This window comes from Mycobacterium sp. 852002-51163_SCH5372311 (assembly GCF_001667115.1).
Lineage (GTDB): Bacteria > Actinomycetota > Actinomycetes > Mycobacteriales > Mycobacteriaceae > Mycobacterium.
The window spans coordinates 1-52,868 of record NZ_LZIJ01000066.1; the positions used below are offsets into that span (position 1 = coordinate 1).

Annotated in this window: 39 protein-coding genes and 5 pseudogenes; 22 read left to right on the forward strand and 22 right to left on the reverse strand. The window is 66.8% G+C overall.

What is annotated here, in order from left to right; translation table 11 throughout:
- From A5791_RS07980 to A5791_RS08005, 6 genes are all read left to right on the forward strand, one after another.
- Positions 1 to 6,323, forward strand: a 6,323-nt coding sequence (locus tag A5791_RS07980) for a non-ribosomal peptide synthetase (RefSeq protein WP_156661066.1), incomplete at its 5' end; no start/stop codon positions are given.
- A gap of 259 nt (positions 6,324 to 6,582) precedes the next feature.
- Complete coding sequence (gene glnA / locus A5791_RS07985) at positions 6,583 to 7,923, forward strand: type I glutamate--ammonia ligase (protein ID WP_067233713.1); 1,341 nt, start codon at positions 6,583 to 6,585, stop codon at positions 7,921 to 7,923.
- Positions 7,924 to 7,944: 21 nt separating this feature from the next.
- Positions 7,945 to 10,950, forward strand: a complete 3,006-nt coding sequence (locus tag A5791_RS07990) for a bifunctional [glutamine synthetase] adenylyltransferase/[glutamine synthetase]-adenylyl-L-tyrosine phosphorylase (protein WP_067233718.1) — start codon at positions 7,945 to 7,947, stop codon at positions 10,948 to 10,950.
- Positions 10,947 to 11,600, forward strand: coding sequence for a PaaI family thioesterase (locus A5791_RS07995; RefSeq protein WP_067233721.1), 654 nt, complete (start codon positions 10,947 to 10,949; stop codon positions 11,598 to 11,600). Before A5791_RS07990 ends, A5791_RS07995 begins: the two co-directional genes overlap by 4 nt.
- A complete protein-coding gene (locus tag A5791_RS08000; RefSeq protein ID WP_067233787.1) occupies positions 11,597 to 12,454 on the forward strand; it encodes a TIGR03619 family F420-dependent LLM class oxidoreductase in 858 nt (285 codons plus the stop codon). Before A5791_RS07995 ends, A5791_RS08000 begins: the two co-directional genes overlap by 4 nt.
- A gap of 39 nt (positions 12,455 to 12,493) precedes the next feature.
- Complete coding sequence (locus tag A5791_RS08005; protein WP_156661067.1) at positions 12,494 to 12,769, forward strand: hypothetical protein; 276 nt, start codon at positions 12,494 to 12,496, stop codon at positions 12,767 to 12,769.
- Positions 12,770 to 12,860: 91 nt separating this feature from the next.
- Here A5791_RS08005 and glnA (A5791_RS08010) read toward each other — a convergent pair whose 3' ends face one another.
- Positions 12,861 to 14,297: a type I glutamate--ammonia ligase gene (glnA, locus tag A5791_RS08010; protein ID WP_067233726.1), complete on the reverse strand. Its 1,437-nt coding sequence runs from the start codon at positions 14,295 to 14,297 to the stop codon at positions 12,861 to 12,863.
- A 195-nt stretch (positions 14,298 to 14,492) separates the two neighbouring features.
- Between glnA (A5791_RS08010) and A5791_RS08015 the strand changes: the two genes are divergently transcribed.
- Positions 14,493 to 14,915, forward strand: coding sequence for an RDD family protein (locus A5791_RS08015; RefSeq protein ID WP_067233729.1), 423 nt, complete (start codon positions 14,493 to 14,495; stop codon positions 14,913 to 14,915).
- Between the two features lie 17 nt (positions 14,916 to 14,932).
- Here A5791_RS08015 and A5791_RS08020 read toward each other — a convergent pair whose 3' ends face one another.
- The 5 genes from A5791_RS08020 to sucB form a co-directional block, all read right to left on the reverse strand.
- A complete protein-coding gene (locus A5791_RS08020) occupies positions 14,933 to 15,685 on the reverse strand; it encodes a DUF4191 domain-containing protein (protein ID WP_067233731.1) in 753 nt (250 codons plus the stop codon).
- A 21-nt stretch (positions 15,686 to 15,706) separates the two neighbouring features.
- Positions 15,707 to 16,642: a lipoyl synthase gene (lipA, locus tag A5791_RS08025; protein WP_067233734.1), complete on the reverse strand. Its 936-nt coding sequence runs from the start codon at positions 16,640 to 16,642 to the stop codon at positions 15,707 to 15,709.
- The gene (gene lipB / locus A5791_RS08030) at positions 16,639 to 17,340 is read right to left on the reverse strand and encodes a lipoyl(octanoyl) transferase LipB (protein WP_067233737.1); all 702 of its coding nucleotides are present in this window, start codon (positions 17,338 to 17,340) and stop codon (positions 16,639 to 16,641) included. The genes lipA and lipB overlap by 4 nt, the downstream gene beginning before the upstream one ends.
- 76 nt (positions 17,341 to 17,416) lie before the next feature.
- Positions 17,417 to 18,340, reverse strand: a complete 924-nt coding sequence (locus A5791_RS08035) for a TIGR01777 family oxidoreductase (RefSeq protein WP_067233740.1) — start codon at positions 18,338 to 18,340, stop codon at positions 17,417 to 17,419.
- A gap of 4 nt (positions 18,341 to 18,344) precedes the next feature.
- Positions 18,345 to 20,156 (reverse strand): 2-oxoglutarate dehydrogenase, E2 component, dihydrolipoamide succinyltransferase, encoded by a 1,812-nt coding sequence (gene sucB / locus A5791_RS08040; RefSeq protein ID WP_067233742.1) that lies wholly within the window; start codon positions 20,154 to 20,156, stop codon positions 18,345 to 18,347.
- Between the two features lie 210 nt (positions 20,157 to 20,366).
- On the opposite strand from sucB, the gene A5791_RS08045 reads away from it, so the two are divergent.
- Positions 20,367 to 22,139, forward strand: a complete 1,773-nt coding sequence (locus A5791_RS08045) for an SDR family oxidoreductase (protein WP_067233744.1) — start codon at positions 20,367 to 20,369, stop codon at positions 22,137 to 22,139.
- Positions 22,140 to 22,145: 6 nt separating this feature from the next.
- Here the strand turns inward: A5791_RS08045 and A5791_RS25890 are convergent.
- Positions 22,146 to 22,483, reverse strand: a pseudogene (locus tag A5791_RS25890) (aminopeptidase).
- Positions 22,484 to 22,636: 153 nt separating this feature from the next.
- On the opposite strand from A5791_RS25890, the gene A5791_RS08055 reads away from it, so the two are divergent.
- Both A5791_RS08055 and A5791_RS08060 read left to right on the forward strand, forming a co-directional pair.
- Positions 22,637 to 23,101, forward strand: a complete 465-nt coding sequence (locus A5791_RS08055; RefSeq protein WP_231995833.1) for an SRPBCC domain-containing protein — start codon at positions 22,637 to 22,639, stop codon at positions 23,099 to 23,101.
- Between the two features lie 2 nt (positions 23,102 to 23,103).
- On the forward strand, positions 23,104 to 24,693 hold the full coding sequence (locus A5791_RS08060) for an NAD(P)/FAD-dependent oxidoreductase (protein ID WP_067233749.1): 1,590 nt from the start codon (positions 23,104 to 23,106) through the stop codon (positions 24,691 to 24,693).
- A 167-nt stretch (positions 24,694 to 24,860) separates the two neighbouring features.
- Here the strand turns inward: A5791_RS08060 and A5791_RS08065 are convergent, their stop codons facing one another.
- The 4 genes and pseudogenes from A5791_RS08065 to A5791_RS08080 all read right to left on the reverse strand — a co-directional run.
- Positions 24,861 to 26,414 (reverse strand): leucyl aminopeptidase, encoded by a 1,554-nt coding sequence (locus A5791_RS08065; RefSeq protein ID WP_067233792.1) that lies wholly within the window; start codon positions 26,412 to 26,414, stop codon positions 24,861 to 24,863.
- A gap of 54 nt (positions 26,415 to 26,468) precedes the next feature.
- Complete coding sequence (locus A5791_RS08070) at positions 26,469 to 27,593, reverse strand: adenylate/guanylate cyclase domain-containing protein (protein WP_067233794.1); 1,125 nt, start codon at positions 27,591 to 27,593, stop codon at positions 26,469 to 26,471.
- A 103-nt stretch (positions 27,594 to 27,696) separates the two neighbouring features.
- Complete coding sequence (tnpB, locus tag A5791_RS08075; RefSeq protein ID WP_067233751.1) at positions 27,697 to 29,076, reverse strand: IS607 family element RNA-guided endonuclease TnpB; 1,380 nt, start codon at positions 29,074 to 29,076, stop codon at positions 27,697 to 27,699.
- Positions 29,076 to 29,300, reverse strand: a pseudogene (locus tag A5791_RS08080) (IS607 family transposase); the annotation flags it as partial. The pseudogene A5791_RS08080 and the gene tnpB, both read right to left, overlap by 1 nt.
- Positions 29,301 to 29,406: 106 nt before the next feature.
- Here A5791_RS08080 and gcvT point away from each other — a divergent pair.
- Positions 29,407 to 30,513, forward strand: coding sequence for a glycine cleavage system aminomethyltransferase GcvT (gcvT, locus tag A5791_RS08085; protein ID WP_067233753.1), 1,107 nt, complete (start codon positions 29,407 to 29,409; stop codon positions 30,511 to 30,513).
- Positions 30,514 to 30,569: 56 nt separating this feature from the next.
- Positions 30,570 to 31,676, forward strand: coding sequence for a branched-chain amino acid aminotransferase (locus A5791_RS08090; protein ID WP_067233756.1), 1,107 nt, complete (start codon positions 30,570 to 30,572; stop codon positions 31,674 to 31,676).
- 6 nt (positions 31,677 to 31,682) lie between these two features.
- On the opposite strand, the gene A5791_RS08095 is transcribed toward A5791_RS08090, so the two are convergent.
- The 4 genes from A5791_RS08095 to A5791_RS08110 are packed head-to-tail and all read right to left on the reverse strand — an operon-like array spanning position 31,683 to position 34,725.
- Positions 31,683 to 32,414, reverse strand: a complete 732-nt coding sequence (locus A5791_RS08095; RefSeq protein WP_067233758.1) for an adenosylcobinamide-GDP ribazoletransferase — start codon at positions 32,412 to 32,414, stop codon at positions 31,683 to 31,685.
- A complete protein-coding gene (cobT, locus tag A5791_RS08100) occupies positions 32,411 to 33,472 on the reverse strand; it encodes a nicotinate-nucleotide--dimethylbenzimidazole phosphoribosyltransferase (protein WP_197504629.1) in 1,062 nt (353 codons plus the stop codon). Before cobT ends, A5791_RS08095 begins: the two co-directional genes overlap by 4 nt.
- A complete protein-coding gene (locus A5791_RS08105) occupies positions 33,469 to 34,017 on the reverse strand; it encodes a bifunctional adenosylcobinamide kinase/adenosylcobinamide-phosphate guanylyltransferase (RefSeq protein WP_067233763.1) in 549 nt (182 codons plus the stop codon). Before A5791_RS08105 ends, cobT begins: the two co-directional genes overlap by 4 nt.
- Positions 34,018 to 34,044: 27 nt before the next feature.
- Positions 34,045 to 34,725 (reverse strand): DUF3043 domain-containing protein, encoded by a 681-nt coding sequence (locus A5791_RS08110; RefSeq protein WP_067233765.1) that lies wholly within the window; start codon positions 34,723 to 34,725, stop codon positions 34,045 to 34,047.
- Between the two features lie 193 nt (positions 34,726 to 34,918).
- On the opposite strand from A5791_RS08110, the gene A5791_RS08115 reads away from it, so the two are divergent.
- Both A5791_RS08115 and A5791_RS08120 read left to right on the forward strand, forming a co-directional pair.
- On the forward strand, positions 34,919 to 35,995 hold the full coding sequence (locus tag A5791_RS08115; protein WP_067233797.1) for a glycerate kinase: 1,077 nt from the start codon (positions 34,919 to 34,921) through the stop codon (positions 35,993 to 35,995).
- A gap of 89 nt (positions 35,996 to 36,084) precedes the next feature.
- Positions 36,085 to 36,441, forward strand: coding sequence for an iron-sulfur cluster assembly accessory protein (locus A5791_RS08120; RefSeq protein WP_007170830.1), 357 nt, complete (start codon positions 36,085 to 36,087; stop codon positions 36,439 to 36,441).
- A gap of 20 nt (positions 36,442 to 36,461) precedes the next feature.
- Here the strand turns inward: A5791_RS08120 and A5791_RS08125 are convergent, their stop codons facing one another.
- The gene (locus tag A5791_RS08125) at positions 36,462 to 37,133 is read right to left on the reverse strand and encodes a hypothetical protein (RefSeq protein ID WP_067233767.1); all 672 of its coding nucleotides are present in this window, start codon (positions 37,131 to 37,133) and stop codon (positions 36,462 to 36,464) included.
- Positions 37,134 to 37,351: 218 nt separating this feature from the next.
- Between A5791_RS08125 and A5791_RS08130 the strand changes: the two genes are divergently transcribed.
- Entirely contained in the window at positions 37,352 to 38,326 is a 975-nt protein-coding gene (locus A5791_RS08130) for a carbohydrate kinase family protein (RefSeq protein ID WP_067233800.1), read from the forward strand.
- 330 nt (positions 38,327 to 38,656) lie between these two features.
- On the opposite strand, the gene asnB is transcribed toward A5791_RS08130, so the two are convergent.
- On the reverse strand, positions 38,657 to 40,639 hold the full coding sequence (asnB, locus tag A5791_RS08135) for an asparagine synthase (glutamine-hydrolyzing) (RefSeq protein WP_067233802.1): 1,983 nt from the start codon (positions 40,637 to 40,639) through the stop codon (positions 38,657 to 38,659).
- Positions 40,640 to 40,869: 230 nt separating this feature from the next.
- Here asnB and A5791_RS08140 point away from each other — a divergent pair.
- From A5791_RS08140 to A5791_RS08155, 4 genes and pseudogenes are all read left to right on the forward strand, one after another.
- Positions 40,870 to 41,951: pseudogene (locus A5791_RS08140) on the forward strand (cytochrome c oxidase subunit II).
- Positions 41,952 to 41,959: 8 nt separating this feature from the next.
- On the forward strand, positions 41,960 to 42,379 hold the full coding sequence (locus A5791_RS08145) for a cytochrome c oxidase subunit 4 (protein WP_067233772.1): 420 nt from the start codon (positions 41,960 to 41,962) through the stop codon (positions 42,377 to 42,379).
- A 192-nt stretch (positions 42,380 to 42,571) separates the two neighbouring features.
- Positions 42,572 to 43,462: an MmpS family transport accessory protein gene (locus A5791_RS08150; RefSeq protein ID WP_067233774.1), complete on the forward strand. Its 891-nt coding sequence runs from the start codon at positions 42,572 to 42,574 to the stop codon at positions 43,460 to 43,462.
- Positions 43,462 to 44,106, forward strand: coding sequence for a DUF2561 family protein (locus A5791_RS08155; RefSeq protein WP_067233804.1), 645 nt, complete (start codon positions 43,462 to 43,464; stop codon positions 44,104 to 44,106). Before A5791_RS08150 ends, A5791_RS08155 begins: the two co-directional genes overlap by 1 nt.
- Before the next feature lie 210 nt (positions 44,107 to 44,316).
- On the opposite strand, the gene A5791_RS08160 is transcribed toward A5791_RS08155, so the two are convergent.
- From A5791_RS08160 to A5791_RS08175, 4 genes are read right to left on the reverse strand one after another with little or no spacing between them, the layout of a single operon-like run.
- Entirely contained in the window at positions 44,317 to 45,990 is a 1,674-nt protein-coding gene (locus A5791_RS08160; protein WP_067233777.1) for a cytochrome bc complex cytochrome b subunit, read from the reverse strand.
- A complete protein-coding gene (locus A5791_RS08165; RefSeq protein ID WP_067233808.1) occupies positions 45,987 to 47,195 on the reverse strand; it encodes a ubiquinol-cytochrome c reductase iron-sulfur subunit in 1,209 nt (402 codons plus the stop codon). Before A5791_RS08165 ends, A5791_RS08160 begins: the two co-directional genes overlap by 4 nt.
- A complete protein-coding gene (locus tag A5791_RS08170; RefSeq protein WP_067233806.1) occupies positions 47,192 to 48,040 on the reverse strand; it encodes a cytochrome c in 849 nt (282 codons plus the stop codon). The genes A5791_RS08165 and A5791_RS08170 overlap by 4 nt, the downstream gene beginning before the upstream one ends.
- Positions 48,041 to 48,089: 49 nt before the next feature.
- Positions 48,090 to 48,701, reverse strand: a complete 612-nt coding sequence (locus A5791_RS08175) for a heme-copper oxidase subunit III (protein WP_067233780.1) — start codon at positions 48,699 to 48,701, stop codon at positions 48,090 to 48,092.
- Positions 48,702 to 48,839: 138 nt separating this feature from the next.
- Here A5791_RS08175 and trpD point away from each other — a divergent pair, with 138 nt between their 5' ends.
- Positions 48,840 to 49,937, forward strand: coding sequence for an anthranilate phosphoribosyltransferase (gene trpD / locus A5791_RS27125; protein WP_067233783.1), 1,098 nt, complete (start codon positions 48,840 to 48,842; stop codon positions 49,935 to 49,937).
- Here the strand turns inward: trpD and A5791_RS25895 are convergent.
- Positions 49,818 to 51,725, reverse strand: a pseudogene (locus A5791_RS25895) (DEDD exonuclease domain-containing protein); the annotation flags it as partial. The gene trpD and the pseudogene A5791_RS25895 sit on opposite strands and share 120 nt — an antisense overlap.
- Before the next feature lie 79 nt (positions 51,726 to 51,804).
- Between A5791_RS25895 and A5791_RS08185 the strand changes: the two are divergent.
- Both A5791_RS08185 and A5791_RS08190 read left to right on the forward strand, forming a co-directional pair.
- The gene (locus A5791_RS08185; RefSeq protein WP_067233785.1) at positions 51,805 to 52,050 is read left to right on the forward strand and encodes a hypothetical protein; all 246 of its coding nucleotides are present in this window, start codon (positions 51,805 to 51,807) and stop codon (positions 52,048 to 52,050) included.
- Positions 52,051 to 52,229: 179 nt separating this feature from the next.
- Positions 52,230 to 52,868 (forward strand): annotated as a pseudogene (locus A5791_RS08190) (endopeptidase); the annotation flags it as partial.

Sequence of the window (52,868 nt, forward strand, 5' to 3'; positions counted from 1 at the left end):
TCGCCGGCCGTAATGATCCCGCGCTCGACAGGTTGGTCGGGTTTTTCGTCAACACCGTGGTGTTGCGAGTCGATCTGGCCGGCAATCCCACCATGGCCGAGTTGTTGGCTCAGGTGCGCGCGCGCAGCCTGGCCGCCTACGAACACCAAGACGTGCCCTTCGAGGTGCTGGTCGAGCGGCTTAACCCGACCCGAAGCCTGTCGCATCACCCGCTGGTGCAGGTGATGTTGGCCTGGCAGAACTTCGCCGCCCACGACGATGGCGCCGTGGCCACGTTCAGCTTGGGTGACCTCGACGTCACGCAGGTCCCGGTGGACACCCGCACTGCCCGTATGGACTTGACCTTCTCGCTGGCTGAACGCTTCACCGAGGACGGTGAGCCCGCCGGGATCTTCGGGGCGGTGGAATTTCGCACCGATGTGTTCGACGCAGCCAGCATTGGGGCGCTGATCGCGCGGTTGCGGCGGGTGGTGGTGGCGCTCACCGCCGATCCCGCCCGGCGGTTGTCGTCGATCGATGTGCTCGACGAGCCCGAGCATGCGCGTCTGGATCAGCTCAGTAATCGGTCGGCGTTGAGCCGGCCCGCACCAGGCGCGGCATCGATTCCGGTGTTGTTCGCCGCGCAGGTGCAGCGCCTCCCGGAGGCGGTGGCGATTCGCTGCGGGCCGGGTTCGTGGACCTACCGCGAGCTGGATGAGGCCGCCAACCGGTTGGCCAACCTGCTGGCTGGCCGGGGTGTCGGTGCCGGTGGCTGTGTGGCGTTGCTGTTGTCGCGGTCGGCTGAGGCGGTCATAGCGATGTTGGCGGTACTCAAGACCGGGGCGGCTTACCTGCCGGTCGACCCGGCGCATCCGCGGTCGCGGATGGAGTTCATGCTCACCGATGCCGCACCCCTGGCCGTCGTCACCAGCGCGGACCTGTCCGCACAGCTGGACGGCTTTGATGTGGTGGTCATCGATGTCAATGACCCTGCGGTGGATCGCCAGCCCAGCACCGCGCTGCGGGCGCCGGCTCCTGATGACATCGCTTACCTGATTTACACCTCGGGCACCACCGGGGTCCCCAAAGGGGTGGCCGTCACCCATCGCAACTTGGCCCACTTGGCGGAGTCCTCGCCTCCTCACCTGCCGGTGACACAGGTGTGGACGCAGTGCCATTCGTATGCGTTCGACTTTTCGGTGTGGGAGATCTGGGCTGCGCTGCTTCAGGGTGGGCGGTTGGTGGTGGTGCCCGAGTCGGTGACGAGCGCACCGGATGACTTCCACGACCTGCTGGTTGCGGAAGCGGTCAACGTGTTGACCCAGACCCCCTCGGCGGCGGCGGCGCTCGCCCCGGAAGGGCTGGAGTCGACGGCGTTGCTGCTTGGCGGGGAGTCCTGCCCGCCGGAGGTGGTGGATCGGTGGGCGCAGGGACGCGTGGTGATCAACGCCTACGGCCCGACGGAGGTCACGGTATACGCGTCGATGAGCGCCCCGTTGACGGCTGGGGCGGGGGTGGTGCCGATCGGCTCGCCGGTCGCGGGGGCGGCACTGTTTGTGCTCGATGGGTGGTTGCGCCCGGTGCCGGTCGGGGTGCTGGGGGAGTTGTACGTGGCCGGTCGCGGGGTGGCGTGCGGGTATGCGGGCCGGGCCGGATTGACCGCCTCGCGGTTTGTGGCCTGCCCATTCGGCGGGCCGGAGACTCGGATGTATCGCACCGGCGATTTGGTGTGTTGGCGCGTTGGGCAGTTGGAGTATTTGGGCCGCGCCGATGAGCAGGTGAAGATCCGCGGGTACCGCATCGAACTCGGCGAAATCCAAACGGCCCTAGCCGCGGTGGCGGGGGTCAAGCAGGCGGTGGTGATCGCCCGCGAGGACCGCCCGGGGGATAAGCGTCTGGTGGGCTACGTCACCGGCACCGTCGACCCGGCCCAGGCGCGCGCGCAGTTGGGTGAGCGGCTACCCGCGTATATGGTGCCAGCGGCAATCGTGGTGATCGAGGCGCTGCCGGTGACGCCGACCGGCAAGCTGGACACCCGCGCGCTGCCGGCACCGGAATATCAGGCCCTGGATCGTTATCGCGCCCCCAGCACCCCAACCGAGGAACTTCTGGCCGGCATTTACGCCCAAGTGTTGGGTGTCGAGCGCGTCGGGGTCGACGATTCTTTCTTCGATCTGGGTGGGGATTCGCTGTCAGCGATGCGTCTGGTCGACGCGGTCAACGCCGGGCTGCGTGCCCAGGTCACGGTGCGCGCGGTGTTCGAGGCGCCTACGGTTGCCCAGTTGGCCCCGCGTGTCGGGGCGGAGGCAGGCCGGTATGCCCCGTTGGTGCCTGCCGAGCGACCGGCGGCGGTGCCGTTGTCGTTTGCCCAAAACCGGTTGTGGTTCATCGACCAGTTGCAGGGCCCTTCACCGATTTACAACCTGCCAATGTCGTTGCGGCTGCGGGGGCCGCTTGACACCGAGGCGTTGGGTGCGGCGCTGGCCGATGTGGTGGGTCGTCATGAGAGTCTGCGCACGCGGTTCCCGGCCGTCGAGGGGATACCGCGCCAGCTGGTGGTGCCGGTTGAGCGTGCCGACTTCGGCTGGCAGATTGTCGATGCCAGCGATTGGCCCCCCGCCCGGCTGGGTGAGGCCCTCGAGACGGTGGTGCGGTACAAGTTCGACCTGTCCACCCAAATCCCGCTCCACGCCACGCTTTTCCGTCTCGGCCAGGACGAGCACGTGCTGGTAGCCGTAGTGCACCACATCGCCGCCGACGGCTGGTCGATCGTCCCGCTGGTGCGTGACCTGGGGATGGCCTACGCCAGCCGGCGCGCGGGGCAACCCCCCGGCTGGACGCCATTGGCGGTGCAGTATGTCGATTACGCGCTGTGGCAGCGCGCGCAGTTGGGCGAGCTGCACGACCCGAACAGTGCCATCGCCGGACAAATGGCCTACTGGGAGAACGCCCTGGCCGACATGCCCGATCGCCTGCAGCTGCCCACCGACCGACCCTATCCACCGGCGGCTGATTTCCGCGGCGCCAGGGTGGCGGTGGACTGGCCGGCGGGGCTGCAGCAGCAGGTGGCGCGCGTGGCACGCGAGCACAACGCATCCGGTTTCATGGTGATTCAGGCCGCCCTCGCAGTGCTGCTGGCCAAGCTCAGCGCCAGCGCAGATGTGGCAGTCGGATTCCCCATCGCCGGGCGGCGCGACCCCGCACTCGATGAGCTGGTCGGGTTTTTCGTCAACACCTTGGTGCTGCGGGTCGATTTGACCGGAGATCCCAGTTTGGCCGAGCTGCTGGCCCAGGTGCGAGAGCGCAGCCTGGCCGCCTACGAACACCAAGACGTGCCCTTCGAGGTGCTGGTGGAACGGCTCAACCCGACCCGCAGCCTGACCCATCACCCCCTGGTGCAGGTGGCTTTGGCTTGGCAGAACTTCGCCGGGCAGGACACTACGAAGCTCGCCGCCGGATTGGCCTCGGGTGACCTGCAGATCACGTCGCTGCCGGTGGACACCCACACCGCTCGCATGGACCTGACCTTTTCGCTGGCCGAACGCTGGACCGAGGCCGGCGAACCCGCCGGGATCGGCGGCGCGGTGGAATTCCGCACCGACGTGTTCGACGCGGACACCATAGCGGCGCTCATCAAACGGTTGGAGCGGGTATTGGCGGCTATCACTGCCGACCTAAGCCGGCCGCTGTCGTCGGTGGATCTGCTCGATGAAGCTGACCACGCCCGCCTCGACGAGATCGGTAATCGGGCAGTATTGACCCAGCCCGAACCGCCCGCGCCGGTTTCCATTCCGGTGTTGTTCGCCGCGCAGGTGAAGCGTGCCCCAGATGCGGTGGCAATTGTGTGCGGCGATTGTTCGTGGACCTATCGCGAGCTGGAGGACACCGCTAACCGGTTGGCGCACCTGCTGGCCGACCACGGTGCGGGCCCGGGACAATGTGTGGCACTGCTGTTTTCCCGGTCCGCCGAGGCGATCGCGGCGATCTTGGCGATACTCAAAACCGGGGCAGCCTACGTCCCGGTCGACCCGGCGCTGCCTGAAGAACGGATCGCCTTCATCCTCGCCGATGCCACACCGATCGCCGCAATCACCACGGCGGCACTGCAATCGCGGCTGGATGGGCACGATTTGGCCGTCGTCGATGTCGGTGACTTCGCTGACTCCGCTGTGCACAGCCAACCCAGCACGGCACTACCGGCGCCGGCCCCTGACGACATCGCCCACATCATTTACACCTCGGGCACCACCGGTGTGCCCAAAGGTGTGGCGGTCAACCATTACAACGTGATTCAGCTGTTCGACTCGCTGGATGCCGGCGTGGAGTTGGCGCCGGGGCAGGTGTGGACGCAGTTTCACTCGTTGGCCTTCGACTTTTCGGTGTGGGAAATCTGGGGTGCGCTGTTGTACGGCGGACGGCTGGTGGTGGTGCCCGACGAGGTGACGCGCTCGCCGGAGGAATTCCACGACCTGCTGACTGCCGAACGGGTCAGCGTGTTGACCCAGACCCCCTCGGCTGTGGCAATGCTCTCGCCCGCGGGGTTGGAGTCGGCGTCGTTGGTCATCGGCGCTGAGCCCTGCCCGGCCGAGCTGGTGGATCGCTGGGCGCCGGGGCGGGTGATGATCAACGTCTACGGCCCCACTGAGACGACTATGTGGGCGGCCAAGAGCGCGCCGTTGACGGCGGGGTCGGGGTCGCCGCCGATCGGCTCGCCGGTGCCGGGGGCTGCCTTCTTCGTACTGGATGGCTGGTTGCGCCCGGTACCGACCGGTGTAGTTGGCGAGTTGTACATCGTCGGCCGCGGCGTCGGGTGTGGGTATTGGCGCCGGGCCGGGTTGACCGCGTCGCGGTTTGTGGCGTGTCCGTTCGCGGACGGTGCGGGTATGCGGGGACGACCTGGACAACGGATGTATCGCACAGGGGATCTGGTGCGTTGGCGCACTGATGGACAGCTGGACTATCTGGGCCGCGCCGATGAGCAGGTCAAGATCCGCGGCTATCGCATCGAGCTGGGCGAAGTTCAGGCGGCGCTGGCCGGGCTGGACGGGGTGGAGCAGGCGGTGGTGATCGCCCGCGAGGATCACCCCGGCGACAAACGCCTGGTGGGCTACATCACCGGGGTCGCAGACCCGGTCGAGACGCGCGTGGCGCTGGCCGCGCGGCTACCGGCATACATGATCCCCGCGGCGGTAGTGGCGCTTGACGCATGGCCGGTGACGGTCAACGGAAAGCTTGACAAACGCGCCCTGCCAGCACCGGAATATCAGGGCATCGATCGGTACCGCGCCCCGGCCACCCCCACTGAGGAGACGCTCGCCGATATCTACGCCGAGGTGCTCGGGCTCGAGCGCGTCGGGGTCGACGACTCGTTCTTCGACCTGGGCGGGGATTCGTTATCGGCGATGCGCGTGATCGCCGAGATCAACACGCGCCTGGAGACCCACGTTGCGGTGCGAACACTATTCCATGCGCCGTCCGTTCGGACCTTGAGCCGGCAGCTGGGGACACCCGCCAGTGAGCTAGAAGTAGTCCCTGTTGAGGTCCTCAAAGAGGGTACCGGTGTTCCGCTGTTCTGCATGCATCCCGGAGGTGGGATGAGTTGGCCGTATCAGCGTCTCGCCCATTACTTGGACTGCCCGATCATTGGAATTCAACAAATCCTTCAGGGCGAGGAAGCTGAACCTCAATCAATTCGCGAGATGGCGACGATCTATGCCGACAGGATTCAAGAGGTCGATTCTAGCGGGCCCTACAATCTTCTCGGCTGGTCTTTTGGCGGTCTCGTCGCTCATGAACTCGCCATCGAGCTTCGGCAACGTGGATACGAGATTGGGCGCCTCATCATTTTCGATGCTCAATTCAGTCTCGAAGGCGCGAGCCTGCCGAACCATCCCTTAGAGGACAAACAGATGCTGGAAGAAGCCTTCCGGTTCTATGGCATCGATATGCCCGAGCGGGATGAGCCACTCACCTACCAGCAGCTGGAAAAGGTAATGCTGGAACGGGGAGTCACAGAATTCCCTCGGTACAAACGGCTTGTGGATTGGCTGATCCAAAACTTCAATAGAAATATGGAGTTGCAGCGAACTCACGAACCTCGTGTCTTCGACGGTGATATGACCATCTTTTCGGCTGCGCGGGATGAGAGCGATCGCGGTTCATATCTCATCCAAGCTTGGCGGCCGTACATCGCCGGCGACATTACGGAGTACTCGGTCGATTGCCCACATGAAGAAATGTTGACTGTGGAATCGCTCAACCTATATGGCCAACAACTCAAACTCTTATTAGAAACCGAAGGCGGCATGATGGTGAACAAATCAACGGGGTCTCACAATCTCTGATGAATTGTCCGCTCTCCGGGCTTGCATCGACAAGCAGTCGACAGCTGTGTGAGGTTTCTGAAGCCGAAGGCCGAGTAGCGCTTTCCAGCCGTCGGTGATCGCGTCGGCTTTCGGCTGCCGTGGCCATAATGTGGCTTTGGTCACGGGCAATTCACGTGATCTGACGTTGGGTGTTTTGCCTGTTCAGGCGCGACGCAACGGGGCGCGCCGGTGCTTTGGCCGTAACACGCCGTTAACAGAAGGTGCCTACTGTTCGGGTATGGATCGACAGAAGGAATTCGTCCTCCGCACGCTCGAGGAGCGAGACATCCGCTTTGTGCGGCTCTGGTTCACCGACGTGCTCGGCTACCTCAAGTCGGTCGCAATCGCGCCGGCCGAACTCGAAGGTGCCTTCGAAGAAGGCATCGGCTTCGACGGGTCGTCGATCGAGGGGTTCGCGCGGGTGTCGGAGTCTGACACCGTCGCGCACCCGGACCCGTCGAGCTTCCAGGTGCTGCCCTGGACCACCAGCACCGGCCACCACCACTCCGCGCGGATGTTCTGCGACATCACCATGCCGGACGGCTCGCCGTCGTGGGCGGACCCGAGGCACGTACTGCGGCGTCAGCTCGCCAAAGCCAACGACCTCGGCTTCTCCTGCTACGTGCATCCGGAAATCGAATTCTTCCTGCTGGAGCCCGGCCAGGACGACGGCTCGTCGCCCGTACCGATCGACAACGCCGGCTACTTCGACCAAGCGGTGCACGAATCGGCCTCGACATTCCGCCGGCACGCGATCGAGGCGCTGGAGTTCATGGGCATCTCGGTGGAATTCAGCCACCACGAAGGCGCCCCGGGCCAGCAGGAAATCGACCTGCGGTTCGCCGACGCCCTGTCGATGGCCGACAACGTGATGACGTTCCGTTACGTCATCAAAGAGGTCGCGCTGGAGGAAGGTGTGCGGGCGACGTTCATGCCCAAGCCTTTCGGCCAGCATCCCGGTTCGGCCATGCACACGCACATGAGCCTGTTCGAGGGCGACGTCAACGCCTTCCACAGCGACGACGACCCGCTACAACTGTCGGATGTCGGCAAGTCGTTCATCGCCGGAATCCTGGAACACGCCTCTGAAATCAGCGCGGTCACAAACCAATGGGTCAACTCCTACAAGCGGCTGGTGGTCGGCGGAGAGGCGCCCACCGCCGCTTCCTGGGGCGCGGCCAACCGGTCGGCGCTGGTGCGAGTCCCGATGTATACGCCGCACAAGACGTCGTCGCGACGGGTCGAGGTGCGCAGCCCCGACTCGGCGTGCAACCCCTACCTGGCGTTCGCCGTGCTGCTGGCCGCCGGATTGCGTGGGGTCGAAAAGGGCTACGTGCTGGGGCCGCAGGCCGAGGACAACGTGTGGGACCTCACGCCCGAGGAACGCCGCGCGATGGGTTACCGTGAGCTGCCGTCCAGCCTGGACAGCGCGCTGCGCTCCATGGAGGCCTCCGAACTTGTGGCGGAAGCGTTGGGGGAGCACGTCTTTGACTTCTTCTTGCGCAACAAACGCCGGGAGTGGGCGAACTACCGCAGCCATGTCACCCCCTACGAGCTGAGGACTTACCTCTCGCTGTAGCGGTTGCGCTAACGTCGATTCGTGACCAAGCCCGCGACGGAGCGACCCAGGCTGCCCAGTGCCGGGCGACTCGGCTTGGTCGACCCCCGCGCCGGCGAGCGCCTGACGCAGCTCGGCTGGTATGACGTAACCGACCAGAAAGACGAACAGGCGCACCTCGAGCTGCTGTGGTCGTTGTCGCGCGCGCCCGACGCCGACGCCGCCCTGCGAACCCTGATAAGGCTCTTCGAGAACCCGGACACCGGGTGGGATGAGCTCAACGCTGCCCTGCTCACCGACCGGAGTCTGCGCGGGCGGTTGTTCGCCGTTCTCGGCTCGTCGCTGGCGCTGGGCGATCACCTGGTTGCCCACCCGCAGTCCTGGAAACTGCTGCGCGGCAAAGGCATACTGCCCAGCCGGGAACAGCTGGCCCAGGCGTTCAACCAGTGCTGTGACGAATTACAAGACGACGCCTTGGCCGGGTCCGGGTCGGCCGTGCCGCGGCTGAGTGCGTTGTACCGCGACCAGCTGCTCGTGCTGGCCGCGCTGGACCTGGCCGCGACGGTCGAGGACGAACCGGTGCTGCCGTTCACGCTGGTGGCCGCGCACCTGTCGGACACTGCTGATGCGGCACTGGCGGCGGCGCTGCGGGTCGCCGAGGCGACCATGTGTGGTGCCAACACACCGCCCCGGCTCGCCGTCATCGCGATGGGCAAATGCGGTGCGCGCGAACTGAATTACGTCAGCGATGTCGACGTCATCTTCGTCGCCGAGCGTGCCGACGCGCTCAGCGCCCGAGTGGCCAGCGAGATGATGCGGGTGGCCTCATCCGCGTTCTTCGAAGTCGACGCGGGGCTGCGGCCGGAAGGGCGCAGCGGCGAGCTGGTCCGCACGCTCGAGTCGCATGTCGCCTACTACCAGCGGTGGGCGAAAACCTGGGAGTTCCAGGCGTTGCTGAAGGCCCGCCCCGCGGCCGGCGACCCTGAACTGGGCCGGCGCTACCTGGATGCGCTGATGCCGATGGTGTGGGTGGCCTGCGAGCGCGAGGACTTCGTGGTCGAGGTGCAGGCCATGCGGCGGCGAGTCGAACAGCTGGTGCCCGCCGACGTCCGTGGCCGCGAACTCAAACTCGGTACCGGCGGCTTGCGGGACGTGGAATTCGCGGTGCAGCTGCTGCAACTGGTACACGGGCGCGGCGACGAGTCGCTGCACGTGGCGTCCACGGTCGACGCGCTGAAGGCGTTGAGCGAGGGCGGTTACATCGGGCGCGAGGACGCGGCCAACCTGACCGCGTCGTACGAATTCCTGCGGCTGCTCGAACACCGGCTGCAGCTGCAGCGGCTCAAGCGCACCCACCTGCTGCCGGAATTCGACGACGACGAAGCGGTGCGCTGGCTGGCACGGGCGGCCCACATCAGGCCCGACGGCCGCCACGACGCGGCGGGCGTGCTGCGCGAGGAGCTCAAGAACCAGAACGTGCGGGTGTCACGGCTGCACGCCAAGCTGTTCTATCAGCCCCTGCTGGAGTCGATCGGGCCGGTGGGCCTGGACATCGCCGGCGGTGGCATGACGCCGGAGGCCGCGGAGCGCCAGCTTGCCGCGCTGGGCTACGAAGGCCCCAAGACCGCGCTCAAGCACATGTCCGCGCTGGTCAACCAGAGCGGTCGGCGTGGACGGGTGCAGTCGGTCCTGCTGCCCCGACTGCTGGACTGGATGTCGTATGCCCCCGATCCCGACGCCGGGCTACTGGCCTACCGCCGGCTGAGTGAAGCGCTGTCGACCCAGACCTGGTATCTGTCGACGCTGCGCGACAAGCCCGCGGTCGCCAAGCGGCTCATGCACGTGCTGGGGACCTCGGCGTATCTGCCGGACCTGCTGATGCGCGCGCCCGAGGTCATCCAGCAGTACAGCGACGGGCCGGCCGGCCCGAAGCTGCTCGAAGCCGACCCTGCCGCGGTGGCCCGCGCCCTGATCACCTCGGCTGCCCGGCACAGCGACCCGATCCGGGCCATCGCCGCCGCCCGCTCGCTGCGCCGTCGTGAGCTGGCCCGCATCGGTTCGGCCGATCTGCTCGGCCTGCTCGAGGTCACCGAGGTATGCCAGGGGCTCACTTCGGTGTGGGTGGCGGTGCTGCAGGCCGCTCTGGACGCGATCATCCGCACCAACCTGTCCGAGGATGGCAAGCCGCCGGCCGCCATCGCGGTGATCGGCATGGGCCGGCTCGGTGGCGCCGAGCTGGGCTACGGGTCGGATGCCGACGTGATGTTCGTCTGTGAACCGGTTTCCGGCGTCGACGATTCCCGGGCCGTCCGGTGGTCGACGACGATCGCCGAGCAGGTTCGGACACTGCTGGGGACCCCCAGCGTCGACCCGCCCCTGGAGGTCGACGCGAATCTGCGGCCGGAGGGCCGCAGTGGTCCGCTGGTCCGCACGCTGGCGTCCTACGCGGCCTACTACGCGCAGTGGGCGCAGCCGTGGGAGATTCAGGCGTTGCTGCGCGCCCACTCGGTTGCCGGCGATGCCGATCTGGGCCAGCGGTTCCTGCTCATGGCCGACAAGACGCGCTATCCGCCCGACGGCGTGTCAGCCGATGCGGTACGGGAGATTCGCCGGATGAAGGCCCGGGTGGAATCCGAGCGGCTGCCGCGCGGCGCGGATCCCAACACCCACACCAAGCTGGGCCGCGGAGGCCTGGCCGACATCGAGTGGACCGTGCAGCTGCTGCAGTTGCGGCACGCCCACGAGATCCCTGCCCTGCACAACACCTCGACGCTGCAATCGCTGGACGTGATCGCCGAGACCGGGCTGGTCCCGGCCGAGGAAGTAGACCTGCTGCGGCAAGCCTGGCTGACGGCCACCCGGGCGCGCAACGCACTGGTGCTGGTTCGTGGCAAGCCCACCGACCAGCTACCGGGGCCCGGCCGCCAGCTCAACGCGGTCGCGGTCGCCGCGGGCTGGCCCAACGACGACGGGAGCGAGTTCTTGGACAACTACCTGCGGGTGACCCGGCGGGCAAAAGCCGTGGTGCGCAAGGTGTTCGGAAGTTGAGTCAGGACGCCGGCGCGCTGGACGCCCTGTTCGAGGTGTTGAGCGCGGCGGAGGCGCAGCGGGTGACGGCACTGTACGCTCCGCTGGCCGACGCGGTACGGGAACTCGTCGACGCCACGATTCGCACCGAGATCGACGAGGAGGTCGTCGCGCAGGCGCGCACCGCGATCGAGGCCGTCACCCGGTCGCTGCGGCAACGCACCCGGCCAGTCGGGGTGAGCTATCGGGTCGACGGTCGGCCGCTGCCACTGGGGAACGCAGTCGTCGGCGTGTGCAACCCGATCGCGCCGCCGATCGTCGTCAATCATCTGGGCGGCGGGCGCTGCTGGAGCGAGTTCGTCCTCGGTTCGGCTTACGAAGGCCCGCCCAAGCTGGTGCACGGCGGCGTCAGCGCGCTGGTACTCGACCACATGCTCGGCGAGGCGGCCAGCGAAGGGCTGTCCAAGCCGCGATTCACCGGGACCATCACCGTCAAATACCTGCGCGGCACGCCGCTGGGCCCGCTTCGTTGCGACGCTTGGATCGACAGCAGGGAAGGTGTGAAAGTGTTTGCGCGCGGCACTATTTCGGATGCCGCGGGGGTCACCGTCGAGGCCGATGGTGTGTTCATCGAGCCGGCGTGGGCACGGGACGGGCAACGCCGGCCGTGAAGTTCTACGTCAGCAGTGCCTTTCTCAATACCCGGGAGATCATCGAGATCGCCAGGGTCGCAGATGAACTCGGATACGACGGTATCGGCATCCCCGACCACGTCGTCAACCTGGAGACTTTGCAGACCCCGTACCCGTATACCAAGGACGGGCAACGTCGCTGGCAGCCCTTCACCGACTGGCCGGATCCCTGGGTGCTCGTCGGTGCGCTGGCGCAGGTCACCGAGCGGCTGCGGTTCGTCACCACGGTCTACATCCCCGCCATGCGCAACCCCTACTCGGCCGCGAAAGCTATTGGCACCGCGGCTGTTTTGGCGTCCGGCCGGGTGGAGCTTGGCATCGGTGTGGGCTGGTGCCGTGAGGAGTTCGCCTTGATGGGTGAACAGTTCGCCGCCCGCGGCAAACGCACCGACGAGATCATCGATTTGATGCGGGCGCTGTGGGAGCCGGGCTGGACGGAGTTCGACGGTGAGTTCTTTCAGGCTCCGCGGCTGGAGATGCAGCCGACGCCGCCGCCGATCCCGGTCTACGTCGGCGGGCTCAGCGAGGTCGCGCTGCGCCGCGCCGCCCGCAACGACGGCTGGATCGGCGACTTGATCAAGACCGACCGGGCCATCGAGGCGGTTCGCCGGCTGCGCGAACTGCGGGCCGAAAACGGCTTGTCCATGCGCGATTTCACCGTCCTGACACCTTTGACCGACGCGTTTACTCCGGCCGACTACCAACGTGCCGCCGATGTCGGTATCACCGGCATCATCACCATGCCGTGGATGTTCTACGCCGGGCCCGACGCTTCCTTGGCCGACAAGATCGACGGCATGCGCCGGTTCCGTAAGGACATGGCGCTGGACTAGCGCTGGACTAGCGTGAGCAGACGCAAAATCCCCATTTTCGTGGCCGTTTGGGTGATTTTGCGTCTGCTCGCGGGGGCACGCATACTGCAACGCATGGTGTTTACGGTGGTATTCGCGAATGGTGAAGCGCGTGACTACGGTGCCTTCGACAGCTTCGAGGTCACCGATGCCGGCGTGTTGATCATTCAGATGAAGCGCGAGGACATCAACCGGCATTATGTCGCTCCAGGTGCGTGGCTGGAGGTGGTCGAGATGGTCGACGGAACGCCGGTACGGATGTCGCGCGGGATCATCGGTCATCGCCCCAAAATGTGAGGGCCATTACCGCCGAGCAGACGCAGAATCGCCCATTTCGGTGTAGAAATGGGCGATTCTGCGTCTGCTCGCGGGGGAGCCGGGGCCTTCTCTACACGTCGTAGTAGAGCGCGAACTCGTAGGGGTGCGGCCGGATGTTGACCGGGTCGATCTCGTTTTCGCGCTTGAAGCTGATCCACGTCTCGATCAGGTCAGGCGTGAAAACGCCTCCCTCCGTGAGGTATTCGTGGTCGGCCTCCAACCGGTCGATCACGTCCGCCAGCTGGGTGGGGGCCTGCGGAATGTTCGCGGCCTCCTCCGGCGGCAACTCGTAGAGGTCCTTGTCGACGGGTGCCTGCGGCTCGATCTTGTTCTTGATGCCGTCCAGGCCGGCCATCAGCATCGCCGAGAACGCCAGGTACGGGTTGCCCGACGAGTCGGGGCAACGGAACTCCAGCCGCTTGGCCTTCGGGTTGTTGCCGGTGATCGGGATGCGCACGCATGCCGACCGGTTGCGCTGGCTGTACACCAGGTTGATCGGTGCCTCGTAACCAGGAACCAGCCGCTTGTAGGAGTTCACCGTCGGGTTGGTGAACGCCAGCAGCGACGGCGCGTGGTGCAGCAGGCCGCCGATGTAATGGCGTGCCGTGTCCGACAGGCCGGCATACCCGGTCTCGTCGTACATCAGCGGGCTGCCGTCTTTCCACAGCGACTGGTGGGTGTGCATACCCGAGCCGTTGTCGCCGAACAGCGGCTTGGGCATGAACGTCACGGTCTTGCCGTTCTGCCATGCGGTGTTCTTGACGATGTATTTGTAGAGCTGCAAGTCGTCGGCGGCGTGCAGCAGCGAGTTGAACTGATAGTTGATCTCGGCCTGGCCGCCGGTGCCGACCTCGTGGTGGCCCTTCTCCAGAATGAAGCCGGCCTTGATCAGGTTGGTCAGCATCTTGTCGCGCAGGTCGACGTAATGGTCGTTGGGGGCAACCGGGAAGTATCCGCCTTTGTGGCGCACCTTGTAGCCGCGGTTGGCGCTGCCGTCGGTCTCGGTCGCGTTTCCGGTGTTCCACCACCCCGAGATCGCGTCCACCTCGTAGAACGAGCCGTTGGCGGTCGAATCGAAGCTCACCGAGTCGAAGATGTAGAACTCCGCCTCGGCGCCGAAGTACGCGGTGTCGGCGATGCCGGTGCTGGCCAGGTAGGCCTCGGCCTTGCGGGCGATGTTGCGTGGGTCGCGCGAGTACGGCTCCAGCGTGAACGGGTCATGCACGAAGAAGTTGAGGTTCAGCGTCTTCGCCTCGCGGAACGGGTCGATCTGCGCGGTGTCCGGGTCGGGAAGCAGCACCATGTCGGACTCGTGGATGGCTTGGAACCCGCGAATCGACGAGCCGTCAAAGGCCACGCCCTCTTCGAACAAGGTCTCGTCGAGCACGGTCGCCGGAATGGTGAAGTGCTGCATGATCCCGGGTAGGTCACAGAACCGGACGTCGACAAACTCAACGTCTTCGTCTTTCGCGAGTTTGAAGACGTCGTCGGGCGTCATTTCCGTCACTGAAGGCTCCTTTACTTGGTAATTCGCGGCCGACGCTATGGAGTTGTTATTGCTCGTTTGTCAACCCCGTGTTGCGCAGACGTTACGCGACCATGCCGCCCGCAACGGACTCCGGGTAACTGTCGCCCTATTGTGAGGCCATGGCCCGCAAGATCGTAACTGGTGTCCGTTGACCTGGGATCTGGGGCCACATCGATGACCGCAGGATCGCAGCCGGGATACCCCGGCGAGACGCTCGGGTTGCCGCAGACGGGGCCGGGCTCACTCGCATCGATGGGCCGCCGCCTGGTCGCGCTGATCATCGACTGGCTGATTGCCTACGGCCTGGCATTGCTGGCGATGGGATTCGGCGCGTTCCCAAAGGCGATGTTGTCGACGATGATTCTGGTCGTCTGGCTGGTGCTCGGCGCGGTGTCGGTACGTCTGTTCGGATTCACACCCGGCCAATTGGTGGCGGGCCTGCAGGTCGCGGCCGTGGACGGCCGGATCCCGGTGGGCATCGGCCGGCTGACGGCGCGGGGTCTGTTGATCGGGTTGGTGGTCCCGCCGCTGTTCACCGACACTGACGGACGGGGCCTGCAGGACCGGCTCACTGGAACCGCAGTCGTCCGGCGCTAGGCCTGGTGCGGCGCTAGCTATTTACGGCGCACTGTGCGCTGAATGCCGCGCATCTTGCCGGCATTGGGCAGCGGCCCCTTGGGGAGGGCGCCGGCGCCGGCTCGCGATCCCAGCGCGGACATTCGCGACTCCAGCGAGTCGATCTGCTTGGTGTTGATGTTGACCGGAAGACGAGTCAGGTGGCGCTCCAGCTTGGCCAGCGGAACTTCGCCGTCGCCGTTGCCGACGACGATGTCGTAGATCGGCACGTCGCCGACCAGCCGCGCGGTGCGCTTCTTCTCTTGTGCCAGCAGCGGTTTGACCCGGCTCGGCGACCCCTCGCCGACAAGGATGACACCGGGACGGCCGAGTACCCGGTGGACCACGTCCAAGTGGCCGGTGCCGGCCACGCCCGGGGTCACCCGCCACTTGCCACGCATGTTGTCGAGCACCCACCCCGCGGCGCCGGTTTGGCCTTCGGCCTGGCGGTAGATGCTGCGCTGGGCACGACGCGTGAAGATGATGAACGCCACCAGCGCGCCCAGCACCACGCCGAGCACGATCATCATGATCATGGCGATCCCGCCGGACAGCACGCCGACGGCCGACGATACCCCGGCGACCAGCACGAAGGCGCCGATCATGTACGGCAGCAGCCGCTTGTCCTCTTTGCGCTGCGTGGTGAAGACCTGCCACATCTGAGCGCGCCGCTCACGACCGGCGGCCTTGGCGGCTGCCTTCGCCTCGGCTCGGGCGGCCTTGTTCTCCGCGGCGCTTCGGGGTTTAGCCATAGTCACCAAGGATAGTTGCGATCAGCGCGCTGCCGCGGCGCGGTGGCGGGCCGCCGCTTGCGCGTACAGCCGGCCCGCGCGGTAGGACGACCGCACCAGTGGCCCGGCCAGCACTCCGTCGTACCCGAGCCCTTCGGCGTATGTCGCGTACTCGGCGAACTCCTCGGGCGGTATCCAGCGCTCGACCGGGTGGTGACGCGTCGACGGCCGCAGATATTGGGTGATGGTGACGATGTCGCAGCCCGCAGTGCGCAGATCGACCAGTGCGGTGCGCACCTCGTCTGGTGTCTCGCCCAGGCCGAGGATCAGGTTGCTCTTGGTGACCAGGCCGAAGTCGCGCGCCGCGGTCAGCACATCCAGGCTGCGCTGATAGGTGAACGCAGGCCGAATCCGTCTGAAGATGCGGGGGACGGTTTCGACGTTGTGCGCCAACACTTCTGGGCGTGACTCGAAGACCTCGTTCAGCCGGGCGGCCTCGCCGTTGAAGTCGGGGATCAACAGTTCGACACCGGTAGCGGGATTGAGCTCTTTGATGGCACGCACGGTCTCCGCGTAGAGCCAGGCGCCGCCGTCGGGCAGGTCGTCACGGGCGACACCGGTGACGGTGGCGTAGCGCAGACCCATCGTTTGCACGCTCTGGGCGACCCGGCGGGGCTCGTCGCGATCCAGGGCAGCAGGCTTGCCGGTGTCGATCTGACAGAAGTCGCAGCGACGGGTGCACTGGTCGCCGCCGATCAGGAAGGTGGCTTCCCGGTCCTCCCAGCATTCGAAGATGTTGGGGCAACCGGCCTCTTCGCAGACCGTGTGCAGGCCCTCCCGGCGGACCAGGCTCTTCAGCTCGCTGTACTCCGGTCCCATCCGCGCACGGGTCTTGATCCACGGTGGCTTGCGCTCGATCGGGGTCTGCGCATTGCGCACTTCGAGGCGCAAAAGCTTGCGGCCTTCGGGCAAAGTCACGGTATCGATGCTACGCGGGCGGGCCTGGCCGGCTGCCAGGTCAGCGCGAGGCGTCCGTCCAGGGCGTCGCACACGGCATCGGCGACGGGCGCGCGGACCTCCTCGACGGTAACCGTGCGCCCGAGTTCGGCCGACAACGACGTGACACCGGCGTCGCTGATGCCGCACGGCACGATGGCGGTGTATGCCGCCAAGTCGCAGTTGCAGTTGAGCGCGAACCCGTGCAGCGTCGTGGCGCGCGATACCCGCACGCCGATGGCGGCGACTTTGCGTGCCGGACGGCCACCGTCGGCCGGCAGCCAGACCCCGGAGCGGCCGTCGACCCGGCGCACGTCCAAGCCCAGATCGGTGCACACCTTGATCAGCGATTCCTCAAGGCGCCGAACGTAATTGACCACATCCAGCGGCTCTGCCAAGCCGATGATCGGATAGCCGACCAGCTGCCCAGGACCATGCCAGGTGATCTTGCCGCCGCGGTCGGTGTCGACAACAGGAGTTCCGTCAACCGGCCGCTCGTGTGGCTCGGTGCGGCGCCCGGCGGTATAGACACCGGGATGTTCCAGTAGCAGCAAGGTGTCGCGGCCGCCGGAGACGCGGGCGTCGGCCAGATCCCGCTGCAATTGCCACGCGGCACGGTAGTCGATCGTCTGCAGCCAGCGCACGTCGATCGCGGACGCTGACGACCGGATGGAACTCATGCCCGTGAGGTTACTCGGATGCGTGTGCGCGGCCCTCGCGTCCGGTTTTCAGGGCCACGCTCGGCGCGGAGAGGGCCTAATCCGCGTCGCGCCGCGCGGTGGCGTAGGCGAGCGCTTCGCCGATGGTGTTGTGGTGGAACTGGAAACCGGCCGCCTCGAGGGCCGACGGGATGGCGCGCTGACCGGTCAGCAGTCCCTCGTCGGCGAATTCGCCCAGTGCCGCCCGTACCGCGAAACCGGGCAGCGTCAACGGGGTCGGCCGGTTGACCGCGCGGCCGAGGGCGGTGGTGAACTCGGCGTTGGTAACCGGAGCCGGCCCGGTCATGTTGACCGGGCCGGACAGCGAGGAGTGCGAGATGGCGAACAGCAGCGCGCGCACCTCGTCTTCCAGGCTGACCCAGGACATGTACTGCCGGCCGCTGCCGAGCCGTGCCCCCAGACCCGCCGAGAACAGCGGTCGCAACTTGCGCAGCGCACCGCCCGCGGGGGCCAGCACCACCCCTGTGCGTGCCAGCACCACCCGGCAACCCGCGTACTGCGCGGGCAACGTGGCGGCTTCCCAGTCCTCACAGAGCTGCGCCAGGAAACCCGTTCCGGCCCTGTCATTTTCGTCGACCACACGGTCTTTGGTGTTCCCGTAGTAGCCCACCGCGCTGGCATTGATCAACGTCTCGACGCCGGCGTCGGCTACCGCGGCGGACAGCACTTCGGTGGGCGCGATCCGGCTGTCCCGCAGGCTCTGCTTGAATGCTCCCGACCAGCGACGCCGGCTGATGTTCACGCCGCACAGATTGACGACGGCGTCCACCTCGGCCAGCGCGTCGATGTCGAACTCGCCGCTTTCCGGATTCCAGTGCAGCTCTTCGGAGTTCGTCGGTGTACGACGAACGATTCGCAACACCGGGTGGTCGTTGGCGCGCAGCGCCGCGGCCAACGCCGAACCGATCAGGCCGGACGAACCCGCGATGGCGATAACGGCCTTCCGACCAGCTCGAGCCACGTCGTCACAGTCCCAAATCGGCCTCGAACGCTCCCTCTTCGAGCCGGTTCTTGATGGTGGTGAGGAAACGCCCGGCATCGGCACCGTCGATCAGCCGATGGTCGTAGGTCAGCGGCAGGTAACAGATCGACCGGATCCCGACCGACTCGTTGCCCAACGCGTCGACGACCACTCGCGGGCGCTTGACAATGGCCCCCGTGCCCAGCATGGCGGCCTGAGGCGGAACCAGGATCGGGGTGTCGAACAGCGCGCCCTGGCTGCCGATGTTCGTGATAGTGAAAGTGCCGCCGGACAATTCGTCGGGTTTCAGGTTGCCAGAGCGCGCCCGTGCGGCGATATCGACGATGGCGCGGGCCAACCCGGCCAGCGACAGGTCGCCGGCATTGTGAATGACGGGGGAGAGCAGTCCCTGTTCGGTGTCGACCGCGAAGCCGAGGTGCTCGGCGTCGTAATAGGTGATTTCCTTGGTTTCCTCGTTGTAGCTCGCGTTGATGTTGGGATGAATCTTCAGCGCGTCGATCGCGGCGCGGGCGATAAACGGCAGATAGGTCAGATTCACGCCCTCGCGTTCGGCGAACACGGCCTTGGCTCTGGCCCGCAACGCCACGATCTTGGTCATGTCGACCTCGTGGGTCTGGGTGAGCTGCGCGGTGGCCTGCAAGGATTCGCGCGTTTTGTTGGCGGTGATCTGGCGGATCCGGCTGGCCTTCTGCGTGGTGCCGCGCAGGTGGGCCAGCGCGGGCGCCGCGGTGGGCGCCGCTGAAACGCCTGCCGCCGGCGCAGCGGGAGCTTGAGCGGCCGGCGCTGGGACGGCGGGTGCCTGCCTGGCCTGTTGCTTCTGCTCTGCGGCGGCCAGCACGTCCTGCTTGCGGATCCGGCCGCCAACGCCGGTGCCGGTCACCTCTGCCAGGTCGATGTTGTTCTCGGCGGCCAGTTTTCGGACCAGCGGGGTCACATAGGGCCCGCCGTCACCCTCGGCTGCCGCGGCCGGCTCGGCTGCCGGTTCGGGCTTGGTTTCTGGCTTGGGTTCGGGTTTGGGTTCCGGCTTCGGTTCTGGTTTGGGTTCCGGTGGCGGGGCCGGTTTGGCCGCTTCGGCGGCGGGCTCCGGTTTGGGTTCGGGTTTGGGTTCCGGCTTGGGCTCCGGAGCCGGAGCGGGCTGGGCACCGGTCTCGGAAGCGACGCCGACGCGCGCAAGCTCGCCGCCGACCGCGACCGTCACGTCCTCCTCGGCGGTGATACTGACCAGGACGCCGGCCACCGGTGACGGAATCTCGGTGTCCACCTTGTCGGTGGACACTTCCACCAGCGGCTCGTCGACCTGAACCGACTCGCCGACTTTCTTCAGCCAGCGCGTCACCGTGCCTTCGGCCACCGACTCGCCGAGTTCGGGCATGAGCACCGGCGTCGCGCTCTCGCCGCCGGAGGGTTGCTGGGCGCGTGCCGCCGGCTCAGGCTCGGGTTCTGATGGCGCCTGCGCTTGCGGTTCGGGTGCGGGTTCCGGTTCGGGCTGTGGTTCTGGTTCCGGTTGAGCCGCCGCGGCGCCCCCGGAGGTGTCTGCCTGCGAAGCTCCGCCATCGGTTCCATCGCCAATGATGGCCAGCTCGCCGCCGACCTCGACGGTGTCGTCCTCCTGGGCGATGATCTTGGTCAGCACACCCGCGGCCGGTGACGGAATTTCGGTGTCCACCTTGTCCGTCGACACCTCCACCAGAGGCTCGTCGAGTTCGACGGTGTCGCCTTCTTGCTTGAGCCAGCGGGTGACCGTTCCCTCGGTGACGCTCTCACCAAGTGCCGGCATCTGGACGGAGAACGCCATTCGTTTGACTCCTCGATCACTCGTGGGTCGGCCCAGGTCGTCATCTGGCTTACCACACCGTCGAGTACCGGAGGAGGAACCCAGATAGAACGAAACTATCCTGTCATCGCCCGTTTGTGGGCACACATTCAGGGCGTAGTGGTCGGGGGGACGGCGCCGGCCAGCTTGCTACCGTGTGCCCACAGCTCAACTCCCAGGTAGCGAGGTTCGATGGCGGTATCACCACAGGCGCCCCAGCGGTTCGTGGACAGCGCGGACGGCGTGCGCATCGCGGTCTACGAGGAAGGCAACCCCGAGGGGCCGACGGTGGTGCTGGTGCACGGCTTTCCGGACTCGCATGTCCTGTGGGACGGGGTCGTTCCGCTGCTGGCCGAGCGGTTCCGGATCATCCGTTACGACAACCGCGGTGTGGGGTTGTCGTCGGCGCCCAAACCGGTATCGGCGTACACCATGGAGCGATTCGCCGACGACTTCGCGGCCGTCACCGGCGAGCTCAGCCCCGGCCAGCCAGTGCATGTCCTGGCCCACGACTGGGGTTCGGTGGGTGTGTGGGAGTACCTCACCCGCCCGGGCGCCGGCGACCGGGTCGCCTCCTTCACGTCGGTGTCCGGCCCGAGCCAGGACCAAGTGGTCCACTACATCTTCAGCGGGCTGCGCCGGCCGTGGCGCGTGCGTAGGTTCACCCGGTCGATCGTCCAGGCACTGCGGTTCAGCTACATGGTGTTTTTGTCGATACCCGTGCTGGCGCCGCTATTCCTGCGGGTGGCGCTGTCGCGGGCGTCGGCGCGGCGCAACATGGTCGACAACATCCCCGAGGACAAGATCCATCACTCCGCGAAATTGGCCAGCGATGCCGCCCATTCGGTAAAAACCTACCCCGCCAACTACTTTCGCTCATTCGCCAGGAAGCGGCCGGTTCCGATCGTCGACGTGCCGGTGCAGCTCATCGTGAACACCCAAGACAAGTACGTGCGCCCCTATGGGTACGACGAGACCGCACGCTGGGTCCCGCGGCTGTGGCGCCGCGACATCAAGGCCGGACACTTCTCACCGATGTCGCACCCGCAGGTGCTGGCGGCCGCGGTGCATGACTTCGCCGATGTGGCCGAAGGCAAGACGCCGAGCCGGGCGATGCTGCGGGCACAGGTGGGGCGGCCGCGCCAGTACTTCGGCGACACTCTGGTGTCGATCACCGGCGCCGGCAGCGGAATCGGCCGCGAGACCGCGCTCGCGTTCGCGCGCGAGGGCGCCGAGGTATTGGTCAGCGACATCGACGAGGCCGCCGTCAAGGAGACCGCCGCAGAGATCGCCGCGCGCGGCGGCGTCGCGCATCCCTATGTGCTCGACGTGTCGGACGCCGACGCCGTCGAGGCCTTCGCCGAGCGGGTCACTGCCGAGCACGGCCTGCCCGACATCGTCGTCAACAACGCCGGCATCGGGCAGGCGGGACGGTTCCTGGACACCCCCGCCGACCAATTCGACCGCGTGCTGGAGGTCAACCTCGGCGGTGTGGTCAACGGCTGCCGGTCGTTCGCCCAACGTCTGGTCGAGCGCGGCACCGGCGGGTACATCGTCAACGTTTCGTCGATGGCGGCGTATGCGCCGCTACAGTCGCTCAGCGCCTACTGCACCGCCAAGGCGGCGAGCTTCATGTTCTCCGATTGCCTGCGGGCCGAACTGGACTTCGCCGGGGTGGGACTGACCACCATCTGTCCCGGTGTCATAAACACCAACATCATCAGCAACACCCGCTTCGACGCACCGGTGGGCCGAGATGAGCGGGTCGACGACCGGCGCGGCCAGCTGAACAAAATGTTCGGGGTGCGCCGTTACGGGCCGGACAAGGTGGCCGACGCCATTTTGTCGTCGGTCAAGAAGAAGAAACCGATTCGTCCGGTCGCTCCGGAAGCCTATGCGCTGTACGGCCTTTCGCGGTTTTTGCCGCAGGCCCTGCGCAGCACCGCACGCATGCGCGTGATCTGAAAAGGCTCAGACGCGAGCCGTTTCGGAGCGTCGCACCAGCAGCGCACCGCCGATCCCGACCGCCCGACCAGCGTTAGCGGAATGGACCAGCTGCGCCGGGTAGACAGCGACGACTCGCATTGCGCCACAAAGTCGGTGTGCGGGATGACTTGATTGAGGATCGGGATGTTGGCCCCGTTCCTTTCGTTGGCATTCTTGGCCGCGGAGAGATCGGAGGCGATCCCGCTGCCACATGCCACGGAACCGCCGTTGCCGTCGGACACCGACACCGGCACCAGGAGTCCGATCACGCCGGCGAGCAACAGCAAAGCTCCCACCGCGATGATCACCCGTCGCGCAGTCATTGTTGGCCTCCCGTCGAATAACACCTGGTAAGACGGTTAGCCGCTAGATCGGGCGGTTAAACGTGAGAACTCTGTGAAGCGACTTGCCCGGTCCAGTATTAGTTCGGGCTGCTCGGGGTATCCGCCGGTGTGTTCCCGAGGAAAGGACCGCTTATGACGGCGACCCGAGAGATGGCCGCTACCCGGGAGGTGAGAGCGTCCTGCCAGCAGATCTGGGACGTGCTGGCCGACGGATGGACGTACAGCCAATGGGTGGTGGGCAACAGCAGGACTCGTGCGGTCGACTCGCACTGGCCGCAGCCGGGGTCGGCGATCCGGCACTCGATCGGGGTATGGCCGTTGGTGATTGACGACCAGACCACGGTCGAAAGCTGTACCCCTGGCCGGGAACTCGTGCTGCTCGCCGGCCTGGGTTCGCTTGGCGCCGCCCGGATAACGATGCGGCTGACCGAGATTCCCGACGGTTGCCGAGTCGAGATGATCGAGGTTCCGGCGGCCGGTCTGGTCAACGTGATTCCCGACCGACTGACGCTGGCAGCCATCTATCCGCGCAACCGGGAGTGCTTGCTGCGGCTGACAGCATTGGCCGAACGTCTCGAACCCGGGCAGGTCAATTAGCGATGACGGATGTCGTCGACGCGGTCGTGATCGGTGCCGGACACCACGGCCTGGTCGCCGCATCGATGCTGGCCGATGCCGGTTGGGACGTGCTGGTGCTCGAAGCCCAGCCCGAACCGGGCGGCGCGGTACGCAGCGCCGAGCTGACACCGGGCTACATCACCGATCTGTTCAGCTCGTTCTATCCGATGACGGTGGCCTCGCCCGCGATGGCGGCGTTGCAGCTGGAGGATCACGGGCTGCGATGGTCGCATGCGCCGGCGGTGGTGGGCCATCCGCGCAGCCCGGATGACGACGACCCGCCCGTCCTCTACCGCGATCCCGCGCGCACCGCTTCGGAATTCGCGCGTCGCGAACGCGCCGACGGCGACAATTGGTGGCGGGTCGTGGAGTTGTGGAACAGGATCAAAGCGCCGCTGCTCGACGCCATGTTGGCGCCGTTTCCACCCGTTGTTCCGATGCTGCGGTTGCTGCTCAAACTCGGTACCTCCGAGGCGATGCGGCTGGCCCATCTGCTGGTGCAGCCGGCGAACACCATGGTGGATCGGCTGTTCGACGGCGAGGCGCCGCGAGTGTTGTTGCTGGGCAACGCAATGCACGCCGACGCCCCGCTGGATGCGCCGGGCAGTGGCGCGTTCGGGTTCTTGATGACGATGCTCGGCCAGGACTATGGCTGGCCGGTGCCGGTGGGCGGTTCCGGTCAGTTGACGTCCGCTCTGGTCAAGCGGGCGTGTTCAGCCGGAGCGCGAATTGAATGTAGCCAGAACGTTTCTCGCATCCAGGTTCGCGGCCGTAGGGCTGTCGGGGTGAGCACAGCCGAGGGTCGGACGGTCCGCGCGCGGCGTGCGGTCGTGGCTGATGTGACCGCACCGCGATTGTTCTGCGACATGCTGCCGGCAGGCGTGGTTCCGGAGGGCCTGCGTCGCGAGCTCGAGCACTACGTGTGGGATCCGCCGGTGGTAAAGGTCAACTATGCGTTGGACAGTCCGATTCCGTGGCGGTCGGCGAGCCTGCAGGCGCCCGGCACTCTTCATCTGGGAGCAGACGGGCACGGGCTGGTGCGCTGGATGGCCGATCTGAACACCCGGGTCGTACCCGACCGTCCCTTCATGCTACTGGGACAGACCACCACAGCCGACCCGAGCAGATCGCCTGCCGGCACCGAAAGCGTTTGGGCTTACACGCATTTGCCGCGAAACGTGGCAGACGATGAGTCAGCGGAGCAGTTGGCCAAATCGGTGGACCAGGTAATCGAAGAGCATGCGCCGGGCTTCGGTTCGCGAGTGGTCGAGCGGTTCGTGCAACGCCCGTCGGACTTGGAGGCCAGCGATGCCAATCTGCATCTGGGCGCTCTGAATGGCGGAACCGCCTCACTGCAGCAGATGCTGATCTTTCGTCCCGCCCCTGGGATGGGACGCGCCGAAACCCCGGTCGAGCGGCTGTATTTGAGCAGCGCCTCGGCCACACCCGGGGGTTCCGTGCACGGCGCATGTGGACGTAACGCGGCCAATGCCGCGCTGGCCGCGCACGGCGTCACCGGTTGGCCACGACGCAAGTTGAGCCGAGCGGCGATCTCGCTGCTCACCAAGTAACGCCCGGCCGACCCGTGGGTTCATTCCGAATCCGTGGCGTCGGTTGTGAACTTACGGCTTTGGTTGTGAGTCCTGGGCGGAAATCTGCGCCGATTCCCGCCGTACGTGCACAACCAAAGCCGTAGCTTCACAACCAAAGCCGCAGGCTCACAATGAAAGCCAGACTGCTAGCCGTTCTGCACGATGTCGTCCAGCACCGCGAACATGGTGCGCGTCGGCACACCGGTGGCGCCCTTGGGGGTATAGCCCCACGCGCTGCCGGTGTTGTATGCCGGGCCGGCGACATCGATATGGGCCCACTGCACTCCGTCGGCCACGAATTCGCGCAGATACACCCCGGCCACCAGCATTCCGGCGAATCGCTGTCCGCTGACATTGGCCAAGTCGGCAACGGTGGATTTCAAATCGTCCTTGAGTTCGTCGGGCAGCGGCATCGGCCAGCCGTTTTCGCCGACGCGCTGCGAGATCGCGGCGACGCGGTCGCGGAACTCGTCGCTGCCCATAACGCCGGGAATCCGGGCGCCCAGCGCGACGGTCTGCGCCCCGGTCAGCGTGGACGTCTCGATCAGGTAGTCGGGATTGTCCTCGCAGGCCCGAACGATTGCGTCGGCCAGGATCAGCCGGCCCTCCGCGTCGGTGTTGAGTACCTCCACGGTTGTCCCGCCGTACTGCGTCAGCACGTCACCGGGACGTTGCGCGGTGGCCGACGGCATGTTCTCGGCCATCGGGACGGTGGCGATCACGTCGATGGGAAGCTCCAGTTGCGCGGCCAGCGCCACGGTGGCGATGACGGCGGCGGCCCCGCCCATGTCCGAGGTCATGTGGTGCATCGACGCGGCCGGCTTGATCGAGATCCCGCCGGTGTCAAAGGTGATGCCCTTTCCGACCAGCGCCACCTTCTTGGCCTTCCTGCCCTGCCGGGGATTGGCCAGCCGCGAGCCGCGGTGGATCAGCCGCACCAGCTGCGGCGGCCGCGACGAGCCCTGCCCGACGCCGATCACCCCGCCGTAGCCGGCTTTGCGCAGCGCCTTGTCGTCGAGCACCTCCACCTCGAGACCGACCGATTCGCCCAAAGCTTTTGCACGCTTTGCGAATTCGGCGGGAAACAGATGACTCGGCGGAGTGTTGACCAAGTCGCGGGCCGTCGCGACGGCGGTCGCGACGGCCGCGCCGCGCTCACTCTGCTTCTTGGCGTCCTTGGCGGTGGACAGCACGGTGATCCGGCGCAGTCCACTGTCTTTCGGCGCGGTCTTGGCGCTGCGGAACGCGCTGAACCGGTAGGCGCCCAGGATCAGCCCTTCGACGACGGCCGAGCAGGTGTCTTCGCCGGGCAACTCGCCCAGCGTGGTGATCACCGTCTCGGCGTTACCGAGCGATCGCGCGGCCACACCGGTGGCGCGCCGGATGGTGTCCGACGGCCACTCGTGACGGGGCTTGCCCAGGCCGACGGTCAGCACACTGCCCACTGGCAACGACGGCACCACCAGTCGGTGTACTTGTTCGCTGGCGCCGGTGGCGTCCAATGCGCGCAGGCCGGCCTCGATTTCCGCCACCACGTCGGCGGTCAGGAACGGCTCGGCTGACGCCACGACCGCCCCTGGCCGGTCGTCGTCGCCGGTCGAGACGACCGGCACCAGCAAGACCGAAGAACCCACGCTGCGCTTGGGCAGCGAGCTGGCGACGGTGACGGTGGGGGATTGGTAGGCCGATTCGATGGTCACGCGCACTCACCCTAGTCGGGGGACGGTGCCGTCCGAGTGAGCGGCCGACCGGGTCTAGCCACCGCAGCCGGGGCTGAGGTCGGCACCGTCCCCGCTGTGCAATTCGAAGGCGGCCACCGGGGCGTCAAAACCCTTGAGCGTCAACGGGCCACGCGCTTCGGCGGGCCAGTCCGGCAATTGGTCGCGCAACTGCGACGACGCCAGAATCTGACATGGCGCTGCCGCCGCCACCAGACGCGCGGCCAGGTTGACCGGACTGCCGAAATAGTCGCCATTGATGGCCAGCACGGTGCCGTAGGCAAGGCCCGCCCGGACCTGCAGACCCTCCTCGCGTCCCCGCGGATGGTCGACGAGATCGACCGCCGCCTGCGCAAGGCGCTCCGGCGACCCGCATACCCACATCACCTCGTCGCCGATGAACTTGACCACCCGGCCACCGTCGGCATGCACCACCTCTGAGACTGTGCCGGCGAATTCGTTGAGTAGGTACGACAATTCCGCGGGGGCAAGCGCCTGAGTGAGCGCAGTGAAGCCGGACAGATCCGCAAAACCGACGCCACACACCACGCTCGCCGTCGTGTCGCGAAGGACGCCCTCGAAGTGGGTGCGCGCGCTGATCAGGTGGTGGCGGTGGACAACGTCGATCAATGCCCCGATCCGCGGGACGAACTCCGCGACCGCGCGATACGCCTGCGCCGTGGCCAGCTCGTCGTGGGTGTGGGTCATCTGGATGTCCGGCGTTCCGGCGCGGATCACTGTCGACTCAGCCTCCGCGAGCCGCGACATCGTGGCGCCGAGCACCCGCAGCATGCCGAACGCGCCGTCCTCACCCACCACCGATTTGATGGCCACCCACGTCGCCAGGGCGTCGACATCGGCCTGGCTGAGCACCGGGATGTCAGGACCGGCGACCGTCAACCCGAGCAGCGCCCACACGTGCGCGACCTCCTCGGGCGCCACCCCGAGTTGTTCGGCCGCGGCCGGAAAGGTGTAGATCGGCCGTCCAGACCACGACAGGACGTCCCCGGCCAGTCCGAACAGCCGGCCGCGCTGCTCAGCCTCGACCATCTCGTCGACGGTGAAGCCGAGGTCGTCCAGGTACTTGATCAGGTCTGCACGCTCACGCGGGTTCGCGATTCCGGCCGCCTCGAGTGCGTCGAAGTCCAGTGGCGATCGCAAGCGCGGCGATGCAGGGCGCGGCGGGTCGCCACCATCAGCCACGGCATCGGACACCTGCCCAAGTCTGCCAGCAATACCGTTGCGAGTGAGTGATCATTAGTGATCATGCGACTCGCACCCCATCTCGGGGTTGTTCGGCAGCCTTGGGGCTGCGTCCCTTCCGCGCTTCACGGCCACCTGCCGGGCCAAGCCCGGTCTTAGGGTCGGCTCCACGCTTGACGGCGGCCCCAACTGGGCCGACGACGCTAGGTGTTTGCTCGTAGCGTGCGAGGTTCACCGCGGCGTTGTCATCACGTTGGTGGATGACCGAACAGTGGTCGCAGCGCCACTTTTCGTCCCAGCCGACGTCTTGCACATGCCCGCAGCCATGGCAGGTTTTCGACGACGGGAACCAGCGGTCGACGACCACCAGTGCTGAACCGTACCAGCCCGTCTTATACGACAGGTGCCGGCGCGGCGTGCCCAGGGCTGCATCTGAGAGTCCACGTCTACGCGCGCGGGCACCCGGGAGGCCCTTTTGCCGCAGCATCCCGGCCGCATCTAGCCCTTCGACAACGATGCGGCCGTGGGTTTTGGCCAACCGCGTTGTCAGGACGTGCAAATGATGCGTGCGGATGTCGTTGACCCGGCGGTGCAGCCTGGAAATCTTGGTGCTGCGCTCACCATAGCGCCGTGAGCCTTTCGAACAGCGTGACCGCGCCCGGGAAACGTGCCGCAGCTTGTGTAGCGCGGCGTCGAGCGGCCGCGGATTGGGCACTTGTTGGAGCACTGTCCCGTCCTCGTTGGCGACAGTCGCGAGGCGCCGCACCCCAACATCAATTCCCACCCGTGAAAGGGGGTCCGCCACTTTCGGTTGCAGGGGACGTTGGACGAGGACGCGCACACTCGCGTCCAGCCGGGTGCCATTCCGGCGCACCGTAATCGCCAGCACCCGCGCTCGACCTTTCGCGATGAGCCGCTCAATCCGGCGCGTGTTCTCGTGCGTGCGGACGGTCCCGATGACCGGCAACGTCAGATGCCGGCGATCGGGCTCCACACGCATCGCACCGGTCGTGAACGACACACGATCGGGGTCGTGTCCCTTCTTCTTGAATCGGGGGAAGCCCATCCTTCTGCCAGCACGTTTGCCTGATCTCGAGGCCTGCCAGTTCCAGTACCCGTGGACCGCGCCGCTGATGCCGTCGGCGTAGGCCTCCTTCGAGCACTCCGACCACCACACCTGGCCTGTCTCAGCGTTGACACACACGCCGTCTTTTACTGTGTTCCAGCGCTTGCGCAACATCCGCAGCGACGGCTTCTCCGACTCGGCGCCGGTCGCATGCCACGCCTCAATATCAGCTTTTAGTTTGGCCACGGTCCAGTTGTATGCCTTACGCCGAGCGCCGAAATGCCTCGCCAAGTCGGCGGCTTGTTCGCGTGTTGGGTCCAGAGTGAATCGAAACGCCTGCACCGTCCAGCCCTCAGGAACCTCAAACTTTGCCATCAGGCCACCGCGTCTTCGGTAGCAGCCGCAGCGACGGCGCGCTTTGCACCGTTCTGCGCAGCGCGTTTGTCATACAGCGGCGCACGTATCGAGGTCAGAATCTAGGTCACCTCTCGCACCAGATCGTCATGAACCCCAGACGAATCCACCACGACCAATTCGCGGCCCTGCGCCGCGAGCGCGGCCCGCACATATTCGAAGCCGAACCGCGAAATACCGTTGCGTTCAGCCCACCCAGCGGGATTCATGCCCCGTTCCTACAGCACACCACTGACAACTAACGACCACTCAGACCGCATCAGTTGGCACCCCTCATTAGGGTGGGACGACGTGACCGACCTGCAGCACGGACCGCTGGAAGACCGCCATCGCGAGCTGGGCGCGAATTTCGCTGAGTTCAGCGGCTGGCTGATGCCGGTGTCGTATGCCGGAACGGTCAGCGAACACAAAGCCACCCGCAACGCCGTCGGCCTGTTCGACGTCAGTCACCTCGGCAAAGCATTGGTTCGCGGTCCCGGTGCGGCGGAGTTCGTCAACTCCGCGCTCACCAACGACCTGAGCCGCATCGAACCGGGCAAAGCGCAATATACGTTGTGCTGCACCGAATCTGGCGGCGTCATCGACGACCTGATCGCCTACTACGTCGACGACGACGAGATCTTTCTGGTGCCCAACGCCGCCAATACCGCCGCCGTGGTCGACGCGCTGCAGGCCGCCGCTGAGGCTGGTTTACGCGCCGGGCTGAGCATCACCAACCAGCACCGGTCATATGCGGTGCTGGCGGTGCAGGGTCCACGTTCGACGGATGTGCTGGCGGCGCTGGGGCTGCCCGCCGACATGGATTACATGGGCTACGCCGATGCCTCCTACTCCGGGGTGCCGGTGCGGGTCTGCCGCACGGGCTACACCGGCGAGCACGGTTACGAACTGCTGCCCCCGTGGGAGTCCTCGGGGGTGGTGTTCGATGCCCTCGTCGCGGCTGTCGCGGATGCCGGCGGTGAGCCCGCGGGCCTGGGGGCCCGCGACACGCTGCGCACCGAGATGGGTTATCCGCTGCACGGCCACGAGCTTTCGCTGGATATCTCGCCGCTGCAGGCCCGCTGCGGGTGGGCGGTCGGCTGGAAGAAGGACGCGTTCTTCGGTCGTGACGCGCTGCTGGCCGAGAAGGAGGCCGGGCCGCGGCGGCTACTGCGCGGGCTGCGCATGGTCGGACGCGGTGTGCTGCGTCCGGGGCTGACGGTGCTCGCCGGCGACGCGCCGGTGGGAGTCACCACGTCGGGGACGTTCTCGCCGACCCTGCAGATCGGAATCGGGTTGGCGCTCATCGACACCGACGCCGGCGTCGAGGACGGCCAGCGAGTCATCGTCGACGTGCGGGGCCGACCGGTGGAGTGCGAAGTGGTGCGACCGCCGTTCGTCGCCGTCAAGACCCGGTAGCGGACCGGCATTTGCACGGCAAATAACCATTGGCACCCGGAGATACAATCAGCGCCATGACCCGCGGCTCCCTCGAGTTCACGGTTTCGCCCGCGACAAATCCGGCCACCCGTGCCGAACGTGAATCGATACTGGCTGACCCTGGCTTCGGCAAATACCACACCGATCACATGGTGTCGATCGACTATCTGGACGGGAAAGGCTGGCACAACGCGCGGGTCATCGGCTACGGCCCGATCGAGCTGGACCCCTCGGCGATCGTGCTCCACTACGCGCAGGAAGTGTTCGAGGGTCTCAAGGCCTACCGCTGGGCGGACGGGTCGATCGTGTCCTTTCGTCCGGACGCCAACGCCGCCCGGTTGCGCTCGTCGGCGCGTCGACTGGCGATTCCCGAACTGCCCGACGGGGTGTTCATCGAATCGCTCTGCGAGCTCATCGCCGTCGACAACGCCTGGGTGCCGCCGGCCGGTGGCGAGGAGGCCTTATATCTGCGGCCGTTCGTCTTCGCCACCGAGCCGGGGCTGGGGGTGCGGCCGGCCAAGGAGTACCGGTACCTGCTGATCGGCTCGCCGGCCGGGGCGTACTTCAAGGGCGGGATCAACCCCGTCACCGTCTGGGTGTCGACGGAGTATGTGCGGGCCAGCCCGGGGGGCACCGGCGCGGCCAAGTTCGGCGGTAACTATGCCGCGTCGCTGCTGGCTCAGGCCGAAGCCGCCGAGAACGGTTGCGACCAGGTCGTGTGGCTGGACGCCGTCGAACGTCGCTTTGTCGAAGAGATGGGCGGGATGAACGTCTTCTTCGTGTTCGGAAGCGGCGGGTCGGCACGACTGGTCACCCCCGAGCTGTCCGGCTCGCTGTTGCCCGGCATCACGCGGGATTCGTTGCTGCAGTTGGCCACTGACGCCGGGTTCGCCATCGAGGAACGCAAGATCGACATCGACGAGTGGCAGAAGAAGACCGCAGCCGGGGAGATCACCGAGGTGTTCGCCTGCGGTACCGCCGCGGTCATCACGCCGATCGGGCGGGTCAAGTACGGGGACAGCGAGTTCACCATCGCCGACGGCAAATCCGGTGAGGTGACGATGGCCCTGCGCGACACCCTGACGGGCATCCAGCGTGGCACCTTTGCCGACACGCACGGCTGGATGACGCGGCTGGGTTAGGTCTGCTCACCCAACAGCCAACCCCACGGCGCTCACAGTCGTGGTGAGTTCGATAGCGGCGCCCAACACGTCGCCGGTGATACCTCCGAACCGGCGTACGCAGTGCGCGACCAACCCCGCGCCGCAACAGACCGCCACCAGCACCGCAACCGGGCCGTGCCATGGTCGCGGACCAACCGGCACCGCGACGGCCAGCAGCACCGCGAGCCAGGCCAGCACCACCGGCATGGATTGGGTGCCGGCGACCCGCACGCCCAGGGCGCTGCCGTCGGCCGCCGGCACCGACTGCCGGCAAGCCAGCACCGCGGACACTCGTCCGGCAAACACCGACACGGCTATAGCAACGAGCCCCACCCTGGAGAACGCCAGCGCCTGCAGCATGATGACCAACACCACCGCGGCCACCCCGAACGGCCCTGTCGACCCCTCGCGCATCACGGCCAGCGCCCGCTGCGGCGGCCCGTAGCAGCCCAGCCCGTCGGCCGTATCGGCGACGCCGTCGACGTGCAGACCCCGGGTGACGAGCAGTAGCGCCGTCACCACGAGCAGACCGGACAGCGGGCTGGAGGGCCCGAACATGTGCGCGCCGGCCCACGACACCGCGGCCGCCAAGCCGCCCAGCGCGGCGCCGACCACCGGCAGCGCGGTCATGCCGCCACGGCCCATCGCGAGCCCACCGGCGCGCGGCACCGGCACGACCGTTGCGAACGCGAAAGCTGTTGCCAGCGAACGCATCACGGCGTGGCAGGGTCTGGCGCGGGGGAAGCAACGCCGGCTTCTTGAAAAGTCGCCATGCCCGACAGTGTGGCCACCCCGCCGCGCAACACCGGCAATGCCACCGCGGCGCCGGTGCCCTCGCCCAGCCGCATGCCCAGGTCCAGGATCGGGTCCAACATGAGCGACGCCAGGGCCACGCTGTGACCCGGTTCGGTGGACCGGTGACCGGCCTGCCACCACATCCGGGCGCCCGGCGCCAGTTGCTCGGCGACCAGCGCGGCGGCCGTCACCGCCATGCCGTCCAGCAGCAGCGGGGTCCGCCGGACGGCAGCCTGCGCGCAGAAGCCGGCCATCGCGGCCAAATCCGCGCCGCCACAGCAGCGCAGCAAACCGATCGGGTCGCGCAGCACCGGCCGCGCCCGAAACAGCGCGTCGCGCACTGCCGCAGTTTTGCGTGCCCAGCCGGCGTCGTCGATCCCGGTCCCGAAGCCGACCACGGCGACGGGCTCGGAGTTGGTCAGCGCTGCCACCAGAACCGCGGCGGGAGTGGTGTTCCCGATTCCCATGTCGCCGGCGATCAACAGGTCCGCCCCGCCGTCGACCTCCTCGTCGGCTATGCGCTGGCCGGCCTCGATCGCACCAACCGTCTCGTCTTCGGTCAAGGCGTCCTCGACGGCGATATCGCCGCTGCTGCGCCGCACTTTGTGCGCCCCGATCTGGTCAGACACGGTATCGGCATCCACGGCCAGGTCCACGACCCGCACCGTCGCGCCGGCAACGCTGGCCAGGGCGTTTATCGCGGCCCCGCCGCTGTCGATGTTCGCGACCATCTGGGCGGTCACTTCCCGTGGGTAAGCCGACACCCCGGATCGGGCGACACCGTGGTCACCGGCGAACACCACCACCCGGGCGCGCTGAAAATCTCGTGGCGGGCATTGAGCCTGGCACGAGGCCACCCAGATGGCCAGCTCCTCCAGGCGGCCCAGCGCACCCTTCGGCTTGGTCAACGTGTCCTGGCGGGCGCGCGCGGCCGCGGCGGCGTCCCGGTCCGGCGGATCTACTGGCGCGAATTCCATCACGTTCCCGACGGCTTGATCGGCACAGCCTGTCCGGCCACTACCAGCACCACCCGTTCGCACAGCGCCGCCATGCGCTGGTTGAGGCTACCGAGTTCGTCGGCGAACCGGCGCCCCGACGCGGTGGCCGGCACCACGGTCAACCCGACCTCCGGGCTGACGACCATCAGCGTCGAACCGAACGTGCCGACCGCGGCGATCACATCGTCGATCGTCTGCTGGACCGAAACCACCGCCGAACCGTCGTCCCAGGCCTGATGGCGGTCCAGCACACTGGTCAGCCAGGCGCCGAGATCGTCGACCAAAGTCGGCATGGCCGGTGACTGTCGCAATTGTGTTGCGATGTCATCGGTTTCGACGGTCGACCAATGCGCGGGACGGCGGTCGCGATGCTTGGCGACCCGCTCTGCCCACTCCGCGTCGGCCGCGGCGGCCAAGCCCGAGGCCAGGTAACACACCGGCTCGTCAGGTGCCAGTGACCGCGCGATGGTTTCCTCCGCCCACCGGGATTTGCCCGACCGGATCCCGCCGAGCACCAGCGTGCGCACCGGGGTCAGACGCCCTTCGCCGCGCTTTTAACCCACATCGGCGCCGCGCTTGACTTGGGGCCTGGGCGTGCGCGTCCGGCGCAGCTGCGAGGCCCGGCCGGCGGCGTAAACACCCAGCTTCCAATGGCTTTCAGTGTTCGTCGGAAATTTCTCGTCGACCATCTTGCCGACTTTGCGGCCCAGGATGAACGCATCGATACCCATCACGGCCATCAGAATCAACATCGCCGGGGAGACGTAGAGCTGCAGCGGCGGCACCGCGAACATGACGAACAGCAGCGCCAGCGCGGACGGCATGAACAGGCCGAGCACGTTGCGCCGCGCATCGACGACGTCGCGGACGTAGCGGCGAATCGGTCCCTGATCGCGCGGCAGCAGATAGGCCTCTTCGCCGGCCATCATGCGCTCGCGGCGTTCGGTCATCCGGGCCCGGCTGGCGGTTCTCTCGGCCCGCCGCTCCTCCCGGCTGAGCTTGGGACCGGCCAGAGATTTGCGCCTGGCCCTCGCCTCGGCGGCGGTCATGGGTGCCGGTGCGACCGGGCCCTTCCTGGCGCCGCGCCTGGCGGCGTCGCGCTTGGGGGTGGGCCGGCCCTTTGGTCCCGTGGTGCGGGATCCGCGCGAGGGTGCGACGACGGAACCGGCGTCGTCGGATGTGGGCGGTGCGTCTTGGCCGTCTTCTTGGCCCTTCTTGCGGCCCAGGAGCTTCACAGTCGCCAGGTTACTTCGCGGCTGGACAGGGCCCAAATAGCCCTGGAGAGAACCCGTATCGTGCATCGCCAGTGCGTTGCGTCACATGGCCCTACTCTTACGGAGTAATGAACGGCTGTCCGTGAGCGACGACTCCTTGGCGTCGGATCCCGCCGGCGCTGACCTCGCGCCAGGCCGTATCCAGCTGCCTGCGATGTGCGTCCTGGTGGCTCCGGACTGCTATGGCAACAGCCTGTCGGCGGTGCAGGCCGCCGCGGCCATAGCGACCGGCTGGACCAGATCCCGGTCCCGAGATCGCTTCATCGTCGCCCCGCAGTCCGACGGCGGCCCCGGTTTCGTCGAGGTGCTGGCCAGCCGGTTCGGGAAGGCGCGTCGACTGCGGGTGGCAGGGCCGCTGGGCAAGCCGGTGGACGCCAAGTGGGTGTTCGACCGGGCCTCGTCGACCGCATATCTGGAGTGTGCGCAGGCCTGCGGCCTTACCTTGCTCGAAGGGCCGCCGACGCCGAGGACCTCGTTGGCCGCCCACAGTAGGGGAGTCGGGCAGCTCATCGACGAGGCGCTGCGCGCCCGGGCGACCCGGATCGTGGTCGGGCTGGGTGGCAGCGCATGCACCGACGGCGGCAGGGGAATGATCGCCGAACTCGGTGGGCTCGAGGCTGCGCGCGCCAAGCTCAGCACCGTCGACCTGATTGCCGCGTCCGACGTCAAATACCCGCTGTTGGGACCGTGGGGCGCGGCCCGCGTATTCGCGCCGCAGAAGGGTGCCGACACCGCCGCCGTGGCAGCGCTGGAAGTCCGCCTCGAGGGGTGGGCGCTGGAACTGGAAGACGCTGCCGGACGCGACGTGAGCGCCGAGCACGGCGCCGGCGCCGCCGGTGGCATCGGGGCCGGGCTGCTGGCGCTCGGCGGTCGCTGTGAGTCCGGGGCGGCCATCATCGCGGAGCACACCCACCTCGCCGACGACTTGGCCGATGCGGACATGATCGTCACCGGCGAAGGCAAGTTCGACGAGCAGTCCCTGCACGGAAAGGTGGTCGGCTCGCTGGCTGATGCCGCCATTCCGCTCGGCATTCCGGTGATCGTGCTGGCCGGACAAGTGAGTTTGGACAAATCCACCTCGCGAGCGGCGGGCATCATGTCGGCCCTCTCGATCGCCGAATACGCCGGTTCGGTGGGGTTGGCCCAGGCTGACGCGGCCAACCAGCTGATCGGATTGGCGTCGGAGGTGGCGGCGCGACTCGGGAATAGCGGCCCAGCAAGGTACCGTTGATGAGGTGGGCTGCTTCCAGTGCGCAAACCATGAGTCGCCGGGCGGACCCACCTGAACTCTGACCCACGCAAGAGCACGTAGGAGAAGCAATGACGGTGCAGAACGAGTCGAGCGCCAAGACCCACGGCGTGATTCTGACCGAGGCCGCAGCCACCAAGGCGAAGTCCCTGCTGGATCAGGAAGGCCGAGACGACCTGGCGCTGCGTATCGCGGTTCAGCCGGGTGGCTGCGCAGGACTGCGCTACAACCTCTTCTTCGACGACCGGACGCTGGACGGCGATCTGACGGCGGAGTTCGGTGGTGTGACGCTGACGGTCGACCGGATGAGCGCGCCCTATGTGGAAGGCGCGTCCATCGACTTCGTGGACACCATCGAAAAGCAGGGCTTCACCATCGACAACCCCAACGCCACGGGCTCCTGCGCGTGCGGGGACTCGTTCAACTGACCTTCCGGGTCTGAGGCGACCTAGTAGGCGCCGGTGCTGCGCGGTATGTAGGAGCACACCGAGATCTGGCCACGCTGGAAAAGCAACTGAGCCACGGCCTGCATCTCGCCGCGCGTCGGGCCGCCCCTCGCCGGCGTTGCCCGCATGGTGAACAACGCCTGGGCCTGGTACTGCGACAGGTAGACGATCTTGTCCACCGAAGTCACCTCGACCCGCGAGAACTGCTTGCGGAACGCGTCGCTGCTCGCCTTGGCCAGGGCCTGGTCGGGCCGCCGGTCGCGCACCCCGTCGTACATCCCGCACAGCGCGTTGCGGGAGATCGTTTCGATATCGCGCTGCTCGAGTGCGTCCAGGTAGCCCTGAATCGCGGTCTTGACCGTCCCCTCGGACAACGTCGAGCCGGTGTTGGCGCCGTTGGTGCGAACGCCGTACACGATCGCCGCCGTCATGACGGCCACCAGCGCGGCGGCCACCAGCACTCCGATGATCAGCCGCTTGTGCCTGCGCTTGGGATACGCCTGCGCAGGGGGCAGCTGCTCAGGATAGGGGACCGACGATTGCGGCTCTGGCGGGTTGGTTGCGAACGCCGGCTCGCTCGCCACGTACTCGTGGCCCTGGGGACCGGGGGAGCCGGGCTCAGGGTAGTGGGGTCCGTCAGTGCCGGTCGGGTTCGGCGATTGCGGACCGGCCATCGTGATTCTCCTACGGTGGTGGATGGGGCTGAGCGGTTGCCGCCCAATGGGTGGAGTTCCCCGCAATTGGAGTTTCAGGCAACGAAGTGAGCTCTCTTGGCAGGCTAGCGCACGGCCTGTCGCAGACCGTGGACGAGCCTGAGTCGCAACCGCGCGGACCGCGCCGTCGAGAGCGCTGGGTAGGCTGGACGGCCGTAGAAGACGAAGGGTGGATTTCCGTGACGATCGCGGTGACTGGCTCGATTGCGACCGACCATCTAATGCGCTTTCCCGGCCGCTTCTCCGAGCAGCTGCTGGCCGATCATCTGCAGAAGGTCTCACTCAGCTTTTTGGTCGACGACCTGGTGATTCATCGCGGTGGGGTGGGCGGCAACATCGCCTTCGCCATCGGCGTGCTGGGTGGGGACGTCGCGCTGGTGGGTGCGGCCGGCGACGACTTCGCCGACTACCGCAATTGGCTGGAAGCCCACAACGTCAACTGTGAGCACGTGCTGGTCTCCAAGACCGCGCACACGGCGCGTTTCGTCTGCACCACCGACCTCGACATGGCCCAGATCGCGTCGTTCTATCCGGGCGCCATGTCGGAGGCGCGCGACATCTCGCTGGCCGACGTGGTGTCCGCCATCGGCAAGCCCGAGCTGGTCATCATCGGGGCGAACGACCCCGCGGCGATGGTGGTGCACACCGAAGAGTGCCGCAAGCTCGGGCTGCCGTTCGCCGCCGACCCTTCGCAGCAGCTGGCGCGGCTGACCGGCGAGGAGATCAGCAAACTGATCGACGGCGCCACCTACTTGTTCACCAACGACTACGAATGGGACTTGCTGCTGTCCAAGACCGGCTGGTCGGAAGCCGACGTGATGGCTCAGATCGACCTGCGGGTCACCACATTGGGCGCCAAGGGCGTCGACATCGTGGACCGCGACGGCACCAGTGTTCACGTCGGCGTAGTGCCCGAGACGAGCCAAACCGATCCCACCGGCGTGGGCGATGCATTCCGCGCCGGGTTCCTGATGGGACGAAGCGCCGGGCTGAGCGTGGAGCGTTCAGCACAGCTGGGTTCGCTGGTGGCTGTGCTGGTGCTGGAATCGACCGGCACGCAGGAGTGGACCTGGGACCGCGGGCTTGCAGCTACCCGGTTGGCGGGCGCCTTCGGCGACGATGCCGCCGCCGAGATCGCCGCGGTACTGGCTTAGTTAGGCGCTTAGAACGCCGGGCAGACGCAAAATGCCCTGTTGCATGCCGTAAGAGGGGATTCTGCGTCTGCTCGCACTCATTGAATGCGTTGAATGCGTTGACCATCGTCGGCTGTGAACCGACGGCGTTGGCTGTGAGTCCAGGGCGAGAAAATGGCGCAGAATCCGCCGTGAGCTCCCTCTCAAAACCCTCGGTTCACACTCAAAGCCCTCGGTTCACACTGAAAGCCCTCGGTTCACGCTGGAAGTCCGAGCCCCAGGCAGCCTGCTCGCAACTCAGCACTAATGGCGTCGAAACTGCGCTCGGGCCTGCCACCGGCGCGGAACGGGCTACAACTCGACCGGGTACTCCGGCTCGCTGATCTGCGGCACCACGCTGCCCTCGACGAAGATCGCGTGCCACAGCATGAAAATCAGCAACGTCCACAGCCGACGGCTGTGATCGGCGGTCCCGCAGCGGTGTTCCTCGAGCATCCGGCGTACCGCGGCGATGTCGACCAGGTGGTCTGCCTGCGACGCGTCGACAATCGAGTACGCCCAGTCCAGCAGCTCGCCGGCGCGCAGCCAATGCCGGATCGGCACCGGGAATCCCAGCTTGGGCCGGTTCAGCACGTGCGCCGGCACGACGGGCTCCAGGGCCCGTCGCAGCGCGTACTTGGTGGTGGTTCGGGTGATCTTGGCGGCCACCGGCAACCGCGACGCCACCGCGAACACCTCGGGATCCAAGAACGGCACGCGCAACTCCAGCGAATTGGCCATGGTCATCTTGTCGGCCTTGACCAGAATGTCGCCACGCAGCCAGGTGAACAGGTCGATGTGCTGCATGCGTGCCACCGGGTCCCACCCGGCCGATGCGGCGTACACCGGCGCCGTCACGTCGGTATGGGTCCAGTCCGCACGGAATTCGGGCAGCACCTCGCGCAGCTGCAGGTCCGAGAAGCTGCGGGCATTTCCGTAGTAGCGCTCCTCGAGCGTCAGCGATCCGCGATGCAGCAGGCTCTTGCCCCGCATGCCCTCCGGCAGCGGTTTGGACACCTTGCCCATCGAGCGCCGCAGCGGCGCCGGCAGGTAGTCGAAGGGTTTCAGCGACAGCGGCTCGCGGTAGATCGTGTAGCCGCCGAACAGCTCGTCGGCGCCTTCGCCGGACAGCACCACCTTGACGTGCTTGCGGGCCTCGCGGGCCACGAAGAACAGCGGTACCAGCGCCGGGTCGGCGACGGGCTCGTCGAGGTACCAGACGATTTCGGGCAGGGCGGCGACGAACTCGTCGGGCTTGACCACCTTGGCGATGTGGCGGGCGCCGATCGCCTCGGCCGAGGCCACGGCGACGTCGATCTCGGAGAATCCCTCACGCTCGAAACCGGTGGTGAAGGTGATCAGCCGCGGGTTGTGCCGGATCGCCAGTGCCGCGATGGCCGTGGAGTCGATGCCGCCGGACAAGAACGCACCGACGGTCACGTCGGCACGCATGTGTTTGGCCACCGAGTCCTCCAGCACCGCGGTGATCTCGTCGTAACGGGCCTGCTCGGTGTCGCGGGTGATCGGCACCGCGGCGAACCGCGGCACGAAGTAGCGGGTGATTTCGGGGGCGAGCCCGGGCCGGATGCGCGCAAAGCACCCCGACTCCAGCCGGCGCACGCCACGATGCAGCGTCTCGGGCTCCGGCACATACTGCAGAACGGTGTAGTGCTGTACCGCCCGCAGGTCGATTTCGGTGTCGAAACCCACCAGTTCGGCCAGGTCGAGCAGGCATTTCTTCTCGCTCGCCACCGCCGTGCCCCCGGTGCCGGTCGCCATGAACAGCGGCTTGATGCCGAACGGGTCGCGCGCACAGAACAATTCGCGGCTCGCGGTGTCCCAGAGCGCGAACGCGAACATGCCGCGCAGCCGCGCCAGCACCTCGGTGCCCCAGTAGTGGTAGCCGGCGACGATGGTCTCGCCGTCACCGTCGGTCGCGAAATCGGCGCCATGCTGGGTGCGCAGCTCGTCGCGCAGCTCCAGGTAGTTGTAGATCTCGCCGTTGAAGACCAGGACGTAGCGGTCGGGCGTCTCCGGTGGGCCCCACCGCAGCGGCTGATGCGAATGCGCGATGTCGATGATGGACAACCGGTTGAAGCCGAACACCACAGAGCCGTCGGCGTCGGGGTCCACCCAGGTGCCCGGCTCGTCGGGCCCACGGTGGCGCATCAGGTGTGCGGCGCCGGCGATGGCATTGTCGGCGCGGGCCGCGGTGGCCTGGGCAAGATCGTCGGTCCCGGCCGCAGGACCATCACGGGGAGCCGGAGCCGCCACGAACGCCAGCAGTCCACACACGGCGCCCCAGTATGCCGCATCCGGGGCGCCGATCGCCTTCGGAGTGCTCATGGAGCGTCCTGGGGTTACGTGTGCAACGGGTCGTTATGGCACACGTCGTCGCCCTGCTGGGCGGCGTGGTCTACGCTGCGTAGTATTCGCATCCGAGTTAGCCGAGGGTTCCCGCCCGAGTTCTCGCTCGAGCCGGGACAGCTCCCGTCGACCCAGCTTGTGATACAGGAGGCGCCAACGTGACACGTCGCGAGCTAGGCCGTTCGCAATGCTTGTCGCAGGGTAGGTTTCAGCGCCTTTCCGCGGGCACGGTCCGACGGCTGGCGCTGGTCGGCACACTGGGCGTGCTGGCCGTCGTCCTGAGCGGTTGCAGCTGGGAGGACGCGATGGCGATGGGGTGGCCGAAGGGCGTCACCCCGGAGGCGCATCTGAACCGGGAGCTGTGGATCGGGGCGGTGATCGCCTCCCTGGTCGTCGGCGTCGTCGTGTGGGGCCTGATTTTCTGGACCGCCGTCTTCCACCGCAAGAGGGCTCGCGACACCGACTTCCCGCGGCAGTTCGGCTACAACATGCCGCTGGAGCTGGTGCTCACCGTGGCACCGTTCATCATCATCTCGGTGCTGTTCTACTTCACCGTGGTGGTGCAGGAGAAGATGCTGCACCTGGCCAAGGATCCCGAAGTCGTCATCGACGTCACATCGTTCCAATGGAACTGGAAGTTCGGCTACCAGCGGGTCCATTTCAAGGACGGCCAGGACTACGACGGCGCCGACGAGGCGAAGAAGAAGGCCATGGTCTCCAAGCCGGAAGGCAAGGACCAGCACGGTGAGGAGCGGGTCGGGCCGGTGCGCGGGCTCAACACCGAGGACCGGACCTACCTGAACTTCGACAGGATCGAAACCCTGGGAACCAGCACCGAAATTCCGGTGCTGGTGTTGCCCACCGATACGCGCATCGAATTCCAGCTGAACTCGGCAGACGTCATCCACGCGTTCTGGGTGCCGGAGTTCCTGTTCAAGCGTGACGTGATGCCCAACCCCGAGGCGAACAACTCCATCAACCGCTTCCAAATCGAACGGATCACCAAGCCGGGGGCGTATGTCGGTCACTGCGCCGAGATGTGCGGCACCTACCACTCGATGATGAACTTCGAGGTTCGCGCGGTCACACCCGCCAAGTTCAAGGAGTACCTGCAGAAGCGGATGGACAACAAGACGACCAACGCCGAGGCGCTGAAGGCGATCGGCGAAGAACCTCTTGCGACCACCACCCATCCGTTCGACACTCGCCGTGGCGAGCTGGCCCGAAGCCAGTAGGTTAGGACACCCAATGCATATCGAAGCGAGGCTGTTCGAGTTCATCGCCGCGTTCTTCGTCCTCTCCGCGGTCCTGTACGGGGTGCTTACTTCGCTGTTCGCCACCGGCGGCGTGGAGTGGGCGGGCACCACCGCACTGGCGCTCACGGGCGGCATGGCATTGATTGTGGCCACCTTCTTCCGGTTCGTGGCGCGCCGGCTGGACACCCGGCCGGAGGACTATGAGGGTGCTGAGATCAGTGACGGCGCAGGGGAATTGGGGTTCTTCAGCCCACACAGCTGGTGGCCGATTCTGATTGCGCTGTCCGGGTCGGTGGCGGCGACCGGTATCGCGTTGTGGCTGCCTTGGCTCATCGTTGCCGGGGTGGTGTTCATCCTCGCGTCGGCGGCCGGACTGGTGTTCGAGTACTACGTCGGGCCCGAGAAGCACTGATCGACGCCCCGAAGGTCACAATCCGGACATCACTTCATCGGTGGCCCGTTCGCCCAGACTTATTTGCCCTGACCGGTTCGGTAGGGTTTGCCGAAGGACCATGAGAATCTCCCGAGCGCGTGCGCACCGCTGCAGCTGCGGAGCCGCACGCGCCGACGATGGAGTTGGACAGGGCAGACGAAGCAGACGAACATGAGCGTGCCGAATCCTCCCGGGCGGGATCTTGAGGAACCCGATTCCGCCGGCGCACACAGCGACTCCGGCAGCGAGCCTGAAGCCGAGCTGGAGCCCTTCGACGACGCCGGCGACGATGCAAGCGACCACACCGGCCAGACCGACATCTACTCGCGGGCCTACTCGGCGCCAGAGTCCGAGCAATTCATCAGTGGCCCTTATGTGCCGGCGGATCTGCGGCTCTACGACTACGACGACTATGACGGCTCGTCGGACCTGATCGACGAACGCGCCGCTCCGCGCTGGCCGTGGGTGGTCGGCGTCGCCGCCATCCTGGCCGCGATCGCGCTGGTTGCGTCGGTGTCGATACTGGTCACCCGCAGTGACACCAACCAAGTCGCCACCCCGGGTACCACGGCGTCCGTGCTGCCCTCCCAGGACGAGATGACCACGACCAAACCGCCGCCGCCGTCGTCGACGCCGACTTCCACCGAAATCTCAACATCAACGGAGACCCAGACAGTGACCGTGACACCTGCGCCGTCATCGGCCCCGCCGCCGACCGTCGCGGCGCCGCCGGCGAGTGGCCCCCCGGCGGCGGTGGTGCCGCCGCCTCCCACGACCACCACGCCCGCCGGTCCGCGGCAAGTCACCTATTCGGTGACCGGTATCAAGGCGCCCGGCGACATCATCACGGTGACCTACGTGGACGCTTCGGGTCGGCGGCGGACCCAGCACAACGTGTACATCCCGTGGTCGATGACCGTGACCCCGATCTCGCAATCCGACGTCGGCTCGCTCGAAGCATCCAGCCTGTTCCGGGTCAGCAAGCTCAACTGCTCCATCACCACGAGCGACGGAACGGTGTTGTCGGCCAACGCCAATGATGCATGGCAGACGAGCTGCTGATGGTCGGCAGATACTCGGCATACCGGCAAGGGTCGGACACCGTTCCACCGGACGTCGTCGATCGCATACTGATCGGGGCGTGCGCGGCGGTGTGGTTGCTGTTGGTGGGCGTGAGCGTCGCGGCCATCGTCGCGCTGGCGGATCTGGGTCGTGGTTTCCACAAGGTGGCGAGGACGCCGCACACGCCATGGATTCTGTATGTCGTCATCGTCGTCTCCGCGCTGATCATCGCGGGCGCGATCCCGATGCTGTTGCGCGCCCGCCGCATGGCACAGGACGAACCGGCGGGCGGCCCGGCAGGCGCGCTGGCAGGCCGGCCCGCGAGGTCGTCGGCCGGCTCCGGCGGGTACCCGGCCGCGCGCGGCGCGGCGGGGCCGCGTCCGGAGCGGGCGCAAGAGTACGGGCACGTCGACGAGTGGTCAGGCGCGGCAGTGGACCGCATCTGGTTGCGGGGCGCGGTCGCCCTCACCGGCACGATGGGGGCAGCGCTGATTGCCGTCGGAGTGGCGACCTACTTGATGGCCGTCGGCCACGACGGCGCGTCCTGGGTCGGCTATACGTTCGCTGGGCTGATCACCGCGGCGATGCCCGCGCTCGAGTGGCTACATGTCCGTCAGCTGCGTGAGGTAATCGCCGTTCACTAGCTGAGGCGCGGCCGCTGTGAGCACGGGCGGCATTCGTGCTTCGGAGGGTCATCGTGGAGCCCGGATCGGCTGTGAACCCTGGGCTTTGCCTGTGCAACGTGGGCGAAAATTCGCGCCGAATTCCGCCGCTCACTCACTCCGAACGCCCTAGTTACACACTGAAAGCCGTTAATACACAGTGAAACCGCAATATGTGCGGATCCCGGGGGTCTAGTGCTCCCGGCGTTCCCCGTTCGGTGAGCCGTTCAGGCCTTCCTGGTGTTCGCGCAGGGCGGTGAGGGCCCGGTGCTCGGCGGCGTGCGCCGCCTCGCGCAGTGCCGCATCCTCCGACGCCGGGTCGGCGAACATGAAGCTCCCACTACCCGGCGTGCCGGCCGACCCCAGCTTGTTCATGCGCTTGGGGACCGGTGCGCCCTGGTATTCCAGCGGTAGCGGGTGGCCGTGGTCGTCGACGGGGCCCAGCGGCTGGTGCAACTCGATGTAGGCACCGTGCGGCAGCCGTTTGATGATGCCGGTCTCCACCCCGTGCTCGAGCACCGCGCGGTCGCTGCGCTGCAGCCCGATGCACCACCGATAGGCGACGAAGTACACCAGCGGCGGCAAGATCACCATGCCGATGCGCCCGATCCACGTCGTCGCGTTCAGCGAAATGTGGAACTTGAACGCGATGATGTCGTTCATCGCCGCCAGCGTGAGCACCATGTAGAAGCTGATCGCCATGGCTCCCACCGCGGTTCGCACCGGGGCGTCGCGGGGGCGCTGCAGCAGATTGTGGTGCGCATAGTCCCCGGTGAACCGCTTCTCCAAGAACGGATAAACGATCAGCAGGACGAAAACCAAACCCATGATCAGCGCCACCCAGACCGGGGCGGGAATGGTGTGGTGCCAGAAGTAGAACTCCCAGGGCGGCCAGATACGGGCCAGACCCTCGGTCCACATCATGTAGAAGTCGGGCTGGGAGCCCGCCGAGACCTGGGAAGGCTTGTAGGGGCCCAGGTTCCAGATGGGGTTGATCTGCAGCAGGCCGCCCATCAAACCCAGGACACCGACGATGGTGGCGAAGAAGGCGCCGGATTTGACCGCGAACACCGGCATCACCCGCACGCCGACGACGTTGTGCTCGGTACGTCCCGGGCCGGGGAACTGCGTGTGCTTCTGGAACCACACCAACGCCAGGTGCGCCCCGATCAGCGCCAGAATGATCGCCGGCAACAGCAGTATGTGCAACGCGTACAGCCGCGGGATCAAGATGTTGCCGGGGAAGTCGCCGCCGAACAGGAACCAGTGCAACCAAGTGCCGATCACCGGCATACCCAGCGTGATCGAGGAGAGTGCGGCGCGCAGCCCGATGCCGGAGAGCAGGTCGTCGGGCAGCGAGTAGCCGAAGTAGCCCTCGAACATGGAAAGGATCAGCAGCAATGACCCGAGGACCCAGTTGATCTCCCGGGGCCTGCGGAAGGCGCCGGTGAAGAAGATGCGGGCCAGGTGCACCATGATCGCCGCGGAGAACATCAGCGCCGCCCAGTGGTGGATCTGGCGCACGAACAGCCCGCCGCGGACTTCGAAGGAGATATTGAGCGCCGACTCGTAGGCGCGCGACATCTCCACACCGCGCAGCGGCTGGTAGGCGCCGTGGTAGTTGACGTCGACCATGGACGGGTCGAAGAACAGCGTCAGATACACGCCGGTGATCAACAGCACGATAAAGCTGTACAGCGCGATCTCGCCCAGCAGGAACGACCAGTGCGTCGGGAACACCTTGTTCAGCTGTCTGCGGACGGCCGCCGAGGGGTGGTAGCGCGTGTCGATGTCCTCGCCTTGGCGGGCCAGGACGTCACCGACCGGGGGAATTTTACCGAGTGGGGGACTGAGTTTTGGACTCATGATGTTGTGCGCTCCCAGAATGCCGGTCCGACGGGCTCGGCAAAGTCACCGTTGGCGACCAGATACCCCTCGGCGTCGATGGTGATGGGCAGTTGCGCCAGTGCGCGCGCCGCGGGACCGAATATCGGCTTGGCGAAGTGCAGAGCGTCGAACTGCGATTGGTGACACGGGCACAGGATCCGGTAGGACTGCTGCTCGTAGAGCGAGGACGGGCAGCCCAGGTGTGAGCAGACCTTGGTGAAGGCGAAGAACTCGCCGAAGTTGAAGCTCTCCTGCCCCTTGCGCTTGACTACGCGAGGCATGTCGCTGGGACGAATCCGGATGAGCATCACGGGGTTACGGATACCCAACTTGATTTCGATGAGCTTTTCATGGGATTCCGCGGTGGTGCCGTCGCCGTCGGACTGCCGCCACGGGAACACGGTCTCCATCCCGCCGGCATCGATGTCTTCCGGCCGCATGCGAATGAACGGGGCGGAATCGTGCGAGCCGGTGGCCCGCGCCAGATAGATGGTCTCGCCCTTGTAGCGCGGAGTCCAGCCGGACGTCCACAACACGGCTTTCTTGCCTTCGGCTGTGTCGACGACCGGCTTCCACGGGTTCTTGATCATGCCGCCGGCAAAGGCCACCAGGGTGCCGAGGCCGAAGGCGCCCAAGCCCATGCCCAGCGACAGGCCGACCAGCTTGCGCCTTCTGATCGTCGAGCCGTCGAGGGCGTTGGTCAGGTTCGCGACGACCGTCTTGCGGTCGATCTCCCGCGATGCACCGTCGTGCCGTTCCTGGATCGAAATCTCTTCGGGGATAAAGCGTTTCTGGTACAGCACAGCGCCGATGCCGATCGCCAGAATGGACAGACCGAAGGTCAGCCCGTACAGCGGGGTGGCCAGCGTGTAGAGGATGCTGCCGTGCTCCTCCTTCGGCTTGTACTCCCACGGCCAGAACAGGAAGACCAACAGCAGCGCCAGCCCGGAAGCACCGCCCAGCAAAAGCCATAAAGCCACTCCGCGCTCGGCGCGTTTCTCGGCTTTTGTGCCGTCGATGGGCCAGCGAGGCTCCTTGTAGACGGTCTCGACACCGTCGAGCTTGCCGCCCAACGCCAGCAGTTCCTCGTTGGACATAGTGGCCAGCGCGGCCTCGTCGGGTTCCCGAGCCGAGCCGGCGTCCTTGTCGGTGTCCGAACCTTTCACTTCATCAACGTCGCTCACGAGCGCGCCCCAATCCACAACGTCAACCCGATGGCGGCGACCATGCCGATGATCCACATCGCCATGCCCTCAGGTGCCGGTCCGAACCCACCGAGGCCGTAGCCACCCGGCTGACGTTCTTCGACGACCGTCCTGACGTAGCCGATGATGTCCTTCTTGGCCTCCATGGAGAGCTGGCGATCGGAGAACTTGGGCATGTTCTGCGGGCCGGTCAGCATCGCGGTCAGAATTTGCTGTTCGTTGGCCGGTCCCAGGTCGGGCGCGTACTTGCCGGAGGACAGTGCCCCACCCTTGCCGGTGAAGTTGTGGCAGGACGCGCAGTTCAGCCGGAACAAGTCGCCGCCGCGGCCGAGGTCCGCGCCGCGCAGTGATCGCATCGCGATGGTTTTGCCGTCGGCCTCGCGCACCACCCTGGGTCCGCCGCCGTTGGCCTGCACGTAGGCGCCGAGCGCATCGGTCTGGGCCTCGTCGAAGATCGGGTCTTTGCGCTGTGCTTGCGCCTCACCGCGCATGGCGGGCATCCGGCCAGTGGACACCTGGAAGTAGACGGCGGCCTCGCCGACGCCGATGAGGCTCGGCCCGTGGTCGGGCACGCCCTGCAGGTTGGCGCCGTGGCAGGAAACGCAGGAGGTTTCGAAGAGCTGTTTGCCCATGCGCAGCCGCGCCGAGGAGTCCTCGTCGGCGACGGCCACCTGCGGAGTCGGGGTCAGCACGGCCGCCACGCCGCCGGCGATGGTGAGCGCGATGAGTAGCAGCAGTCCTCCGGACAATCGGCGCTGCAGCCGCCGTCGGGAGCGGTTGTCGCGCTTCTTATCTCCGGATCGGGTGAACCGCAGTTTCTTCAACCGAGAACTCCTGTCCATTCCTGTTCGGGTCCTGTTCGCGCCTGCCGGCTCAACGGATGAAATAGATCACGGTGAACAGCGCGATCCACACGATGTCGACGAAATGCCAGTAGTAGGAGACGACGATGCTCGCGGTCGCCTGCGCCGGCGTGAACTTGCTCATCGCGGTGCGCGCGAGCAGGAAGATGAACGCGATCAGACCACCGGTGACGTGGAGGCCGTGGAACCCGGTGGCGAGGTAGAAGACGCTGCCGTAAGCGCTGCTGGGGATCGTGGTGCCGTGCGTCACCAGGTGGAAGTACTCGTAGCCCTGGCCGAGGACGAAGAACAGGCCCATCAGGAAGGTGATCACATACCAGCGGCGCAGCCCGAAGACGTCACCGCGCTCGGCCGCGAACACCCCCATCTGGCAGGTGAATGACGACGCGATCAGAACCAAGGTCACCGGAACGGCCTGATAGAGATTCAGCTCGGTCGGCGGCGGCGGCCACTTACCGCCGGCCTGGGCCCGGGCCGTGAAATACATGGCGAACAGGCCAGCAAAGAACATCAGCTCGCTGGAAAGCCAGACTATGGTGCCAACACTTACCATGTTCGGCCGATTCAGCGAATGAATGCGCGACGTGATCGCAGTACCCGAGGTCCCCACAGCGCTGGTCACATCCGCAAGTATGACGCTTTGTAGTTGTTGAGCACTACCCGGGGCGGCAAATCAATGTGGCGCGTCGCACTCATCTGGCTACCAGCCAGACCTCGTCGGCGATTGGGTAGCGGTTGGTCGTCGTGGGACCATCGGCGCGTGGCTGAGTCATCCGGGGCGTCATTCGAGCCGCCAGTCGAGCCGGCGCCGTCGTGGCCGCAGGTCCTGAGCCGGTTGACCGCCGGGCAGAACCTGGCCCGGGGCCACGCGGCGTGGGCCATGGACCAGATCATGACGGGCAACGCGAGGCCTACCCAGATCGCCGCCTTCGCTGTGGCGATGAAGATGAAGCGTCCCACCGCGGCCGAAGTCAGTGAACTGGCCGACGTGATGCTGCGCCACGCGCGTCAGATGCCCGTCGACGCCATGCGTCGAGACATTGGAGAGACCGTCGACATAGTCGGCACCGGCGGCGACGGCGTCAACACCGTCAACCTGTCCACCATGGCTTCGATCGTGGTGGCGGCGGCCGGGGTGCCGGTGGTCAAGCACGGCAACCGGGCGGCATCCTCGCTGTCCGGCGGTGCCGACACGCTGGAGGCACTGGGAGTCCGCATCGATCTCGGTCCCGAGCAGGTCGCGCGCAGCCTCGGCGAACTGGGTATCGGGTTCTGCTTCGCGCCGGTATTCCATCCGTCGTACCGGCACGCGGCCACGGTGCGCCGCGAGATCGCTGTGCCCACGGTGTTCAATCTCCTTGGGCCGCTTACCAATCCGGCGTGGCCGCGAGCCGGCCTGATCGGCTGTGCATTCGGCGACCTCGCCGAAGTGATGGCCGGGGTGTTCGCCGCGCGGCGATCCAGTGTGCTGGTTGTGCACGGCGACGACGGGCTCGACGAGCTGACCACGACGACCACCAGCACCATCTGGCGGGTGCAGGCGGGCACGGTGGACAAGCTGACCTTCGATCCGGCGGGCTTCGGGTTCGCGCGCGCGGAACTCGACGAGTTGCTGGGCGGCGACGCACAGACCAACGCCGCCGAAGCGCGCTCGGTGCTGGGCGGCGCCAAGGGCCCGGTCCGGGATGCCGTGGTGCTCAATGCGGCCGGCGCGATCGTGGCTCATGCCGGGTTATCTAGCCGCGCCGAGTGGCTGCCGGCGTGGGAGGACGGGCTGCGGCGGGCCAGCGCCGCCATCGACACCGGCGCGGCCGAAAAGCTGCTCGCGCGATGGGTGCGGTTCAGCCAGCAGGTCTGATTCGCGGTCCGCCTGCTCGGCTGCCAGCCGCGCGGAGCGAGCCGTCGCGGCCCACCGGGCCCAGGCCCCTGCCGCCCGCAACGGGGTGGTCCACCCGGCGTCGTCCACGTTGGCGACGCGGACGATGCGCACTCCCGGGGCCGCGAGCCAGCGGGCGATGAGCGCGGTCTCCTCGACCAGCGCGCCCCCCAGCGGCGCCGGCGCCGGGATGACCGCCGGGGCGCCGGCCCGTATCGCCTCCCCGGCCCGCCTCGGCGGCCCCCCGCGGCGGGCTGCGCCGGCCGCAGCGAGCTGGCCGTGGCGAATCACGCAGAGGTGGTAACCGCCTTGACCATCCGGCGCGGCGGCGATCAGCTCGGGCAGCGCCGCCAATGCGCGCAGACGCTGTCCGCGCCACAGGGTTTCGATGGTGGTGGCGGTGAAGTCGCGCAGCCGCGCGGCGCTTTCGTAGCGGTGCAGCGCGGCCAGCCGGGTGACCTCTTGCACGGCGGCGGCCAGTGCGGCGTTGTCGTGTCCGTCGATCAACCCGCCGGCCCGCGCCACCGCCGTCGCGTATTGCGTGGCTGTCACTCCGCGAGCGGCGGGGCACGGCGACACCTCGACCTCCGGACACGACGGACCGTGCAGCGCCGAACGTCCGAGCCGGGTGGTGCAGGTCCGGACCCCGGTGAACCGCGCCAGCAGGGCCGCCGTCTGGGCGGCGTCGGTGCGGGACCGGAACGGTCCGACCGCGCGGTCGTGTCGGGGTGAGCGGACCACGGACAGGCGCGGAAACGGCTCGTCGCTGAGCACCACCCACCACCACCGGTGCGGGAACCTCGACCGGCGGTTGTACGGCGGGGCGTGTGCGGCCAGCATCCGCAGCTCGCGTACCCCGGCCTCCAGTGCGTGCGCGCACTCGACGTGGTCGATGCGGCCGGCCAGCCCCACCATCTCCTTGATCCGGCCGCGCCGGTCGGCGCCGTTGAAGTACTGGCTCACCCGGCGCCGCAAGTCGACGGCGGTGCCGACGTAGAGCACCTCTCCCGACGGCCCGCGGAACAGGTAGACCCCCGGCCGGTGCGGCAACCCCTCGGCGAGGACGCGCTTGCGGCGCTGGGCCGGCGTCACATCGGGTAGGTACGAGCGCAGATCGGCATACGTGTGCACGCCCTGGTTGCCCACTCGTTCGATGAGAGCGTGCAGCACCTCGACGGTGGCGCGCGCGTCGTCGAGGGCACGGTGAGTGGGCTGGGCGGCGACAGCGAACAACCGCGCCAAGGCGGCCAGCCGCACGCTGGGGGCTTCCTCGCGGCTGAGCACCCGGCGGGCCAACCGCACCGTGCACAGCACCTGCGGCCGGGGCCAGGTGATGCCGCAGCGCTGCGCGGCGGCCCGCAAGAATCCGATGTCGAAGCCGGCGTTGTGGGCGACCAGCACCGATCCGCCGGCGAACTCCAAAAACATCGGCAGCACGCCGTCGATGGTCGGAGCGTCGCAAACCATCGCCGACGTGATCCCGGTGAGCTGCACGATCTGGGGCGGGATGTTGCGCTGCGGGTCCACCAGAGTGGCGAACTCGCCGAGCACGACGCCGCCGCGGACCTTGACCGCCCCGATCTCGGTGATGGCGTCGGCGGGCGCTTCTCCGCGGGCCGTCGTGCGCCCCCCGGTGGTCTCCAGGTCCACCACGACGAAAGTGGTCTCACGCAAGGGCATCTCATCGGCCGCGACGCCTGGGCGCAGGTCGGCGAAGCTCAGCTGGGTCGCGCCGCTCACTCGCACAGCCGTGACGTTAAGCACGCCCACCGACAGCTGACGGGAAACATGTCGGTGGTCCCGGTTAGCGTGCGAAGGAACTCGACGCAGGCCGACCGAGAGGACCCTGATGGCGCACAGCACTGCATCCGACGGCAACGGTGGCGCGGCAAGCGCGCCAGTGGTGATCGACTGCGACGACTGCGCGGCGCGGGGTGCGGGGTGCCGCGACTGCGTTGTCAGTGTGATACTCGGGGTACCGGAAACTTTGTTGTCCGATGAGCGCGCCGCTTTAGAAGTGCTCGCCGATGCCGGATTGGCTCCGCGGCTGCGCCTGGTTCCGATTCGACGCGATCGCGGATCGGGTGTCGCTTAATTGCCCTGTGCCGCTTTACTCCTGGATCGTGCACGAGGCCACTCACAAAGAAATGACAGAAATCTTTCTATTTTCTTAATGCTCCGCTTTGGACAAACACGTATATCGTTTCGTAACCTGTTTGAGACCTAAAACCGGCTCGATGACATGCGTCGACGGCAGTTTAAGGAAACAACACTTTGAAGCTCATCTGTAAGTATCCGATTGCGCGTGCCATCGCGCGTTCCATGGTCGGTACGCTTGCGGGCTTCACCGTCTTCTCCGCTGTGGTTGCCACCAACGCGTTCGCCGACCCCGCAGCCGATGCGGTGGCAAAGCTCAACGAGCTATCCCGGCAGGCCGAGCAGACAACCGAAGCCATGCACACCGCCCAGCTCGACTTGACCAAGAAGCTGGCCGTCCAGCAGGCCGCCGAGAGACGGCACGCCGACGACCAGGCCGCCGCACAGGCCGCCAAGGATCGGCTGGCCAGCTTCCAGGGCGCTGTCAACAGACTCGCCGCCGCCACGTACATGGGTGGCCGCACCGACGGAATGCACGCCATCTTGACGGCAAAGTCGCCGCAGCAGCTGATCGACAGTTTGTCGGTGCAGCGAGTGCTGGGGGCCGAAATGTCCAAGCAGATGGTCAGTTACCGGGCTGCCGGCGAGCAGGCCGCCAAGGCCGAGCAGGCTTCCGCCAAGTCCGCCGCCGACGCCAAGAGCGCGGCCGAGCAGGCCGCGGCGGTACGGGCAAGTCTGCAGTCCAAGCAGAGCCAGCTGCAGGTACAGATCGCCGTGGTCAAGTCGCAATACCTCGCGCTGACGCCAGGCCAGCGA

Bases quoted from the DNA above. Each gene is read 5' to 3' on its own strand.
- A5791_RS08115 (WP_067233797.1), top strand. From the start codon at position 34,919: ATGTGCGTCCTGGTGGCTCCGGACTGCTATGGCAACAGCCTGTCGGCG.
- A5791_RS08125 (WP_067233767.1), bottom strand. From the start codon at position 37,133: ATGGCCGGTCCGCAATCGCCGAACCCGACCGGCACTGACGGACCCCAC.
- A5791_RS08150 (WP_067233774.1), top strand. From the start codon at position 42,572: ATGAGCGTGCCGAATCCTCCCGGGCGGGATCTTGAGGAACCCGATTCC.
- A5791_RS08060 (WP_067233749.1), top strand. From the start codon at position 23,104: ATGACGGATGTCGTCGACGCGGTCGTGATCGGTGCCGGACACCACGGC.
- A5791_RS08120 (WP_007170830.1), top strand. From the start codon at position 36,085: ATGACGGTGCAGAACGAGTCGAGCGCCAAGACCCACGGCGTGATTCTG.
- A5791_RS08090 (WP_067233756.1), top strand. From the start codon at position 30,570: ATGACCCGCGGCTCCCTCGAGTTCACGGTTTCGCCCGCGACAAATCCG.
- A5791_RS08055 (WP_231995833.1), top strand. From the start codon at position 22,637: ATGACGGCGACCCGAGAGATGGCCGCTACCCGGGAGGTGAGAGCGTCC.
- A5791_RS08155 (WP_067233804.1), top strand. From the start codon at position 43,462: ATGGTCGGCAGATACTCGGCATACCGGCAAGGGTCGGACACCGTTCCA.
- A5791_RS08015 (WP_067233729.1), top strand. From the start codon at position 14,493: ATGACCGCAGGATCGCAGCCGGGATACCCCGGCGAGACGCTCGGGTTG.
- A5791_RS08160 (WP_067233777.1), bottom strand. From the start codon at position 45,990: ATGAGTCCAAAACTCAGTCCCCCACTCGGTAAAATTCCCCCGGTCGGT.
- A5791_RS08185 (WP_067233785.1), top strand. From the start codon at position 51,805: ATGGCGCACAGCACTGCATCCGACGGCAACGGTGGCGCGGCAAGCGCG.
- A5791_RS08045 (WP_067233744.1), top strand. From the start codon at position 20,367: ATGGCGGTATCACCACAGGCGCCCCAGCGGTTCGTGGACAGCGCGGAC.
- sucB (WP_067233742.1), bottom strand. From the start codon at position 20,156: ATGGCGTTCTCCGTCCAGATGCCGGCACTTGGTGAGAGCGTCACCGAG.
- A5791_RS08145 (WP_067233772.1), top strand. From the start codon at position 41,960: ATGCATATCGAAGCGAGGCTGTTCGAGTTCATCGCCGCGTTCTTCGTC.
- A5791_RS08020 (WP_067233731.1), bottom strand. From the start codon at position 15,685: ATGGCTAAACCCCGAAGCGCCGCGGAGAACAAGGCCGCCCGAGCCGAG.
- lipB (WP_067233737.1), bottom strand. From the start codon at position 17,340: ATGAGTTCCATCCGGTCGTCAGCGTCCGCGATCGACGTGCGCTGGCTG.
- glnA (WP_067233713.1), top strand. From the start codon at position 6,583: ATGGATCGACAGAAGGAATTCGTCCTCCGCACGCTCGAGGAGCGAGAC.
- tnpB (WP_067233751.1), bottom strand. From the start codon at position 29,076: ATGGCAAAGTTTGAGGTTCCTGAGGGCTGGACGGTGCAGGCGTTTCGA.